The organism is Bacteroides sp. 1_1_14, assembly GCF_000162515.1.
GTDB lineage: Bacteria > Bacteroidota > Bacteroidia > Bacteroidales > Bacteroidaceae > Bacteroides > Bacteroides thetaiotaomicron.
Window position 1 is genome coordinate 1 of the sequence record NZ_GG774711.1, and the last position, 57,671, is coordinate 57,671.

The following is a 57,671-nucleotide window of genomic DNA, read 5'->3' on the forward strand; positions in this document are numbered from 1 at the left end:
AGGTGTAAAAGGTGGTAACATCAAAAGCCGAGCATTACTAATTGCCCGTTCACTTCTTTCGGACGGTGCGGATCGCGATATATACGTTTAGCTTTTTTAATTGACAATTGACAAATGACAATTGACAATTAGATTAACAGATACTTGAATTTTACTTTTTATCATGTCATAACTTATCATGACAGCTGCGATAATTGTCATTTGTCAATTGTCCATTGTCAATTGAAGAAATTCAGGTGGTTATAGCACGAGGGTTCCACCTCTTCCCATTCCGAACAGAGAAGTTAAGCCTCGTCACGCCGATGGTACTGCGTAACAGTGGGAGAGTAGGTAGCCGCCATTTTTAGAGAAGCCCCGCCAGTCTTTATTGATTGGCGGGGATTTCTTGTTTTGGCAGTTTAGGAAAAAATAGCTATATTTGCCGACGACAATTATTTTATTAAACGTTTAAAGCAAATTAAAAGGTATGAAAACAAAACTTTTTTTGGCTGCTGTAGCAGTAACATTTTCTTTCGCTGTGATCTCTTGTTCTGGTAACAAAGCTAATAACGCTGCCGCTTCTGAAGGTGAAGAAGCAACAGTTGAAACTGTAGAAGCTGTTGCTGTTGAAGCAACTGACTCTTGCTGCCAGGCGAAAGACTCTTGTGCTACTGCTTGCGATAAGAAAGCTGATTGCACAGAAAAGAAGGAATGCTGTGATAAAAAGTAATCTATTGATTTAGAACGATAAATTAAAAGGGGGTATAGTGTGTCCGTACTATGCCCCTTTTTCTGTTTGATGAAATACGGGGCTTTATTAGTAATACTTTTCTGCTAATAACCGACTTTAACTTATGAAATGAAATTATTTTCGATAAAAAAGTAACGTATTATTTGGTAGTACAGAAATAATCCATACCTTTGCACCGTCAAACTATAAAAGAGACAAAAAATGAATCAGATGTTTATACATATTCTACTATGCGGTATTATTATTCTACTATCAAAGGTTAGTGGAAGTGAGTGCTGCGCGTAAATGTGTATACTGAAAATATACGAAAGCCTTTCTCACTTCCAAGTGTGAAAGGTTTTTTTTTGAGCCAATAATAACATAAAATGATAGAAGATGGACAATAGGTTATTTATTTTTGATACCACCCTTCGGGATGGTGAACAAGTTCCGGGATGCCAGTTGAACACAGTGGAGAAGATTCAGGTAGCGAAGGCACTCGAAGCTTTGGGGGTCGATGTAATTGAAGCCGGCTTCCCCATCTCCAGCCCGGGAGATTTTAATTCTGTGATTGAAATTTCTAAAGCGGTGACTTGGCCCACTATTTGTGCTTTGACCCGTGCTGTTCAGAAGGATATTGATGTAGCGGTAGACGCTTTGAAATTCGCCAAGCATAAACGTATCCATACAGGTATCGGTACTTCTGATTCTCATATTAAATATAAATTCAACTCCAATCGGGAAGAGATTATCGAACGCGCGGTAGCAGCAGTGAAGTATGCACGTCGTTTTGTGGATGATGTGGAATTTTATGCAGAGGATGCAGGGCGTACGGACAATGAATATCTGGCACGTGTGGTAGAAGCGGTTATCAAAGCGGGAGCGACAGTGGTGAATATACCGGATACAACGGGTTACTGTCTGCCTTCCGAATATGGTGCAAAGATTAAATATTTGATTGATCATGTAGACGGCATTGATAACGCGATTCTTTCTACTCACTGTCATAACGATTTGGGAATGGCAACAGCAAATACGATTGCTGGTGTTCTGAATGGAGCCCGTCAGGTAGAGGTGACCATTAACGGTATCGGCGAACGTGCTGGAAATACCGCTCTCGAAGAAATCGCAATGATTATCAAGAGTCATCATGAGATCGATATTCAGACCAATATCAATACACAGAAGATTTATCCGACCAGCCGTATGGTATCCAGTTTGATGAATATGCCTGTCCAGCCGAATAAAGCAATCGTAGGTCGCAATGCTTTTGCCCATTCATCGGGTATCCATCAGGATGGTGTGTTGAAGAATGTAGAAACTTACGAGATTATCGATCCGCATGATGTAGGCATCGATGATAACTCTATCGTACTGACTGCCCGTAGCGGACGTGCGGCATTGAAGAATCGCCTGTCGTTGTTGGGAGTTAACCTGGATCAGGAAAAACTGGATAAGGTATATGAGGAGTTTCTGAAACTGGCCGATAAGAAAAAAGATATCAATGATGATGATGTATTGGTATTGGCAGGAGCAGACCGCAGCCAGAATCATCGTATTAAGTTGGAGTATTTGCAGGTGACAAGTGGTGTCGGTGTACGTTCGGTTGCTAGTCTGGGACTGAATATTTCCGGTGAGAAGTTTGAAGCTTGTGCGAGTGGTAATGGTCCGGTGGATGCTGCCATCAAGGCTCTGAAAAAGATCGTAGATCGTCACATGACATTGAAAGAATTCACTATTCAGGCTATTAGCAAGGGAAGTGATGATGTAGGTAAGGTTCATATGCAGGTGGAATATGATAATCAGATTTATTATGGCTTCGGAGCAAATACGGATATTATAGCCGCATCGGTAGAAGCTTATATTGACTGTATTAATAAATTCAAGGCATAAAGGAACAGCGAAAGTGGTATTGAAATACGTACCCTGCATTAATTATAAATCATACATAGTAAAAATAGATATAACAGATGAATACATTATTTGATAAAATATGGGATGCCCACGTGGTGACTACGGTGGAAGATGGGCCGACACAACTTTATATTGATCGTTTATATTGTCATGAAGTGACCAGTCCGCAGGCTTTTGCCGGATTGCGCGAGCGTGGCATCAAGGTATTGCGTCCGGAAAAGGTATTCTGTATGCCCGACCATAATACTCCGACACATGATCAGGATAAACCGATTGAAGACCCGATCTCCAAGACTCAGGTGGATACACTGACGAAAAATGCGAAAGATTTCGGTCTGACCCATTTCGGTATGATGCATCCTAAAAACGGAATTATCCATGTGGTAGGTCCGGAACGTGCACTGACACTGCCGGGCATGACGATTGTTTGCGGTGACTCGCATACTTCTACTCACGGTGCAATGGGAGCTATCGCTTTCGGCATCGGTACCAGTGAAGTGGAAATGGTACTGGCTTCACAATGTATCCTTCAGTCAAGACCGAAAACAATGCGAATTACCGTAGATGGCGAACTGGGTAAAGGAGTGACTGCGAAAGATGTCGCTCTGTACATGATGTCTAAGATGACTACCAGCGGAGCTACCGGTTACTTCGTGGAATATGCAGGTTCGGCCATCCGCAATCTGACTATGGAAGGACGTCTTACTCTTTGTAATCTGTCTATTGAAATGGGAGCACGTGGTGGTATGGTTGCTCCGGATGAAGTGACTTTCGAATATATCAAAGGACGTGAGAATGCTCCGCAGGGGGAAGCATGGGATCAGGCTATGGAATACTGGAAAACGCTGAAGAGCGATGATGACGCCGTATTCGATCAGGAGGTCCGTTTTGATGCAGCGGATATCGAGCCGATGATTACGTATGGAACCAATCCGGGAATGGGAATGGGAATTACGCAAAACATTCCTACTACGGAAGGAATGGGAGAGGCTGCACAGGTTTCTTTCAAAAAATCGATGGAATATATGGGATTCCAGCCGGGTGAATCGTTACTGGGTAAAAAGATTGATTACGTATTCCTGGGTGCTTGTACCAATGGCCGTATTGAGGACTTCCGCGCATTCGCTTCTCTGGTGAAGGGACGCAGGAAAGCGGATAATGTAATCGCATGGCTGGTTCCGGGATCATGGATGGTTGATGCCCAGATTCGTAAGGAAGGAATTGACAAGATATTGACTGAAGCGGGATTTGCAATCCGTCAGCCGGGATGTTCAGCATGCCTTGCGATGAATGATGACAAGATTCCTGCAGGAAAATATTCAGTATCGACCAGCAACCGTAACTTTGAAGGTCGTCAGGGACCGGGTGCCCGTACTTTACTGGCCAGCCCGTTGGTTGCTGCTGCCGCTGCGGTGACAGGAGTGATTACCGACCCGCGTGAACTGATGTAATTTCAATCGTAATTTGTAAATATTTAAATTGTAAACAGAAAGATGGCTAAGACAAAATTTAATATAATAACAAGTACTTGTGTACCCCTTCCTTTAGAGAATGTAGATACTGACCAGATTATTCCGGCACGTTTTCTGAAAGCAACGACTCGTGAAGAGAAGTTTTTCGGTGATAACCTGTTTCGTGACTGGCGTTATAATGCCGATGGTTCCTTGAACAAAGATTTTGTGCTGAACGATCCTACATATAGCGGACAGATATTGGTGGCAGGAAAGAACTTCGGTTCGGGTTCCAGCCGCGAACACGCAGCCTGGGCGATTGCCGGATATGGTTTCCGTGTGGTAGTATCGAGCTTCTTTGCCGATATTCACAAAAATAATGAGTTGAACAACTTCGTACTTCCGGTAGTTGTTACTGAAGGATTTTTGCAGGAACTCTTCGACTCGATCTTTGCTGATCCGAAGATGGAAGTGGAAGTGAACCTTCCCGAACAGACCATCACTAATAAAGCAACGGGTAAGAGTGAACATTTTGAAATCAACGCTTATAAGAAACTTTGTCTGATGAACGGACTGGATGACATAGACTTCTTGCTAAGCAATAAAAATAAAATAGAAGAATGGGAAAACAAGGCGTCAAAATAGAGATCATGGACACAACGCTCCGTGACGGTGAACAAACCAGCGGAGTATCTTTTGTGCCCCATGAGAAACTAATGATTGCCCGTTTACTATTGGAGGATTTGAAGGTAGACCGGGTAGAGGTTGCTTCAGCACGTGTATCGGAAGGTGAGTTTGAAGCCGTGAAGATGATTTGTGATTGGGCAGCCCGCCGCAATCTGCTTCAGAAAGTGGAAGTGTTGGGATTTGTGGACGGTCATACTTCGGTGGACTGGATACAACGTACCGGGTGCCGTGTCATCAATCTTCTTTGTAAGGGGTCATTGAAACATTGCACCCAACAATTGAAAAAGACTCCCGAAGAACATATCGCAGATATTATCAACGTAGTACATTACGCAGATGAACAGGATATCGGAGTGAATGTATATCTGGAAGACTGGAGTAACGGAATGAAAGATTCTCCCGAATATGTGTTTCAGTTGATGGATGGCTTGAAGCAGACAAGTATCAGACGTTATATGTTGCCCGATACATTGGGAATCCTGAACCCGCTGCAGGTGATAGAATATATGCGGAAGATGAAGAAGCGTTATCCGAATACCCATTTTGATTTTCACGCGCATAATGACTATGATCTGGCGGTAAGTAATGTGCTGGCTGCCGTGTTGAGCGGTGTCAGAGGACTGCACACTACGATCAACGGACTTGGCGAACGGGCCGGTAATGCACCCCTTTCCAGTGTGCAGGCTATTCTGAAAGATCATTTCAATGCAATGACCAATATTGACGAAAGCCGCTTGAATGATGTCAGTCGGGTAGTAGAGTCCTATTCCGGTATTGTGATTCCTGCCAATAAACCGATTGTGGGAGAGAATGTCTTTACACAAGTTGCAGGCGTTCACGCCGACGGCGATAATAAGAATAATTTGTATTGTAATGATTTACTTCCCGAACGTTTCGGACGTAAGCGTGAGTATGCTTTAGGAAAAACAAGTGGAAAGGCAAATATCCGTAAGAATCTCGAAGATCTGGGACTGGAACTCGATGAAGATGCCATGCGCAAGGTAACGGAGCGAATCATTGAACTGGGGGACAAGAAAGAATTGGTGACCCAGGAGGATTTGCCGTATATTGTATCGGATGTATTGAAACACGGGGCGATAGGCGAGAAGGTCAAGCTGAAGAGTTATTTTGTAAATCTGGCTCACGGTCTGAAACCGATGGCGACTTTAAAGATTGAAATAAACGGAAAGGAATACGAAGAAAGTTCAAGTGGCGATGGTCAGTATGACGCTTTCGTACGTGCGTTGCGCAAAATTTATAAAGTGACGTTAGGACGTAAATTCCCCATGTTGACGAATTATGCGGTATCTATCCCACCGGGTGGGCGTACGGATGCATTTGTGCAGACAGTAATTACCTGGAACTATGACGAACAGGTGTTCCGTACCCGTGGACTTGATGCCGACCAGACGGAGGCTGCCATCAAAGCAACAATGAAGATGTTGAATCTACTTGAAGAATAAGTTGATTTTATTTGTTGCGATTCATCATTATCTGAACTATTTTTTATAAATTGTGCCGTTTGTTGATTGAAGACCAGATTAAACTTTAAAATGAATAATAATGAACATTGAAAAGAGGTGGGTGAAAATGATTTCAATGGCAGCACTTTTATTGATAGTCGTAAGTGCTTGTGATAGTGATGAAGATGTGGAGAGTGGTGACGAAGGATTATATCCCGGACGAATTGTTGATGTAAATTTGCAACTGGATCCGTTGTGGATTTATGAATATACGAATAGAGTAAGGGAGAAAGTCAATATATGTACGGGGAATGACGATAATAATACACCGGGATGGCAACCGGGAGATGAAGTAATAGTAAACTGTACCTTAATGGGTGAATCCAGAGAGGATTTTATTGATTACCAGTTTGCAACTTATGCCGTATATACTGAAACTAAGGGTGGAGTATATAAATGGAAGCTGGATTCCAAACGACAATTATGTGTCAAACGGACGGTGGCTTCTCATGGAGTTGGCGGGGATATACCCGCTTATGATTTTGAACTAAAGATGGTAACGAATGACGGACGTCTGGTCATTCCCGACGGTGTGTCAAATTGCTGGATTAATGTTTATTATACTCCCGGTGAGAAAGTTTCCGATAAATGGGGATCTTATACTTGGCCTCTTGTACGTAAAGACACGTATGCAGTTGGAAATTATGGCAGATGGGGGGCTTCCCTGGCAGACTATGAAGTTAGAGAGGATATGAATACATTGGACTGGCATCCTCAGAGACTTGTCTTGTCGGGTTTTTGCTTACGAGTGATAACAGAACCGGGGGCAACAGTAACTCTTGCTTGTCCAAGGTTTGTTCCTATGGGATACCACCGTTATTCATCGGGACAGTATGAACCATTAGAAGATCAGACATTACCTGTTACTGCGGATATGAACGGAAATGCTTTCTTTTACGGTTGCTATGGTTACGACTATACTTTATTGGCTGAGGAATTTTCTTTTACTATTCGAACGAATACAGGAGAAAAAAAGGTTGTTCCTGGTGATGAAATGAATATACATATATTAGAAGAGCATCGGTATGCATTTGATGCTTCCGATATGACAGAGATTAATTAACTTTGAGTAGTATAAAAGATAAAAAGAAAAGTAACATGGATTTTAAAATTGCTGTATTAGCAGGCGACGGCATCGGACCGGAGATTTCGGTACAAGGTGTAGATGTAATGAGTGCCGTTTGCGAGAAGTTTGGTCACAAAGTAAGTTACGAATATGCAATCTGCGGTGCAGATGCGATTGATAAAGTAGGTGATCCGTTTCCGGAAGAAACATATGAGGTTTGCAAGAATGCAGATGCTGTTTTGTTTTCGGCCGTAGGTGATCCGAAGTTTGATAATGACCCTACTGCGAAAGTTCGTCCGGAGCAGGGATTGCTGGCAATGCGTAAGAAATTGGGATTGTTTGCTAATATTCGTCCGGTACAGACATTCAAATGCCTGATCCATAAATCTCCGTTGCGTGCGGAACTGGTTGAGAATGCGGATTTCATCTGCATCCGTGAGCTGACCGGCGGTATGTACTTTGGTGAGAAATATCAGGATAATGATAAAGCATACGATACAAACTACTACACTCGTCCGGAAATTGAACGTATCCTGAAAGTTGCTTTTGAATATGCAATGAAACGCAGAAAGCACCTGACTGTGGTAGACAAGGCAAATGTTCTGGCTTCTTCCCGTCTGTGGCGTCAGATTGCACAGGAAATGGCTCCCAATTATCCGGAGGTGACAACTGACTATATGTTTGTGGATAATGCTGCCATGAAGATGATCCAGGAACCAGCTTTCTTTGACGTGATGGTGACTGAAAATACATTCGGTGATATTCTGACTGACGAAGGTTCCGTTATCAGCGGCTCTATGGGATTGCTTCCTTCAGCTTCTACCGGTGAAAGTACTCCGGTATTTGAACCGATTCATGGTTCATGGCCACAGGCAAAGGGCTTGAATATTGCAAACCCGTTGGCACAGATTCTGTCTCTAGCTATGTTATTTGAATATTTCGACTGCAAAGAAGAAGGTGCACTGATTCGTAAGGCGGTTGATGCATCACTGGATGAAAACGTGCGTACACCGGAAATTCAAGTAGCCGATGGTGCCAAATACGGTACAAAGGAAGTCGGACAGTGGATTGTTGACTATATCAAGAAGGCTTAAACAGATCATTCTGAATAAAATATATGGAGGCTGGATTCTTAAAACGGAGTTCAGCCTCTTTTTTGTTCATTCCGTTTCTTTGTTTTTTTACTGAAGAAAATGAGTCCGTTGGGAGAAAAAACTAGTCGGACTGTTAAAAAGTAAAAGAGTAAGATATTTGCTAATGAAAAACAGTACATTTGCACAGATTAATACACAAGTGCTATGACAAAAAATTATCTATTCTTACTGTTGGGTTTACTGCTTGCAGCGTGTAGTTCTGATGACAAAGACGAACAACCGATTTTAGTGACCAATGTTGTAATGCCTGCTTCGGGAACAGTATTCAAGCCCGGTGAAAAGGTAACGATAATGGCGAAAGGATTTCAGGACAATGATGAAATCATGTTCGATATTCGCTGGCCGCTTCAAGACGAAGTGCTGCATGAAGGATATGCTAAAGGGGGACGGGGTGTTATAACGGAAAAGACAGCTACGAGCATTACTTTTCTGGCTCCCGGACACTGGCCTGCTTCTACAACGGAGATCTTGTTACGCCGCTCCGGTCAAATGATGTCTTTAGGAAAGATTTCGGTGGCGGATGGACAGGCACCCAAAGATTTTCAGCTTTATGGTATCATTAATTCCCGTTCCAATACCCACCGTCCTCATGCTATCGAATACATCAATCTTGAAAAGCCTCAGACAGCAGAGATAGTACGACTTGCAGACAATCAGGATTTCTCTTGTGTAGTCAACCTTCCCGGAAGCTGGAGCCTTAGTGGAGTATGGACGAAGGATGATCGCCGTACGACCGGACTTTATGATCTTTCTATGAACTATTGGGAAAAACCGGGAGCTGATCAGCTTGTAACAATGGGGATAGCGACCGCTAACTCTGTATTTGGGGTATATCAAGGCGGAGACCGTTTATTTGTTAAAACAGTTAATGTGATGCCCTATACCAGAATGTATGTGCCGGAGAAACCTGATTATGGTTTTCTGCTGCCCGAAGGGATGAAGGCTGAAGCATTGTCACGTTATCCCTGTATACAAATGAGTGATGGAAATATACTCTGTTCGGCTGATGACGGCGATGGAACTTTTTCACCAGTAGTCTTGAACGGGCAAAATATAGAAGAGAAAAGTATATATGTTGGCGAACCGATAGAGGCTGTGGCATTGATCCCTTTTTGGATAGTTAAGCCTGTAGAAGGTATGGGAACGGCTAAATATACACGTGTTGGCGGATATATCGTATCGAAGAGAAATGGTGCTACAATAACAGAGGGAGATGGAACAGAATTTAGGCTATGGAACCCGACTACAAAGATGCTGGATGAACCTTTCACCACATTCCCTAATGCTGCGTGTTCAGTAGCCACACTTGTTTCGGATGATTTTAAGAAACAGGAGCTTTATGTATTGTTTGATGGTAGTCGGAATGGAAGGCTGATTTATGTATATGATTTACTAAAAGGTAGCTGGGAGTCATTATATCCAGGGGGCGGATTTCCTTATTCAGAAATCGTATTAGCCCGATAAGGTTATTACTCAGCTCTTCTCCGGGCTACTATGCACAAAGGCCCTTTTTCATGCTTATATGAAGCAATGGAGACAAAGCCGGACTGCAAGAGTCTGGATTTCAATTCATCGCAAGAACGAATAATCATCCCGTCAATCAGATTTGTCCAAGTTTTGACTGACGGGTTATTCAGTTCGCAGCAAATCAGGAAATGTCCGTTCCGCTTTAATACCCGTGTTACTTCGGTGAATGCTTTCGGAAGATCGTTCCAAAAGTAAACCGTCTCGAAGGCAGTGACCACGTCGAACATTTCATCGGTATAAGGCAGTGTGTCTACCGTGCCTTGTTCTATAAAACAGCGGGTGGAAAGATATTTCTTGTTTTTCTTCTGTGCGAAAAGGACACTTTCCGGTGAAATGTCAATGCCGTATGCTTTTCCTTGCGGACAGCGACGCATCAGTTGTGTAAGATTGGCTCCGCCACCGCAACCAATGTCGAGCACATTCCATTCCTTATTCCATACTATATGTGACATTCCCCATTCGGAAAGCAAAGTGTGTCGTTTGTTCATTTCCCGGAGAATGACTCTTCCCCAAAAGCCTTCAGGCTTTTTGAGATTGTGGAATAACTTATGGATGATATTTCTTTTGCCCATGTTATAAACTAACTTTGCACGATGGAATAGATGATAATGCCTGCTAAAGTCAGCAATCCGGTATAGATCATAACTTCCGTTTGTTTCATTCCGGCGCCCTTTCCAGGAGCAGGAATGTCTGATTGAAGTCGTGCCGTTAACTTATGGGCGATAAAGTAGAACAGCCAACCTCCGAATCCACCGATAATGGCTCCTGCTACTAAATCACCGGGATAATGCAATCCCAGATACAGGCGTGTATAAGAGTTGGTAAATGCCCAAAGTACGATAAATATGCTTAACCAGCGTTTGCGGAACAAACAAATCAGAAATATGGCAAGTCCGAAAGAATTAGCTGCATGACAAGAAGGAAAACCGAATCCTCCTCCTCGTCTTCCATTCACGATGTAAACCAAATCCGCTATCGGATTTTCCGGATTGGAGGGACGCAGGCGACCTACCAGCGGACGAAGAAAACTATTGCACATCTGATCGGCAAACGTGATAGTGAGGGCGATCGCTACCACATAGCACAAAGCCACTTTCCAATGAAAATTCTTGAGCAGTATATATAAGATACTGGCATACATCGGGACCCATATAACCTTACCTGTGAATGCACTCATGAAGTAATCCCAGAAAGGCGAATGTATTCCGTTGAAGAACAAAAGCAGTTGGGTGTCTATATCCGAAAGAAATTCTATCATAAAATAAATCGTATTATTAAAATATGGATTTGTCTGATCTTATCGCTTAGCCAGGTCATCATATAGTTTCTGAAGGAAGGCTTTTCCTTTTTCCAGATTGGCCCCTTTCTCTGTCCCTTCATCTATCTGGACGGTGTTGGCATCCAGATTGTACACTAATTGATTTTCCGCAGTCACCATGCCAAACAGGGTCGGTTCCGTGAAATATCCGAAATGGGGAGAAGACGGGTTAAAGATATTCTTGCTGAAAGTAAAGTCATCGTGCGGCAATCCGAGCTGAGAAAGCAGCGTAGCGGCAATATCGATCTGCGAAGCGTATGTGTCTACCACTCGTGGTTCTTTTACGGCTCCTCCGATCAGTATTAGCGGAATTGTATGCCCTTCCAGCGGATTTTCTACCGGACGCGGGTAAGCTCCCAAATGATCCGGTACAAGTACGATCAGTGTATTCTTCCACATCGGTGTCTCCTTATACTGTCTCACAAAATCTCCTACGCAACTATCAGCATAGGCGAAAGCATTCAGCACTTTATCGTCCAACCGATAGAACGGAACTTCAAACGGCTCGTGACTGCTTGATGTCTGCACGATTTTAAAGAAAGGTTCCTGTTGCTTCTCTTCCTTGAGGTCTTTCAGGAAACGTTGGAAAAGCGCATGATCCGGCGCTCCCCATTTGCCCGGACGTTCGGACAAAGGAAAATCTGTCTCGGAGATAATCTTCTCAATACCCGATGAAACCAGATAAGAGCGCATATTGGTGAAGTCTGCATCCCCTCCGTAATAGTATTCCAAACTGTATCCGGCATTTTTCAGACTGCGAGGAATGGAAGGAAGTCCGTCCGTTTTCTCGGGATACTTCATAATGCTGGTACTCGGCTGACCGGGATAACCACTGATAATAGATGCCAGTCCTCGATCCGTCCGGAAACTGTTTGCGTAGAAATTAGTGAATAACACTCCTTCTTTTCCGAATTTATCCATATTCACTGCTACATTCGGCTGTCCCCCCATTGTTTCCATTAAGTGTGTAGAAAAACTTTCGAGGATAATAAAGATGATATTCGGGCGTTGAGTATTTAGAATTTGCGGGATACTGTCTGTTGCTGCCACAGGTTTATCCAGCATTTCGGCCAACAGGTCATCTGCAACTTTCGGGTCCATAAACCGATATTGCTTATCGAAATTGTTTTGATGGGTAGCAGAATACATAAAACTGAATGCCGGATTGATGGCTGCATGATTCATCCGTTGGTTTTGGCTATAGTATACTTTGCTCAGGTTCATTGTCGATACGGAAAAACCGCCACGGATAGGAATGAAGAGCGCAGCTGTCAGTAATAAAAGGACGAGAGATACATACTGCCGCTGATAAGGTATCTTCAACGGTGCTTTCTCCCGGATAAGTACGGCGTAGAAAATACCGTAGAGGATGGCTGCATAGATCAGCATAGCTAGGATTCCGAGTAATATGAACCAGAAGCTGACGCTTGCCATGGCATCTTTCGGAGATGAGAAGAAGTAGAAGATCGGGGTGGCATCCAGCCGGAATCCCCAGAAACCGTATAAGCCCAGATCGATGATGAAGATGCAGGACATCACAAAAGCGATGATTCCGAAGTAACCTTGCCGGATGCGGCGTAGTATGGAAGATTTTGTCCAGGCGGAAGCGATAAGCAGGAAGCCTGGGATGGCAGTCAGATATCCTGCCAGTGAGAAATCCAGCGGCAAGCCGTGCCACATCACGCTGAAATAATCGCCGATTGAGGCGTCTGTATAGAGTTCATGGTAGTAAGCCATGAAAATAGGTTTTTGAAGGACAAACAGAAGAACGAACAAAAAATAAGTCGTGAGAAATTGCAGGATTCTCTTTTTCATATCTATAAACTTAAAAATATTGAACGGAGACAAAGGTACAATTCTTTTCTGTATCTTTGCGCATCAACCTGATAAAACGAGGTGAATGATGGCAAAAATTGCGAATAAATTAACAGATTTAGTGGGTAATACACCTCTAATGGAACTTTCCGGATATAGTGGAAAGTATGGTCTTAATCAGAATATTATCGCTAAACTGGAGGCTTTTAATCCGGCGGGAAGCGTAAAAGACAGAGTCGCTCTTTCTATGATTGAAGATGCGGAGGCTCGCGGGGCACTGAAACCCGGTGCCACCATTATCGAACCGACCAGTGGAAATACGGGAGTCGGACTGGCGATGGTAGCTACCATTAAAGGGTATCACCTGATATTGACTATGCCCGAAACGATGAGCCTGGAACGGCGAAATCTGTTGAAAGCACTGGGGGCGCAGATTGTGCTGACAGATGGCTTGGGCGGGATGGCTGCTTCTATTGCCAAGGCGCAGGAGTTGCGTGATAGTATCCCCGGATCGGTGATCCTGCAACAGTTTGAAAATCCTTCGAACGCTGCTGTCCACGAGCGGACAACAGGAGAAGAAATCTGGCGGGATACGGATGGTGAAGTGGCAGTGTTCGTTGCCGGAGTAGGAACCGGAGGTACGATTTGCGGCGTGGCGCGCGCCTTAAAAAAACATAATCCGGATGTTCATATCGTTGCGGTTGAACCTGCGTCTTCCCCCATATTGGCAGGAGGTCAGGCAGCACCACACCGCATACAGGGAATCGGGGCGAATTTTATTCCGAAACTTTATGATGCTTCTGTAGTGGATGAAGTGATCGGTGTGCCCGATGACGAAGCCATTCGTGCGGGGCGAGAGCTGGCTGCGACAGAAGGTTTGCTGGCCGGAATCTCTTCGGGAGCGGCCGTATATGCAGCCCGACAGTTGGCACAGCGTCCGGAGTTCAGGAACAAAAAAATCGTTGCGTTGTTACCTGATACGGGAGAACGCTATCTGTCGACCGAGTTGTTCGCTTTTGATGCCTATCCTTTGGATTAATATTTGAATCATGATAAGAATTATTTTAATTTTATTTCTTAGCTTTCCGGTTGCCCTGTGTGCGCAGACCTATCAGCAATTATCAGAAAAGGCGATTGAATATATCGAAATGGATAGTCTTTCCAAAGCTGAAGAACTGCTGCTGCAAGCTTTGAAACTGGAGCCGAAGAATGCAAAGAATGCTATGCTTTTTTCCAATCTGGGATTGGTACAGCGTCGGTTGGGTGAATATGACAAGGCGCTCGAATCTTATTCTTTTGCGCTGAACTTTGCTCCATTGGCAGTACCTATTCTGCTGGACCGAGCTGCGATTAATCTGGAAATGGGGAATACAGACCGTGCTTATACCGATTATTGTCAGGTACTTGACGAAGATAAACAGAATAAAGAAGCGCTGTTGATGCGGGCATATATCTATGTGCTCCGGAGGGATTACCCCGCGGCACGAATCGATTATAATCGCTTGTTGGAGATTGACCCGCAAAGTTATAGCGGTCGGCTTGGGCTGGCTACCTTGGAACAGAAAGAAGGAAAATTCAAGGAAGCGCTCGAAATTCTTAATAAGATGATTACGGCAACTCCCGAAGACGCGACTCTTTACATTGCCCGTGCAGATGTGGAACGGGAGATGAAGCATGAAGATCTGGCTTTGGTCGATTTGGAGGAAGCTATTCGTCTGAATCCTTCTTCGGCGGATGCCTATTTGTTGCGTGGCAATATTTATCTGACACAGAAAAAGAAAGCATTGGCTAAAATGGACTTTGAAAAAGCTATTTCGTTGGGCATACCTCCTGCTGATTTGCACGAGCAGCTGAAACAATGTAAATAAAAGATAAAACTTAAAACATATTACTACTAACTAATACCCAAACAGAAAATGAAACGTATTGTTTTTTTAGATTACGTGCGCGTGTTCGCATGTTTCCTCGTTATGGTGGTACACGCCAGTGAAAACTTTTATGGTGCTGCCGGATCTACGGACATGGCGGGACCGCAATCTTTTTTAGCCAGTGAAGCAGACCGATTGTGGGTGGCCGTGTACGACGGTTTCTCACGCATGGCAGTACCATTGTTTATGATTGTCTCTGCTTATCTGCTGGTACCGATGAAGGAGGGACAGACTTCATGGCAGTTCTACCGCCGACGCTTCACTCATATCCTGCCACCGTTTTTTATATTTATGATACTTTATAGTATCCTGCCGATGTTGTGGGGACAGATAGACAGCGAGACATCAATAAAGGATATGTCTCGAATATTCCTGAACTTCCCGACGCTTGCAGGACACCTTTGGTTCATGTATCCTCTGATAAGTCTTTACCTGTTTATACCTATTATATCTCCTTGGTTGAGTAAAGCCACTGCAAAAGAAGAACGTTTCTTCATAGGACTGTTCCTGTTATCAACGTGTATGCCGTACTTCAATCGCTGGTTTGGTGAAGTGTGGGGACAGTGTTTTTGGAACGAATACCATATGTTGTGGTATTTCTCAGGTTATCTTGGATATCTTGTGTTGGCACACTACATACGTGTACACTTAAAATGGGATCGCTCCAAACGTTTCATTGTAGGACTCATTTCAATGGTTGCCGGGGCTGCGCTGACTATTTACTCATTCTATATACAGGCTATTCCCGGAATTACTCATTCTACCCCTGTCATAGAAATAGGATGGGCTTTCTGTACGATTAACTGTGTACTTCTTACAGCGGGTACATTCCTTCTCTTCACTTGTATAAATCGGCCGGAAGCTCCGCGTTTCGTAACAGATATGTCGAAACTTAGCTATGGTATGTACCTTATGCATATATTCTGGCTCGGGTTATGGGCGACAGTATTCAAAAATACGCTGGAACTGCCTACTGTTGCCGCCATCCCATGTATTGCAGTGACTACATTTGTCTGCTGTTATATAACGACAAAGATTATCTCATTCATACCGGGCAGTAAATGGATTATAGGCTAAATAGATCGGATGTTCTTGAATTAAACAAAAAAGGGAAGCGATTGCTTCCCTTTTTTGTTTACTCATCTTATTATATGGTCCTTCCTGGTTACGCTTGAATAAGTTACTCTTTATTAAAGGTAAATCGATGGGACGGCTCAATACATTATTATACAAACTGCTTAATCAGATTCACAAACTCTTTTCCATATTTCTTCTTCTTAAACTCTCCGATACCACTGATTTCTCCGAATGCTTCGATGGTAGTCGGCCGTGAAATACTGAGCAGATGCAACACCTTATCCGATAGAACGATATATGCCGGAAGGCCATCCTGATCGGCAATCTGTTTCCGCAATCCCCGTAGTGCTTCGAATAAATCTTCGTTTTCTCCACCGGGGATACCGAAAGGAAGTTCTTTTGCGATGACCACCTTCTTCTTTTTCCCTTTTCCTGTGACGATTTCTTCCCGATGAATCACGGCAAGCATTGCTTTCGCTTTTCCAAAAAGAATGTTACTTCCGCTTGGAGTGATTTTGAGATGGTTATTTTCATTGTAGGCTATTTCGAAATAGCCTAGTTGTAGCATTTGAAGTAAATAATCCTGCCAATCACGAGGTGGTATGTCTCTTCCTGCGCCAAACGTCTTTAATTCCTGATATCCTTTTGCCGTAACTTCTGCCGAATAACTTCCACGAAGAATATCAATTAATATCCCTGTACTTATTTGTTGTTCTGCACGAGCTATGGCGCTCAACGCTTTTTGTACGATGACTGTACCGTCAAAGCGTTGTGGAGGGTTTTTACAGACATCACAGTTGCCACAATCTTCTGTTGAGGTTTCTCCGAAATAGCTCAGCAGGATTCTTCTGCGGCAGATGTCCGCTTCTGCATATTGCTGCATACGTTGCAACTTTTCCAGATTGATTGTCTGTTGGTTGCTTTCTGTGGCGAATTTAGTTAACAGGATCAGATCGCCCAGTGAATAGAACAATACAGTATCGCTTGGTAAGCCATCCCGTCCGGCACGCCCGATTTCCTGATAAAAACTTTCAATACTTTTAGGAAGATTATAATGAATAACCCATCGGACATTCGATTTGTCAATTCCCATACCAAAAGCAATGGTGGCGCATACTACCTGAATACGGTCATTAATGAAGTCATTCTGAGTCTCGTCCCGATGCTGCGGAGACAATCCGGCATGGTAGACACCGCATCGGATTCCCTGCTTTTGCAGCATTTGTGCTACAGTTTCCGTTTTATTACGGCTCATACAATAAATGATTCCACTTTCTTCTCTGTGGCGATGGATAAACTCCAGAATCGCTTTATTCTTCTCTTTTGCCTGAAAACCGCGTTTTACGTCCAGGCTGATGTTGGGACGGTCGAAAGAAGAAATAAACGTCCGGGGCTGTATCAGATGCAACTGTCGGATTATATCCTCACGGGTTATTTTGTCGGCTGTTGCCGTTAATGCAATAATCGGTACCTGCGGAAATTGCTGATGGAGCATTCCCATTTGTGTATATTCAGGACGGAAGTCATGTCCCCATTGGGAAATACAGTGGGCTTCGTCAATTGCGAAGAGCGAAATACTCATATCCCGCAACAGATAGTCCTTTTCCGCTATCAGCTTCTCCGGTGAAATATAAAGCAGTTTCAGGCGTCCTTCGATACAGGCACGGCGGAGATTGGCATTTTCCGTTTCGTCATTGCTGCTATTGAGTGCTCCTGCTGCGATGCCGTTGGCTTGCAATGTTTCTACCTGGTCTTTCATCAGTGAGATAAGCGGGGAGACCACTACAGCCGTTCCTTCAGAAAGCAATGCAGGTAGTTGATAACAGATCGATTTACCTCCTCCGGTGGGCATCAGTACCAGTGAATCCTGCTTGTTCAACAGGTGGCGGATGATTTCTTCCTGTAAGGGTCGGAAGCTGTCATAACCGAAATATGATTTTAGAGTTTCTTTCATCAACATTTGTTTAAACTTTGTGGCAAAGGTACGCTTTTCTTTAGCAATCTTTATCATGTCTCGATTTCTGTTTTGATTTTAATGCCCCAAGAGTTAAAGTTTCTTATTATTCACCCTTAATTCCTCTTTTTCAAGGTTTTTGATTGTTTTATTAGAAAAAAATGCACAAAATAATTGTGTGTTTAAAAAAAAAGTAAGACATTTGTAACATGTAACGTTGCGAATGAGCAATTAATAACAAATAAACAAACCCTAACCAGTTAATTCAATGAGTGATTTAGAGAACAAAAAAGCGGAGGAAGCTCCAAAGAAACGTCCCTACAATTTGAGGGAAAAGAAAGAAAAGAAGGCTGCATATCGGTCATTAATCAGACCGGAACTGGCAGACGAGTTGTATGACAAGATTCTGAACATTGTAGTAGTTCAGAAGAAGTATAAAGATCCTGACTATTCAGCTAAAGATTTGGCTAAAGAGTTGAAGACCAATACTCGCTACCTTTCTGCAGTAGTGAATTCTCGTTTTGGTATGAACTACTCTTGTTTGTTGAATGAGTACAGAGTGAAAGACGCTCTGCATTTGTTGACAGACAAGCGTTATGCCGACAAGAATGTGGAAGAAATCAGTGCAATGGTTGGCTTTGCAAATCGTCAATCTTTTTACGCTGCATTTTACAAGAACGTAGGTGAAACTCCTAACGGATATCGCAAGAAACACGCTGAAAGTAAGAAGTAATTGCGTTTTCCGATACTGACCAAAAGGAATTACCTCTGAATGAAAAGTTCGGGGATAATTCCTTTTCTTATTTAATTAATCAATATCAGTAATTATGAAAAAACATTTTATTTCGATGGCAGTTACCGCTACGATCCTTGCATCCTGCGGTGGGGCCAAAACAACAACTGCTGAGGCAGATAAATTTGATTATACAGTGGAACAATTTGCAGACTTACAAATATTGCGGTACAAGGTTCCCGAATTCGAAACCTTGACGCTGAAACAGAAAGAACTGGTTTATTACCTGACTCAGGCTGCGCTGGAAGGACGCGACATCCTGTTTGATCAGAACGGAAAGTATAACCTGAGAATCCGTCGGATGCTCGAAGCCGTTTACACCAATTATAAAGGAGACAAGTCGGCTCCCGACTTCAAAAATATGGAAGTGTACCTCAAACGGGTATGGTTCTCCAATGGTATTCATCATCATTACGGCATGGAAAAGTTTGTGCCCGGTTTCTCGCAGGACTTCTTGAAACAGGCAGTGCTCGGAACGGACGCCCAATTACTTCCGTTATCAGAAGGACAGACTGCCGAACAACTCTGTGATGAGCTCTTCCCGGTTATGTTTGATCCGGCTATCCTGGCAAAGCGTGTAAATCAGGCGGACGGTGAAGACTTGGTGCTGACTTCTGCCTGCAATTATTACGACGGAGTCACTCAGCAGGAAGCGGAAAGCTTCTACGGAGCAATGAAAGACCCAAAAGATGAAACTCCGGTTTCTTACGGACTCAACAGCCGATTGGTGAAAGAAGATGGGAAAATACAGGAAAAAGTCTGGAAGGTAGGCGGACTTTATACTCAGGCGATTGAAAAGATTGTGTACTGGTTGAAGAAAGCGGAAACTGTTGCCGAAAATGATGCACAGAAAGCTGTGATCAGCAAACTGATTCAATTTTACGAAACAGGCAGCCTGAAAGACTTCGATGAATATGCTATCCTTTGGGTGAAAGACCTTGATTCAAGAATTGACTTCGTTAATGGCTTTACAGAAAGTTACGGCGATCCGCTGGGAGTGAAAGCCAGCTGGGAATCACTGGTCAACTTCAAAGACTTGGGTGCTACGCACCGCACAGAGATTATCAGCAGCAATGCGCAATGGTTCGAAGATCATTCGCCGGTTGATAAATCTTTCAAAAAGGAAAAGGTAAAAGGGGTATCTGCCAAGGTGATCACTGCCGCTATTCTTGCCGGCGACTTATATCCTGCAACTGCCATCGGCATCAATCTTCCGAACGCTAACTGGATTCGTGCCCATCACGGCTCTAAGTCAGTTACTATCGGCAATATCACAGATGCTTATAATAAAGCTGCCCACGGTAACGGGTTCAATGAAGAGTTTGTCTGCAATGACGAAGAGAGACAGCGGATCGACCAATATGGCGACCTGACAGGTGAACTTCATACAGACTTACATGAATGTCTGGGACATGGTTCGGGCAAATTGCTTCCGGGAGTAGACCCTGACGCTTTGAAAGCGTATGGTTCCACTATAGAAGAAGCACGTGCCGACCTGTTCGGATTGTATTATGTGGCCGACCCGAAACTGGTGGAACTGAAACTTGTTCCGGATGCGGAGGCTTATAAAGCTGAATATTATACTTTCCTGATGAACGGTCTGATGACTCAGCTTGTACGTATCGAACCGGGAAATAATATCGAAGAAGCTCATATGCGCAACCGCCAGCTGATTGCCCGCTGGGTATTTGAGAAAGGTGCTCCTGACAAAGTGGTCGAAATGGTGAAGAAGGACGGAAAGACCTATGTTGTAGTCAATGATTATGAGAAAGTCCGTCAGTTGTTTGGTGAACTGCTGGCTGAAATCCAGCGAATCAAATCGACCGGTGATTTTGAGGGTGCCCGTACATTGGTCGAAAATTATGCCGTGAAGGTTGATCCTGCTTTGCACGCCGAAGTATTGGCACGCTATAAGAAACTGAATCTGGCTCCTTACAAAGGTTTTATAAATCCGGTTTATGAACTGGTGACTGACAAGGATGGAAATATCACGGACGTTACCGTGTCTTATGATGAAGACTATGTAGAACAAATGTTGCGCTACAGCAAAGATTATTCTCCGTTGCCTTCCGTAAATAATTAATATTGAAAATGGATATAAAAGAACAACTGAAGGATATCAAAACACAGCTCCGTCTCTCTATGAACGGGGCTGTGTCCCAAAGTATGCGTGAGAAGGGATTGGTATACAAACTCAATTTCGGAGTCGAAATCCCCCGCATAAAGATGATTGCCGAAGGGTATGAAAAGAACCATGACCTGGCGCAGGCATTGTGGAAAGAAGACATTCGCGAATGCAAAATCATGGCAGCCATGTTGCAGCCTGTGGATACCTTTTATCCCGAAATAGCTGATATCTGGGTAGAAAGTATCCGTAACATAGAGATTGCGGAACTGACCTGTATGAATCTTTTCCAGCATTTGCCGTATGCCCCTGCTAAATCTTTTCATTGGATGGCTGATGAACAGGAATATGTGCAGACTTGCGGTTTCCTGACGGCTGCCCGTCTTTTGATGAAAAAGGGAGATATGACAGAAAGAGCCTCCGGCGAATTGCTCGACCAGGCACTTTGCGCTGTTCATTCAGAAAGCTATCATGTGCGGAATGCAGCTCTTCTGGCTATCCGTAAGTATATGCAGCATAACGAAGAACACGCTTTCCGTGTTTGCCGGATGGTTGAAGGAATGGCAGATTCCACAGTGGAAGCGGAGCAGATGCTCTATAATATGGTAAAAGAAGAAGTGGAGAATAAGTAATAGGTAATAAGTAATAGGTAATACCATGCGGGCATTCGCCGGATGGTATTTTAAGTAACTACGGTTATTACCTATTACCTATTACTTATTACTTATTTCTCAGAAATTCTTTTGCTTTCCACAAAAAAGGCTTAACTTTGTTCGCGCTAATTTTGTGCTGATGATGGAAACTCAAAATGTGAAAGATACAGTAAGGCAGATATTCACAGAATATCTCACGGCGAACGGGCATCGGAAGACTCCCGAACGTTACGCCATACTCGAAACTATCTATTCCATCGACGGACACTTCGATATCGATATGCTCTATTCACGGATGATGGATCAGGAGAATTTCCGGGTGAGCCGGGCGACTCTTTATAATACTATCATTCTGTTGATCAATGCACGGCTGATCATCAAGCATCAGTTCGGCACTTCCTCCCAATACGAAAAATCATACAATCGCGAGACGCATCATCATCAGATATGTACTCAATGTGGTAAAGTGACTGAGTTTCAGAACGAGGAATTGCAGCATGCCATCGAAAATACAAAATTAAGCCGCTTTCAACTTTCGCATTACTCCTTATATATATATGGATTGTGCAGCAAGTGCGACAGAGCTAATAAACGGAAAAAAGTCAGTAACAACAATAAAAAAGAAAAATGAAAGTAGATGTTCTATTAGGATTACAATGGGGCGACGAAGGTAAAGGCAAAGTAGTCGACGTATTAACACCTAAGTACGATGTGGTCGCTCGTTTTCAGGGCGGTCCGAATGCCGGTCATACACTTGAGTTCGAAGGACAGAAGTATGTACTTCGTTCTATTCCTTCCGGTATTTTTCAGGGAGATAAGGTAAATATTATCGGTAACGGTGTAGTGCTCGATCCGGCATTGTTCAAAGCGGAAGCTGAGGCACTCGAAGCATCGGGACACCCATTGAAAGAGCGTTTGCACATTTCTAAGAAAGCTCATCTCATCCTTCCGACACACCGCATACTGGACGCTGCTTACGAAGCAGCCAAGGGAGATGCGAAAGTAGGAACAACCGGTAAAGGCATTGGCCCTACTTATACGGATAAAGTTAGCCGTAACGGTGTTCGTGTAGGTGATATCCTTCATAATTTCGAACAGAAATATGGTGCGGCGAAAGCTCGTCACGAACAAATCCTGAAGAGTCTGAACTACGAATATGACCTCACAGAACTGGAAAAAGCATGGATGGAAGGTATCGAATATCTGAAACAGTTCCATTTTGTAGACAGTGAGCATGAGGTTAACAATTATCTGAAAGACGGCAAAAGCGTTCTTTGCGAAGGTGCTCAGGGAACGATGCTTGATATCGATTTCGGTTCGTATCCGTTTGTTACTTCTTCCAATACGGTTTGTGCAGGCGCCTGCACCGGTCTGGGAGTAGCTCCGAATCGTATCGGCGAAGTGTTCGGTATCTTCAAGGCATACTGTACTCGTGTAGGTGCCGGTCCGTTCCCGACAGAACTGTTCGACGAGACTGGTGACAAGATGTGTACATTGGGACATGAATTCGGTTCTGTAACAGGACGTAAACGCCGTTGCGGATGGATTGACCTGGTAGCTCTGAAATATTCCGTTATGATAAACGGTGTTACCAAACTGATCATGATGAAGAGCGACGTGCTCGATACATTCGATACCATCAAGGCTTGTGTTGCTTATAAGGTAGATGGCGAGGAAATTGATTATTTCCCATATGATATCACTGAAGGTGTGGAGCCTGTATATGCAGAACTGCCGGGTTGGAAGACAGATATGACAAAGATGCAGAGCGAAGATGAATTCCCGGAAGAATTCAATGCTTATCTGACTTTCCTGGAAGAACAACTTGGTGTGGAAATCAAGATTGTATCTGTCGGACCGGACAGAGCACAGACAATCGAACGTTATACTGAAGAATAAGAAATGTTATTCTATTCCTAGAATAACTTTGTTCTATAACTTAATGAGAGGCGGAGAAATGGAAATGACTCCGCCTTTTTGTTTTCTCTTTACCCCCAATATTAACTATAACGCATTATGAAAACACATTTCATCACTTTCCTATTATTAGTAGGTATGAGTCTGGGAATCTCCTCCCGGCTCCACGCACAGTCTTCTTACCAGCCTGGTGAAGAAAACCTCAAAGCCCGTGAAGAATTTCAGGATAATAAATTCGGTATTTTCCTTCATTGGGGACTGTATGCCATGCTTGCCACCGGTGAGTGGACTATGACAAATAATAATCTGAATTATAAAGAGTATGCCAAACTGGCAGGCGGTTTCTATCCCTCCAAGTTTGATGCGGATAAGTGGGTGGCTGCCATCAAAGCATCGGGAGCTAAATATATCTGTCTGACTTCCCGCCATCATGACGGCTTCTCCATGTTCGATACCCAATATTCGGACTTCAATATCGTGAAGGCAACTCCCTTTAAGCGGGATATCATTAAGGAGCTGGCAGCAGCCTGTAGCAAACAGGGAATCAAACTTCATTTCTATTATTCTCATCTTGACTGGACGCGGGAAGATTATCCTTGGGGACGTACAGGACGGGGTACAGGACGTTCGAATCCGCAAGGAGACTGGAAAAGCTATTATCAGTTCATGAACAATCAGCTGACGGAACTGCTGACTAATTATGGTCCGGTAGGAGCCATTTGGTTTGACGGATGGTGGGATCAGGATGGAAACCCCGGCTTTAACTGGGAATTGCCGGAACAATATGCCATGATCCATAAACTACAGCCGGGCTGCCTGATAGGAAATAACCATCATCAGACTCCTTTCGCCGGTGAAGACATTCAGATATTCGAACGTGACCTGCCCGGAGAAAATACCGCAGGACTTTCCGGACAAAGTGTAAGTCACCTGCCCTTGGAAACCTGCGAAACGATGAATGGTATGTGGGGATATAAGATTACGGATCAGAATTATAAATCAACGAAGACACTGATTCATTATCTGGTAAAGGCAGCCGGAAAGAATGCGAACCTGTTGATGAATATCGGCCCTCAGCCCGACGGAGAGCTTCCGGAAGTAGCCGTACAGCGGTTGAAAGAAATGGGAGAGTGGATGAATCAATATGGTGAAACGATTTATGGAACCCGTGGCGGTACGGTTGCTCCGCATGATTGGGGAGTGACGACGCAGAAAGGAAACAAGCTGTATGTGCATATTCTGAATTTGCAGGATAAAGCCCTGTTCCTGCCTTTGGCAGATAAGAAGGTGAAGAAGGCAGTACTGTTTAAGAACGGCACACCTGTCCGATTCACTAAAAATAAAGAAGGCGTGTTGCTGGAGTTTACAGAGATACCAAAAGATATTGATTACGTTGTAGAACTTACAATTGACTAATTTTTAGCTAATTCTTCATAAAAGCATAGGGAAACTATCGTTACATACGTAGTTTCCCTTTATTTTTGGCAAACAATTTGTTTATATAGATATAGAGTAATAATTAAAATGAAAAGTATATGATGTCTTATTGGGTATTATTTATTGGTATTGCCGTAGCAAGTTGGTTGGTACAGATGAATTTGCAGAACAAATTCAAGAAGTATTCCAAAATTCCGACAGGAAACGGTATGACAGGACGCGACGTAGCTCTGAAGATGCTGCACGACAATGGAATTTACGATGTACAAGTAACTCATACACCCGGTCAGCTGACCGACCACTACAATCCTGCTAACAAAACAGTGAATCTGAGTGAAGGTGTATACGAAAGTAATAGTATCATGGCGGCTGCCGTAGCGGCACACGAATGTGGACACGCTGTTCAGCATGCACGTATGTATGCTCCGTTGAAAATGCGCAGCGCCTTGGTGCCGGTAGTGAATTTTTCGTCCTCTATCATGACTTGGGTATTGCTGGGCGGTATTCTGCTGTTCAACTCCTTCCCGCAATTGTTGTGGATTGGTATCATTCTGTTTGCTACCACTACTTTGTTCAGCTTTATCACCTTGCCGGTGGAAATCAATGCAAGTAAGCGCGCGCTTGTGTGGCTGAGTTCATCCGGCATTACTAATTCATACAATCATACGCAAGCCGAAGACGCTCTTCGCTCTGCTGCATACACCTATGTAGTTGCTGCACTGGGTTCATTGGCTACGCTGATCTATTACATTATGATTGCTATGGGCAGAAGAGACTAAGAGATAAGATTAATCGTTTTGACGCCTCCATCGTTTTCAAAGACTATGGAGGCGTTCTTTTTTTATTGATGTTTTTTTTAGATATATGCAAGCGTTGCTCGGAAATTTGCAGTAAATTTGCGCAATTAAAATACTAAACAGTAATTATATCATGGCAGCAAAACCAAGTATTCCTAAAGGAACTCGTGACTTTTCGCCGGTAGAAATGGCGAAGCGTAATTATATATTCAATACGATTCGTGACGTATATCATCTGTATGGTTTCCAGCAGATAGAAACTCCGTCGATGGAGATGCTTTCTACACTGATGGGGAAATATGGCGATGAGGGTGACAAACTTCTATTTAAGATTCAGAACTCCGGAGATTATTTTTCCGGCATCACGGATGAAGAGTTATTGAGTCGTAATGCTGTTAAGCTGGCAAGCAAATTCTGTGAGAAAGGTTTGCGCTATGACTTGACAGTGCCTTTTGCCCGTTACGTGGTGATGCACCGCGATGAAATAACTTTCCCGTTCAAGCGTTATCAGATACAGCCGGTATGGCGTGCAGACCGTCCGCAGAAAGGACGTTACCGTGAGTTCTATCAATGCGACGCCGATGTTGTCGGCAGTGATTCACTGCTGAATGAAGTAGAACTGATGCAGATTGTCGATACAGTATTCAGCCGTTTCAACATCCGTGTGTGTATTAAGATCAATAACCGCAAGATTCTTTCCGGTATCGCTGAGATTATCGGTGAAGCGGATAAGATTGTAGATATCACAGTGGCTATTGACAAACTGGATAAGATTGGTCTGGAGAACGTCAATGCGGAACTGAAAGAGAAAGGAATCAGTGATGAGGCGATTGCCAAATTGCAGCCGATCATTCTGCTGAGCGGAACCAATACTGAAAAGCTGGCTACACTAAAGAGCGTGCTGGCAGCCAGTGAGACAGGCATGAAAGGAGTCGAAGAAAGCGAATTTATTCTGGGCACATTGGAAACAATGGGCTTGAAAAATGAAATCGAACTTGACTTGACGCTGGCTCGCGGATTGAATTATTATACCGGTGCTATCTTCGAAGTGAAAGCGCTGGATGTGCAGATCGGCAGTATCACCGGTGGCGGTCGCTATGACAACCTGACAGGAGTATTCGGTATGGCCGGTGTGTCGGGAGTCGGCATTTCTTTTGGTGCAGACCGTATCTTCGATGTATTGAATCAACTGGAACTTTATCCGAAGGAAGCAGTGAACGGTACGGAATTGATGTTCGTAAACTTTGGTGATAAAGAAGCTTCTTTCTCCATGAGTATGCTGGCAAAAGTTCGTGCGGCAGGTATCCGTGCGGAAATCTTCCCGGATGCGGCAAAGATGAAGAAGCAGATGAGCTATGCTAATGCCAAGAGTGTTCCGTTCGTAGCTATCGTAGGAGAGAACGAAATGAATGAAGGCAAAGCAATGCTGAAGAATATGGAAACCGGTGAACAGAATCTTGTTTCGGTGGAAGAACTGATAGCTGCTTTGCGCAACTAAAAGCAGGGTATAGAGTAAGAATATCCGCTTTTCCGGTGAAGTACTTGACAAATGACTTTTTATGTTGTATCTTTGAGAAAAGAAAAGGCATAAATAAGATGAATGTAATAAGAAAAATAGATACATAAATATCACCTTTATACTGTTACTTATAAGTATCAGAAGAACTTGGAATGGGGCAATGATCAGATGATTATTGCCCCATTTTGTCGTTAATTATGCCTGCTACATTTCGTCTCTTACTTAAAAAGGGACGAATATCGTTTTTAATAAACTTGGATACCGTTTATAATAAACGTGCGATAAGTTTATTATAAACAGAATCCGTGTTTATTAAAGGCCGTTTTTGTTTTTGTAAAGATATAAGGATGCGGTTTCGAATGAAAACTGACTATCGGAAACTATATAGAATGGAATGGTAATTATATGTAACAATTACTTTTGGGGATCATATTCTCGGAAGGCTTAATTCTACTTCTTAATTAAAAACTTTGGATATTAGTTTTTAGATTAGACTGAAAAGGTAAGGAGAACCGGACAGTAATTTCTATCTTTGTGCATACATTAAATCGTTAGCAAATATATGAAAAACGACAAACTCCAAAGTAGTATGAAAACAATAAAAAACACGTTTTTTCTAGGCATAGTCTGTGCCGCCAGTGTTGTTTCTTCAGTAGCTCATGAACTCGAATCAAATGAGAAATACCCCGGGAAGTCGGTGAAGGCACAGACAAGAAAAGAGATTGTTACGTTCTTTTCTGAATCTCTTTCCGGTAAGACAACCACTTTTGACGCAGGAAAACCGTTGAAACTGTCAGAAGTAGAACACTATCGTGATGTCGTATGGCAGTTGTGGAAAGAGGCAAATGATGGTTTTAAAGAAGAAAAATTAATAGCTTTGGATACACTCTCATCCGCTTCTACCGGCTACTGGAAACTTCCTGATAGTTTGGAACCAAATGCAGTGATGCCCTATTACTGGGGAATGAAAGGGACAGATGAAATAGGAAATGAACTTCCATTATTCCTCTATCTGCATGGTTCGGGACCCAAAGAGCGGGAATGGAGTACCGGATTGAATATTTGCCGGAATTTTGATGATGCTCCTTCCGTTTACTTTATACCACAGATTCCGAACGAAGGCGAGTACTATCGTTGGTGGCAGAAAGCTAAACAGTTTGCCTGGGAGAAATTGCTGCGACAATCCTTACTCTTGGGAAAGATTGATCCCAACAGAGTGTATGTTTTTGGAATCTCGGAAGGCGGATATGGCAGTCAGCGTCTGGCCTCATTTTATGCTGATTATTGGGCTGCTGCGGGACCGATGGCAGGAGGGGAACCTTTAAAGAATGCTCCTGCGGAGAATTGTAGTAATATTGCTTTTTCTTTGCGGACAGGAGATAAGGATACCAGATTCTACCGGAATACACTGACCGGATATGTACGGGAAGCATTCGATAGTTTGGCGCATCAGCATCCCGGCTATTTCACTCACAAGATAGAACTGATTCCCGGAATGGGGCATAGTATTGATTATCGTCCGACGACTCCCTGGCTGAAGCAATATGTCCGTAATCCTTATCCCAAATATGTAAGCTGGGAGAATTTTGAAATGGACGGACTCTACCGGAAAGGATTTTATAATCTGTATGTGAAGGAAAGATCCGATGAAGAGGGGAAGTCGCGTACTTATTATGAAATGAGTATTTCGGGAAATCATATTTCATTGAAAGTCGATGATGTTGTTTATGAAGCCACGGAGAAGGATCAACGATGGGGAATAGAGATGAAGTTTGCGAAGAAATATGCGCAGGCGCATAAAGGGAAAGTGGTCATTTTTCTCTGCGACGAGCTGGTCGATTTAACTGAAAAGGTGACTCTGACGGTGAATGGCAAAAAGGTTTTCGAGGGAAAAGTAAAGGCTGATTTGAAGAATATGGTTAATAGCTGTGCGGTGTTCTTCGATCCGCAACGACTTTATCCGGCAGCTATCGAGGTAGAATTAAAATAGATGAGATTGCTCAAAAAAAGTATCCCTGGTCGTATATCCAAGAATTACTCTTGTGTACGACCGGAGATACGTATTTATCATAAATTATAAATGGCGTTCCGGATACATTTCCTTCCACCATTCCGGCTGATCCTGTAGCCAACGGGCAAACCATGCCATGATGGAATTATGCCATTTGATTCGCTTGTCATAATCGGAGATGAAATGGTTTTCTCCGTCTACGGTCACGAATTCTACAGTCTTGCCAAGTATCTTCAAAGCGTTGAAAAGCTGGATACTTTCACCGATAGGTACATTGGTATCTACCGTACCGTGTAGCAGCAGTAACGGAGTGTTTATCTTGTCGGCGTTGAACAGGGAGCCTTGTTTGGTGAACAAGTCCGGGTCCTTCCACGGGTAACTGTCGGCTGCGGCGATGGCATTGTAGGAATACCCCCCAGTAACCTTCCCCCCAGTAGCTGGTCACGTCACTGATTCCGGCGTGCGACACGGCAGCGGCGAAAATATCCGTCTGCGTCTGTAAATACTGCGTCATGAATCCGCCATAAGAAGCACCGAGACATCCGATTTTCTTTTCATCCACAAACGGATGCTCTTTGCAGAATTGCTTCGTGCCTTCGATGATGTCATCTGCTGTACGTTTGCCCCACGCATTGACGTGGCGGGCGGAGAATTCCTGTCCGAAGCCAATCGTTCCGCTAGGCTGGATGACGTAGACCACATAGTCACGTGAAGCGAATAATTGTGCGCAATACGGATTACTGATTCCGCGGGTAGTCGGAGTCGTACCGCCATAGTAATATACGATCATCGGATATTTCTTGTTCGGATCGAAATTCGGAGGCAGGCACATCTTGCCAGTGATGACAGTTCCGTCGGAAGCGGTAAAGTTCCACGGCTCTGTTTTGCCTAATTCTATTTTCTCCAGAATCGGTTTCATCGGATCGGCAAGCAGGCTGGAAGTTTTTTTCTTCATGTCATAGAGATAGGCTACTCCGGCATTGTAGTCCGATTGACCGATGTAAGCTGCGATGCCCGGATTGTATTCGGACAGAGCGAAAGCGCTGGTAACATCCGTTTCAAGGTTCAGCTTCTCAAATTTTCCGTCCTTCGGAGAATAACGATAGATGTTTTTGCAATCGCCATCGTCCGTATTGAAATAGATGCACCCATCGCCATGATTCCATTGCAGAGGGCTGACTGTCGGATTAAAGTCTTTGGTAATCGGCTGTATCTTGCGGGTACTCAAATCCATAATAAAGGCTTGAGTATCGAAATCATTGGCAATAGGGTGGTTGCCACAATTCTTTCCGATGCCGCCGAACGCTTCGGGGCTGCCGGTCAGCAATAGCTGCTTGCCGTCAGGAGAGTAGCCCGCGCCTCCAACAAAGCGATCTTCATAGAAAAGGGTATCCACTTTCAACGTTTCCAAATTTACCTGATAAAGTGAGGACAGAGAGAATGGACGTTGAGTGATGTTTTCTTTGGATGTACTGTATAACATGTATTTTCCGTCCGGAGAAATATCTTGCAGATATGTGCTGTGGTTGCCATAAGTCAGGCGCTCGGAGATACCGTCGGCCAGGTTGTATTTCGCAAGGAAACTCCGTCCGCGAGAATTGGGAATACGGTCTGCAGGACTTACGATGCGGCGGAGAGGACCATTTTCTTTGACTCCTTCTTCGCGGGGATAGTAAATCAGAAAATCTTCGTTGGGCGACCATCTGAAACTCTGTTCGGGTATACTTTGCAAAATTGTTTCTTCGCGGAGTGTGGCAGGGTCGAGGGTGATTACGTCATTTCCTGTCAGGGCGGTTACTGTGTAGTATAGTTTATCACTTTTGGGCATCCAGCTCATGCCGTCTCTGAGATTGGTCAGAAGTACTTTTCCGCTCTTTAGTTCCGTCAGTTCGCAATAAGTGCGTGAGCGTTTGGCGGCGTGGTTATCCCAATAACGGGTCAACAGATACTTTCCGCTGGGAGAGATGGAAACAGCGATGGCACGGTTGCCATAAACTGTATTGTCTAGAGAAAAACGCTTCTTTGCTTCTGGATCTAGATTGCAGGCAATGTCTTTGAATTTCTCGTCTTTGATCAGTTCGCATTTCAGCGTTGGTGCCGCTTTGTCATCGGAAGCAGAAAGCAGTTTGATGATTATCTCGTAATCCCGCTCCGGTTCAAGGCTGAGAGCGATGTCACGTGATGAGCCGGAGGTGATGCTGTCTTCTACCGCATCCTTTACTTGCTTGGAGGCTCCGTCAATGAAGACTTCCCAGCGGACGGGGGAGGTGATTTTCAACTTCCCTTTCAGGAAACGTTCTGCACGAATCTGAGTCTTAACCAGATAAAGTTTATTGTCTTTATCCGCTTTCTCGAAGCTGAGATACCCCGCTGTGTCCGCAGTGAGCGACTGCATCGGTGCATCCGGCAAATGTAGTACGACCGGGGTTTGGAGTAACATCTTTTTGGTGTGTTTTTCTCCTTTAGGATTGATGCTGTCGTTCATAATGGGGGTACGAACGCTGATGGCATTCCGGACTTTGTACTGTGTCAGTCGGTCTTGTGCTTGCATAGTAACACCGGTTGCCAGAAAGATGGCCAAAGCCATAGTTCTCTTTTTCATTTGTTTATGTCTAAAGTTAATAAATATTTGATTGCGTGACTAATATAAGACAAATGCTTGAAGTCTGCAAGATTCTGTTCTTTTTATTTTAATATTCTATTTGATTAAGTATCCCATTGAGGAAAGCGATAGCTACTCCGTAATTTGTCATCGGTACATTTTGTAACCTTGCTCTTTCGATGCGGCTCAGCACATATTTGCGGTTGAACATACAAGCGCCGCAATGGATAACCAAAGAATAAGGAGTGAGATCCTGCGGGAAATCAGTTCCCGCCACGATATCTATCGATAACTTTTCTCCAATTCGCTTTCTTAACAGATGCGGAAGTTTTACTCTCCCGATGTCTTCGGATAGAGGGGCGTGTGTGCAGGCTTCGGCTATCAGTACACGGGAAGATTCTGTCAGGCTTCCGATGGCTGAGGCGCTTTTCACATAGTATCGGATATCTCCTTTATAGCCGGCAAAAAGGACGGAAAAAGAAGTCAGTCTGCTTTCTTCCGGTTTTTGCTCGTAAACTGTTTTAAAGACTTGTGAGTCCGTAATAATCAGTTTAGGAGGGCGGGAGAGGGCTTGCAACGTTTCCCGTAACTTATCTGTGGTGCAGCTCATGATCAGACATTTCTTGTCGAGCAATTCCCGTATTGTCTGTACTTGTGGCAAAATAAGTCTCCCTTTGGGGGCTTGAATATCTTGTGGCATGACCAGTAAGACAAGATCTCCTTCCGTTACCAGACTGCCTGTGATGCTTTGCTGATCGAAATCTTCCGGCAACTTTTCCAGAATGGCTTGTCGTATCAGTTCGACGCCTGTCTTCTCTTTGGCACTGACAGGAATCGGCTGGCTTCCAAAAGTCTCCTTTATCCGGATGGCAAGGGATGCGGTGTTCTTCCGTATATCTGCCTTGTTGATGAGCAGAATGGTCGGGATGTTTTTTGCCTTAAGTTGTTCCAGCCAATGAAGTTCTTCGGTGAAGTCCGGTTCTCCGGTTTCTTCAGCAGAGCCACCACCTGCACAAAGCAGAAGGGCGATATCGGTTTTCTCTACGGCTTTCCACGTGCATTCGATACGTCTGTTTCCTAACTCACCTTCATCGTCAAATCCCGGAGTATCAATGAACAGACAAGGACCGATACCGTGAATTTCCATTGCTTTCTGTACGGGATCGGTCGTTGTTCCGGGAGTATCGGAAACAAGAGCGGTATCCTGTCCGGTCAGCGCATTGATCAGGGAGGATTTTCCGCTGTTACGCTTTCCGAAGAGTGCGATGTGGAGCCGGTTGGCATTGGGGGTGTGGACTAAATTCATAAATCAAGCAATTGTTGTAACGTTAATTATCCGCATGGAAACTTGGCAGGGGCACCTTGCCCCTTAAAATCTGAAATCTCTTTTTCCTTCCGAAATATCTTTTAAGTTCCGGATGGCTATTTCTCTGATTTTGGGATTCGGAATCCGGTCGGTCTCTTTGGCTATCAGTTTCATTCCTTTGATTCGGGTGTCTTCCGACGCATAATCTTCGAGGTATTCTTTCAGAGTCATTAATGCATTGGGGCCGCAGCAGTTGGCTATCTGTCCCGATTTGACTAAGGACATAAATCGGTCCCCGGTGCGTCCTTCCCGATAGCAGGCGGTGCAGAAGCTGGGGATATATCCTGATTCGAGCAGCCAATTGACCACTTCGTCCAGAGTCCGGGTGTCGCTTACATCAAATTGTGCGGAGTTATCTTCCGGAAGTTCCGTTTCCGCATAGCCGCCTACGCTGGTGCGGGAGCCGCCGCTGATTTGTGAGATACCGAGTTCAAGTACTTTTTCGCGGGACTCCTGTGATTCACGTGTGGATATAATCATGCCAGTGTAAGGAACCGCTATCCGGATGACAGCAACAATCTTGCTGAATATATCATCGGAAATCGCATTGGGAAAATCCCCCGCATCGATGTCGTCCGCCGAACAGATGCGCGGTACGCTGATAGTGTGCGGACCCACACCGAAACGGGCTTCCAGATGTTCTGCGTGCATCAGTAATCCTACGAAGTCATAGCGATAGGTATTCAGTCCGAAGAGTACTCCCATTCCTACATCGTCTATGCCGCCTTCCATGGCGCGGTCCATTGCTTCGGTATGATAAGCATAGTTACTTTTCGGTCCGGTGGGGTGGAGAGCTTCGTAGTTCTTTTTGTGATAAGTTTCCTGAAATAGGATATACGTGCCGATGCCGGCATCTTTCAACCGGCGATAGTTCTCGACGGTAGTGGCGGCGATATTTACGTTTACACGGCGGATAGCCCCATTCTTGTGTCTGATACTATAAATGGTCCGGATGGATTCCAGTATATACTCCAGTGAGTTGAGAGTCGGATGTTCGCCGGCTTCAAGTGCCAGACGTTTATGCCCCATATCCTGCAAAGCGATTACTTCCTTGCGTATTTCTTCCTGCGTCAGTTTCTTGCGGGCGATTGTTTTGTTTTTGGCATGATAAGGGCAATATACGCATCCGTTTACGCAATAGTTCGACAGGTAAAGCGGTGCGAACATAACGATACGGTTGCCGTAAAACTTCTGTTTGATTTCTTTGGCGAGATGGAAGATTCGTTCTATCAGGTCAGGTTGGTCGCATTCCAGCAGGGTAGCTGCTTCACGGTGCGTCAGTCCCTTGCAAAGAGCGGCTTTTTCGATCAGCTGTTCTATGAATGCGCGGTTGTCTTTGTGACTCCGTGCATATTCAAGAGTTTCCAGAATCTCTTCATGATGAATGAATTCTTCTGCTTGGGGTGAATCTACTTTATACATTTCTTTATTGTTTGTAATCGCCTCTGGAGAAGGAGATTTGATAACCGATCTTTTCCAGCTGCTGTTGCAGTATGTTGAGTCCTTCCGCAGATTCCGCTCCGAGGGAGGCTTTGTTATTATACAGATTGTACTTTTTGCGTTCTTCCTGTGGCGACAAATTGGGCATGACAACATTGGCGCCTGCCAGTATTCCCTGTTCCCGGCCGTCGGGAGTGAGGGTAGCCAGTGCCGTAGTTGCCGGAATCAGCGCCGACGGATGCATCAGACGGAAGATGGATAATAAAAGGAGCGTCCGTTCCACGGTTCCGCTGGGGGACTGGGCAAAAGGTGTGTCGCGATGAGACAGGAAGGGGCCGATACCAATCATTTCGGGGCGAAGCTGTTCGATAAACAGAATATCCTGAATCAGGTGTTCTATCGTCTGTCCCGGACTGCCGACCATTATTCCGGTGCCTGTCTGATAGCCGATGTCCTTTAAATCCCGTAAGCATTGCAGACGATGCTCGCATGACATACCGGCAGGGTGCAGTTGTTGATAATGTTCTTTGTCATAAGTCTCGTGACGCAGCAGATAGCGGTTGGCGCCTGCCTGAAAGAAACGTTCGTATGCTTCCCGTGACTTTTCACCGAGTGACAGTGTTATGGCGCAATCGGGATAACTCCGGTGAATCGTTGAGACTATATCCTCTATCCGTTCCTCTGTCAGTGCGGGGTCTTCTCCTCCTTGCAGCACAAAGGTACGGAAGCCGAGTCCATACCCTTGCTTGCAGCAATTCAGTATATTTTCTGTGGATAACCGATAACGTTCCAGATTCGGATTCCCTTTCCGGATACCGCAGTAATAGCAGTTATTTCGACAACAGTTACTGACTTCAATCAGTCCGCGAATAAAAATCCGGTTTCCGAAATGACGGAGACTGACTTCTTGCGCCTGTTTATTGATATAGCGCAATGATTCTCCGTCACATTCGGTCAGCAGTTGCCGGAATTCTTCCGGTCGGAGTGTCCTTTCTTCTCGCAGTTTATCTATCCATTGTCTCATAGCTTTCTTTCCGCTTGAGCAGCTCTTGTGCTAATTGACGACGTCCTGAAACAATGTCGTTGTGCGTACTCGGTCCGGTGATACAGCCACCTTCGCAAGCCATCACTTCGATAAACTGTCCCGCTGCTTTTCCTGTTTTGGCACAGGCACGCAGCAAGGCTATATTTTTTTTGTTGATATCCGACACTTGGATAGCATTGATCTTGTCCGCTTCTTCTTTCAGATATGCTTTTACGGCTCCCATCACACCACCGGCTTGTGCAAAACCATGTGCTTCGCGGACGGAAGTATGCAGTATAGAGAAAGAATTCACCTGTTCCAGCTGAATGTCCATTCCATCCAAAATAGAACCTACTTCCTCGAATGTCAGGATATAGTCTACAGCATCGTCACGGCGTACCTCTTTTCGTTTGGCTACGCATGGACCGACAAATACAATCTTCGCATCCGGATGTTTCTCTTTGGCGATTCGTGCCGCATAATACATCGGTGATCCTGTGGTAGAAACGTACGGTTTCATTTCCGTCATGTGCTTTTCTACTAGTTCAATGTAAGAAGGACAGCAGGAAGTAGTCATGAATTTCTGGCCTTCTTCCAGTTTTTCCAGCAGTTCGTGTGCCTCATTGCTGGTGGTCATCATGGCTCCTTCGGCTACTTCGATAATGTCGGTGAATCCTATTTCTTTAAAGGCGCCGTATACCTGTTCGATAGAAGTCTTGAACTGTCCGAGGATAGACGGAGCGATGATAGCTACCAACTTTTCTCCTTTCTTGATGTGTTGCAGTACATCAAAGGTTTGTGAAATCTCAAAGATAGCACCGAACGGGCAGGCATTCATACATTTTCCACAGTAGATGCACTTGCTTTCGTCAATATGTTCCACGCCATGCTCATCTTTGCTGATAGCTTTCACCGGACAGGATTCTTCGCAAGGAACGGGGATATATACAATCGCGTGATAAGGACAACTCTTATGGCAGATACCGCAACTGACGCAAGTATCATGATCAATCATTGCCTGACCGTTTTTCTTGAAACGTATTGCATCCTTAGGGCAATTCATATAGCAGCTGCGTGCCACACATCCCCGGCAAAGATTGGTGATTTCATAATTAATCTGTACGCAGGAAGAACAGGCTTCGTCAATGACACACATGATATTTTCCTTACTTGGTTCCGGGCGGTTCAATGCCATCCGTGCATATTCGGAGAGAGGAGTTACTTCGTCGTGTTCATCCGTCATATCCAGTCCCATCAGCGGGAAGGTCTTGTATCTCCATACAGCACGTTCTTTGTGTACGCAGCAACGCCCCAGCGGTTTTGATTTGCGCGGACTCAGCTCAATAGGGAGACGGTCAATTTTTTCTACTAACTGGTCGTTTTTCCAGAGTCTGACAAGGTCAGCCAGCAATTTATGCCGGACAATCATAATATTATTAGTAAAAGCCATATAGTAATTAAAAGGGTTGTTAGTGGGTGCAAAGATAGTAACTAGTTTGCGGATAAACTAATAATCGTTAAATTGAATGTAGCAGATTGTTACATTAATATTTCCGGAAGGATAAAACAGCCTGTATGCAGGAGACTATTTCCCTCCGGTTGGTTAAATAAATTCAATATTTAAGGTTTTTGAAACATTCTTGTCAATTTTTTGTAGCATTTCGGTGTTATCTTTGTGAAACATAAAATAAGAGAGGAGAAGAGATATGAGTAGCAGTATGTTGGAACAAAGAAGTCGTTTTGCGATGATCGGTGCATTAATGATCATCATCAGCCTGATGTTTTGGTATTATATGGGGAGTTCGCTGGTTAGTGCTACAAAGAAGTACCTCGAACAGGTACAGACAATAGAGATCACTTGCGAGTAAAAAACAGATATTTGTTTGTATAGAGCGATAGTTATCCGGCTAAAATCATTACTTTTGCCGCAAGCAAACCAAATAATGATGGAAGAGAAAGAGAAGGCCTGGAAAACAGTAAGTAGCAAATATCTGTTTCGCCGCCCGTGGTTGACAGTACGCTGCGAAGATATGCTATTGCCTAATGGAAACCACATCCCTGAATATTATATTCTTGAATATCCCGATTGGGTAAACACGATAGCAATAACCAAAGACGGCAAATTTGTATTTGTCCGTCAGTATCGTCCTGGATTGGGACGTACCTCTTACGAACTCTGTGCCGGAGTTTGTGATAAAGAGGATGCTTCCCCATTAGTTTCCGCTCAGCGCGAACTGTGGGAAGAGACCGGATATGGAAAAGGAAACTGGCAGGAATACATGGTGATATCTGCCAATCCGAGTACGCATACCAACCTGACCCATTGCTTCCTTGCTACGGATGTCGAACCGATAGATCATCAACATCTGGAAGATACCGAAGATTTGTCTGTACATCTGCTGACTTTTGAAGAAGTGAAACAACTGCTGGAAAACAATGAGATCATGCAGTCACTCAACGCCGCCCCCTTATGGAAATATGTGGCTGAACATGCGGCAGACTTTGAACAGGAATCTGTCGAGAAGGTGGAACATGAAAAAACGGAAACCATCTCACACCGTATCAACGATTTGCTTTATTATCAGAACTCAATTTCACGGTCTTTGTCCCGTTTTCTGAAAGATGAAGAAGTCGAGACAGGAATTTATGAGATATTAAAAGATATTCTGGCTTTTTATCGGGCGGGACGTGCCTATATTTTCGAGACGGACGAAGAAAATCATTTTTATAACTGTACCTATGAAGTTGTAGCGGAAGGAGTAAAAGCGGAAATAAATAAATTGCAGGAAATTCCGGTAGACTTCATGCCGTGGTGGACATCACAGATATTGGGCAAGAAGCCTATTTTATTTGAAACATTAAAGCCGATGCCTGGAATGGGGCAGGGTGAATATGAGGTGTTGTCCCGTCAGGGAATTAAGGCTTTGATGGCGACTCCATTGGTAGTCAATGATCATGTCTACGGATTTATGGGAGTAGATTTGGTAGATGGTTCCGCTTCATGGTCGGACGAAGATTATCGCTGGCTGTCTTCTTTGGCCAATGTAATCAGTATTTGCCTTGAACTACGCAGAGCGAAAGAGAAAGTAATCTTCGAACAAGCAGCTTTGGCACGCAGTGAAAGACTCTTCAAAAACATCTTTGCCAATATTCCTGCTGGGGTGGAGATTTACGATAAAGAGGGGAATCTGGTGGATTTGAACGAGAGGGATATGGATATTCTGGGAATTTCAGATAAGTCAGAGGTGATCGGACTCAATTTCTTTGAAAACCCGAATGTGGATGCCCAAATACTTGAGAGTATACGCAAGAGCAGTATTACGGATTTTCGTGCCCGTTATTCGTTCGAATGTGCCCGCCACACGGGGTATTATCGTCCATTGAAAGCCGGTGTCATCGAACTTTATACAAAAGTCCGCAAATTATATGATAATCATGGTAACCTTACCGGATATATCCTTATTAATATGGATAATACGGAGCGTATTGATGCCTTGAAGCGTATTTCTGATTTTGAGAATCTGTTTCTTCTTATATCTGATTATGCCAAGGTGGGATATGCCAAACTCAATCTGCTGAATCGTCAGGGCTATGCTATCAAGCAATGGTTCAAGAATATGGGAGAGGATGAGAATACACCTCTTTCCGATGTAGTCGGTGTTTACTCCAAAATGCATCCGGATGACCGTTCCCGTATGCTTGCTTTTTTTGAAGAAGCAAAGAAAGGGAAAGCAAAAGCCTTCAAAGGTGAGATGCGTATTTTGCGTCCCGGTACGAAGAATGAATGGAACTGGGTGCGTACCAATGTAGTGTTGAATCTCTATGAGCCGGAAAAAGGCCAAGTGGAATTGATTGGAGTCAACTACGATATCACTGCCTTGAAAGAAACGGAAGCCAAACTGATAGAGGCAAAAGAGAAAGCCGAAGAATCCGACCGGTTGAAGTCTGCTTTCCTTGCCAATATGAGTCATGAGATACGCACTCCGCTGAATGCCATAGTTGGTTTTTCCAGTCTGATGGTGGATACGGAGGACATGGAGGAAAGACGGCAGTACATGGATATTGTGGAAGAAAACAATGACCTGTTACTACAATTGATTTCAGATATTCTTGACTTATCGAAGATTGAGGCGGGAACGTTCGATTTCACCGAACGTGAAGTGGACGTAAATCTGCTTTGTGAAGATATTGTTCTCGCTATGAGAATGAAGGCCAGACCGAACGTGGAAATCCTTTTTGACCGCCATCTGCCGGAATGTCGTATCATGAGTGACCGCAATCGTTTACATCAGGTTATTTCCAACTTTGTAAACAATGCGCTTAAATTCACGGAAGAAGGAAATATACGGGTAGGCTATGATCAGCTTGATGAGGCTCATCTGCGTTTCTACGTTGCCGATACAGGCATAGGTATTGAGCCGGAAATGCAGAACGAGATTTTTGAGCGTTTCGTCAAACTAAATTCCTTTGTACATGGCACAGGACTCGGGCTTTCCATTTGCCGCAGTATTGTGGAACAACTGGGTGGCGAGATTGGCGTAGATAGTGAACCGGAGAAAGGTTCTTGTTTCTGGTTTACCCTGCCGATAAAGTAAAGTTGTTCTTCCTTTGTGCGGTTAGTCCGTGCAGCTCTTTCTGATAAAGACTGTTTAGAGTGCCGGCATGGGGGCACTGACATTTTTTAAGATGTCGCTTTGAGCAAGATAGCTGCTATTATTGGCATAGATAAACATAACACTGCCATCTTTAATTGTATTAATGATGGGCTTGGCTAGTTTTGTCGGGAGGGCAGGACATCCCAGACTTCTCCCCAAACGTCCCGAGGCGGCTACTGTCGGATTGGCGTATGAAGCCCCGTGCACGACGATGGAACGTTCTTTAGCTTTGTCATTGATTCCTTTTTCGAGTCCGTTTAGGATGAGTGAATAGCCGTTTCCGCCTTGGTAAGTGTTTTCAGTGAGATAAAATCCCAATGAGCTTTTATAAGAGCCGTTTTGGTTGGAGAAAGAAGTGGCATAATTCTCTCCGCTGTTTCGTCCGTGTGAGACTACTGATGAATACAGCAGTTGTTTCTTCTCCATATCGAAGACAAAAAAACGTTTTTCGGTAGACGGCTTTGAGAAGTCAATCAGCGTCAGAATCGGTTTACTCTTCTCCTTGATGCGGTTGTAACCGGCGACAGCCTGACGGAATGCAATGAAATTGACAATTCCACCCAACTCCATTTCTTCAAAGAGCTGTTCGCCGGCAGCTAATTCGGACACAGGAGTCGGAAAGTCAGATGCAGGAACGGCCATTGTGTCGACTGAAACATGGCTGAATGGAATGAAAAGGAATGATAAAAATAATATAACTTTCTGAAGCATAGGGTTTAAGCTTGAAATAAAATCGCGGTAAAGATAGGGATTTTTATTCCAAAACAAAAATAATCGTCTCATTAACAGGTGCCCAGTCGAAAATAAATTTGGCATGGGAAGTTGCGTTCCGTACACACATATGTGATCGGGGAGTGGTTCCCAGTGACCAGCTATATTCTATCTGTGTCTTTCGGGGCTCATTGACAGGTACTCCGTGAATGTAGGCCCCGTCCGTGAAGCGGCTGGCGTAAGGCGCATAGCCTCCTGTCTCTTTCGAGCCGTCTTTCAGAAATATCATTTTCACCTTCTTTTCCTGCAGTACGAACATTCCTAAAGGAGTTTCCTGCGCATACGGCGGTCGGTGAAGTCCGGTAGTAGAAGGGTTCATACTGCGTACTACCCATTTCCCTTTTTCCGTGCGTTCCAGTGCGGTAATATTCTGATTATGGCGGTCCACAAAGATGGCTTTATTGAAAACCACCGTATCTCCGATCACTTTAACATACTTTTTAGGAATCATCCATTCGCCTTCTGTAAATATCGGTTCTGCTTTGACAAAGTTTTCTCCGTCTTCGATGAAACGCGTCAGTTCACCATCCTGCCCGTAGCGTTCGGGTGTTACCGTATCCGTCAGCAGATAAAGCGGGACAGACTGGTATCGTTCTACCCCAAGCGTGTCCGCTACCCGTCCGTAGGCATTTCTTTTGAAGTTTTTCACCAATGGAGCTTCACCGTTTCTGTTCTTGTAATTCTGGAGGATAGCCCATTGAGACGGCTGTATTTGTATATTTTCGAGCAAAGCAAGCTGTTCCTTTATTTTCTCCCATTGGAAACTGCGGGTCGTATCTTTATAAGGATATGTATCTTCCAGCGTGTACTTATCATACAGCAGCTCTTTGGTGATTTGAATTTCTTCTGGAGTAATCTTTTTGACGACAGGTTCTGCCACAGTTTCCGCAATTGTATCCTGTGCCAGCGAATCGACCTGCAAAGTTTCATCAGAAGATTTTTGTCCTGTACGTGAAGTGCAGGAACAGAGTACGCAAAAAGCGATGGATATGCCAAAACTTATTTTATTCATATAATCTATACAGTTCATCTTGGGGTTCGTTTACGAATATACGTTATTATAAGGAATAATCCGCTTCTATTGTTTAAAAAGTGTGGAACAAATATGCTTTTTTGCCATTAATAACCTGTTGTCAGTCATTTTGTCAGTCAATTTCTGCCAAACAATCATTATTTTGCTTTGGCATACTTTTCGCAACTGATTTAGCGTCTTCTTCAAGAAGAGGACAAATCATGAATATAATGTATAACAAATAAAATCAAAAAAAAGAACTATGAACATTAAACCATTAGCAGACAGAGTGCTTATCCTCCCTGCACCTGCAGAAGAAAAACAATTGGTGGTATCATTATTCCTGATACAGCAAAAGAAAAACCTTTGAAGGGTGAAGTTGTGGCAGTTGGTCACGGAACGAAAGACGAAGAAATGGTATTGAAAGTAGGCGATACAGTTCTTTATGGCAAGTATGCCGGAACAGAACTTGAAGTAGAAGGCACTAAATACCTTATCATGCGTCAGAGCGATGTTCTCGCTATCTTGGGTTAATTCAAAATTCTAAATTTATCATATTAAAATAAATAAGATATCATTATGGCAAAAGAAATATTATTCAATATCGATGCCCGCGACCAATTGAAAAAAGGTGTCGATGCATTGGCAAATGCAGTAAAAGTAACTCTTGGCCCGAAAGGACGTAACGTTATCATCGAAAAGAAATTCGGTGCTCCGCACATCACAAAAGACGGTGTGACAGTAGCAAAGGAGATCGAATTGGCAGACGCTTACCAAAATACCGGTGCACAACTGGTGAAAGAAGTCGCTTCTAAGACTGGTGACGATGCAGGTGACGGTACAACTACTGCAACTGTTTTGGCTCAGGCTATCGTAGCTGAAGGTTTGAAGAATGTGACTGCCGGTGCAAGCCCGATGGATATCAAACGTGGTATTGACAAGGCTGTTGCCAAAGTGGTAGAATCAATCAAGGCACAAGCTGAAACTGTAGGTGACAACTACGACAAGATCGAACAGGTTGCTACTGTATCTGCTAACAATGATCCGGTAATCGGTAAATTGATTGCTGACGCTATGCGTAAAGTTTCTAAGGACGGTGTAATCACTATCGAAGAAGCTAAAGGTACTGACACTACTATCGGTGTAGTAGAAGGTATGCAGTTCGACCGCGGTTATCTGTCTGCTTATTTCGTTACTAATACGGAAAAGATGGAATGTGAGATGGAGAAACCTTACATTCTGATCTACGACAAGAAGATTTCTAATCTGAAAGATTTCTTGCCTATCCTCGAACCGGCTGTTCAGACAGGTCGTCCTCTGTTGGTTATCGCAGAAGATGTGGATAGCGAAGCGTTGACTACATTGGTAGTAAACCGTCTGCGTTCTCAGCTGAAGATTTGTGCTGTGAAGGCTCCGGGCTTCGGCGACCGTCGTAAAGAAATGCTGGAAGATATCGCTATCCTGACAGGTGGTGTGGTAATCAGCGAGGAAAAAGGTCTGAAACTGGAACAGGCTACAATCGAAATGCTCGGTACTGCTGACAAGGTAACAGTATCTAAAGATTATACAACAATCGTAAACGGTGCCGGTGTGAAAGAAAACATCAAGGAACGTTGCGATCAGATCAAGGCTCAGATCGTTGCTACTAAATCAGATTACGACCGTGAGAAATTGCAGGAACGTCTGGCTAAATTGTCAGGTGGTGTAGCAGTTCTCTATGTAGGTGCTGCTTCTGAAGTAGAAATGAAAGAAAAGAAAGACCGTGTAGACGATGCATTGCGTGCAACTCGTGCTGCTATCGAAGAAGGTATCATTCCGGGTGGTGGCGTTGCTTACATCCGTGCTATCGATTCTCTTGAAGGCATGAAGGGGGACAATGCGGATGAAACAACAGGTATCGGTATCATCAAACGTGCTATCGAAGAACCGCTTCGCGAAATTGTTGCCAATGCAGGCAAGGAAGGTGCAGTAGTTGTTCAGAAAGTACGTGAAGGTAAAGGTGACTTCGGTTATAATGCTCGTACGGATGTTTACGAAAATCTGCATGCTGCCGGTGTAGTAGATCCTGCTAAAGTAGCTCGTGTGGCTCTTGAAAATGCAGCTTCTATCGCAGGTATGTTCCTGACTACAGAATGTGTGATCGTGGAAAAGAAAGAAGATAAACCAGAAATGCCGATGGGCGCTCCGGGAATGGGCGGCATGGGCGGAATGATGTAATTCTTCCTTTTCGGACATAAAAATAAGGTATGGAACCGCTTTCCCTGTGGGGGGAGGCGGTTCTTTTTTTGCGCAGCTTTGTGATAGAAACTTTTGTGTGTAACTTGGCGTTATTTGTTTGGAAAGAAGTATCTTTGTGTATTGCAAATCAAAAATCCCTGAGAATATGAGTAGTAAAATTTATCCTATCGGTATACAGAACTTTGAAAAGATTCGAAAAGATGGTTACTTTTACATTGATAAAACTGCGTTGATTTATAAATTGGTAAAGACTGGCAGTTATTATTTTCTAAGTCGTCCCCGTCGTTTTGGAAAAAGTTTGCTGTTATCTACTCTTGAAGCTTATTTTAAAGGAAGAAAAGAACTTTTCGAAGGATTGGCGATGGAGAGTCTGGAGAAGGACTGGATTGAATATCCGGTTATTCATTTGGATCTGAATGCTAAAAAGTTTGATACTGAAAATGACCTTATCCGTCTGATAGATCGACAACTTCTTGTTTACGAAGCTCAATACGGTTCATGTTCCAGTGATGAAACGATCGATGACCGTTTGGTTACTTTAATTAGACTGGCCGCAGAAAAAACAGGGCAGCGGGTGGTGATTCTTGTCGACGAGTATGACAAACCAATGTTGCAAGCCATTGGTAGAGATGAGTTGCAGGAAGAATACCGGAATACATTGAAAGCCTTCTACGGCGTGATGAAGTCGATGGATGGCTATATTAAATTTGCCATGCTGACAGGTGTAACGAAGTTTGGTAAGGTTAGTGTATTCAGCGATTTGAATAATCTCAACGATATCTCCATGTGGAATCAATATATAGATATATGTGGAGTCAGTGATCAAGAATTGCATGATAATCTGGAGGTTGAACTTTCTGAATTTGCAGATGCTCGTGGAATGACATATAATGAAATATGTGTTGCATTGCGTGAATACTATGATGGTTACCATTTTACTCATAATTCCATTGGCATGTATAATCCGTTTAGTCTTCTCAATGCATTCTTACGTAATGAATTTGGCAGCTATTGGTTCGAAACCGGTACACCTACCTATCTAGTAGAATTATTAAAAAAACATCATTATGATCTTCAGAGAATGGCGCACGAAGAAACGAGTGCTGAAGTCTTGAATAGTGTTGATTCTACTTCCGACAATCCGATACCTGTCATTTATCAGAGTGGTTATCTCACTATAAAAGGATATGATGAGCGTTTTGGTATTTATCGTCTTGGATTTCCTAACCGTGAAGTAGAAGAAGGGTTTGTTAAATTCTTGCTTCCTTTCTATGCTAATACTAATGCAGTGGAATCTTCTTTTGAAATTCAGAAATTTGTTCGTGAGATAGAAGCCGGAGATTATGATTCTTTCTTTCGACGTTTACAAAGTTTCTTTGCTGATACACCTTATGAGTTGATTCGTGATTTGGAATTACATTATCAAAATGTTCTTTTTATTGTTTTCAAGTTAATCGGATTCTATGTTAAAGCAGAATATCATACTAGTGAAGGACGTATTGATCTTGTTTTCCAGACAGATAAATTCGTTTATATCATGGAGTTTAAATTGGATGGTACAGCGGAGGAAGCATTGCTACAGATAAATGAGAAACATTACGCTCAGCCTTTCGAATCCAATGATTGGGAGTTGTTCAAAATTGGAGTGAATTTCAGTGCCAAGACACGAAATATAGAGAAATGGGTTGTAGAAAAAGGAGGAAACTAAGTATTTAAAATTAGTTGGTAAAGTCTTTCTGCCATTTAGCTTCGTTTATAATATTCTTCGCTTTCATAAAGCAATGCTTTGGATATCCAAAAGCTATGCTTTATGGTTGCTAAAGCATAGCTTTAAGTTGCCATACGGGAGATGTTATAAATATTATCTTCACCTTCACTTTACCTTCGAAATCCTTTATTTATCGGCGATATCGGGTGAAGGACTAGTTATTCACCCTTTGAACTGAGAATGACATTCGTTCATGAAAGTATCATTCCTTTTGCTATAAGCTAATTTATTTTTGCTATAATGATATTTGCATTAGCTATAACCTAATGGAAAGATGCTAATAGATTATTTTTTTCTTCTCAATGTTTGTTTTAAACATCTTATTGATTGTATCTGACTTGTTTGAAGAAAGAGGTGAAGGTACCTCCCTTCACCCACTATCACTGATGAATAAAGGTTTTCAAAGAAAAGGTGAAGGGTGAAACCTTTGTTTGAAAACTTGTGGTATAATGCGTAAAAGCAACAGAAATCAACAAAATACGTGTTTTTGATGCTGATCCAATTAAAATTCGTTTCTTTGCCTCCAAACTTTTATCAAGAGGTCTTTGTTTTTTTGACCGTTCGCTCCTATTATAATAATAGGAAGTGTATTTATATTATAGTGTATATCTAATAGTTTATGCAATGGGGAATTTAATTTCATTTTTTAAGAAAGTAGCCGATGGGCTACGGGCAGAGGGAAACTTTGGGACTGCCCATGTGTATCGAAGTACTTTGAACATTGTGACAACCTTTCATGGGAGCAGATATCTTGATTTTCATCAGGTAAATCCCGAATGGTTGAAAGATTTTGAAGTCTATCTTCGCAGTCGTGGTTCCAGTTGGAATACTGTTTCCACTTATCTTCGTGTGTTGCGTGCGGTTTATAATCGTGCAGTTGATCTTCGTAAAGCGGAATATATCCCGCATTTATTCCGTTCTGTTTACACAGGAACACGTGCAGACAGGAAGCGTGCGCTGGAAGATGAAGATATGCGAAAAGTTTTTAGTCGTTTGTCGAAATCATCCACAATTCCTTCAGATTTACGTCGTACGAAGGAACTGTTTATTCTGATGTTTCTGCTTCGTGGTTTACCTTTTGTTGATTTGGCTTATTTGCGTAAAAGCGATTTAAGAGGAAACGTGATAACGTATCGTCGGCGTAAGACCGGTCGTTCCTTATCAGTGACTTTGACGCCGGAATCTATGCTTTTATTGGAAAAGCACATAAGCCGGGATCTTAGTTCTCCTTATTTGTTTCCAATTCTTCATAGCATTGAAGGAAGTCAGGAAGCATATCGGGAATATCAGTTAGCCCTGCGGAGTTTCAATCAGCATTTGGAATTGTTAGGTCAGTGGCTGGGACTGGAAAGCAAACTTAGTTCGTATACAGCCCGCCATACCTGGGCTACGACAGCTTATTATTGTGAAATTCATCCGGGTATCATTTCTGAGGCGATGGGGCATTCTTCCATTACGGTGACAGAGACTTATCTGAAGCCATTCCGTAATAGGAAAATTGATGAAGCAAATAATAGGATCGTTGATTTTGTAAAACGCTCTGCTGGCGGAATAATAGTTTGATTACTAACCTGTTACTTGGTAGGTAACGGGACTGAATAGCACTGCAAATATGGACATATTTTGGAAAACATGCAAACAAAATTGAAAAAATCTCTGATAAACCACTAAAAAAAGAACACATAAACAACAAATACTGCGGATTCTTTGTATTAAGACTATATTAACCTTAAATTTTGGCAAAAGATTTTCCTCCCCTCTGCTACAGCTTCTAAGCAGGGGTAAAAGATTTAGATTCTTTTTGAATCAGTTTTCTACAAAAACTACTTTATAAAGGTTACCACAAAGGTTTCCCCGTTACCTACCAAGTAACGGGACAGGCATTATTGAAACTTAGTGTTTAATAATATATTATTAATGTAATTTTTAAGTAGTTATGAAAAGAAAATTTGTAAAAGTGATGTTCTTCGGGGCGTTAGCACTTTCTACCGTCACCTACGTAGGCTGTAAGGACTACGATGATGACATCAAAAACGTGCAGGAACAGATTGATGCCATCAACAAGAAAGGTGCTGATGTTACAACTGAAGCAATGACTGCTGCTATTAATAGCGCAGTAGCCGGATTGCAGACACAATTGGATGCTATCGCAAGTAAAGCAGACAAAACAGCACTTGATGAGCTCAAGAAAACAGTTACTGACCTGCAAGCTGCTTTAAATAACAAAGCAGATGCGACAAAACTTACAGAACTGCAGACCAAACTGGATGAGGCTATTGCTAAAGTAAACGCATCTATTGAGAGTAGTGTAGGAGCTGCAAAAACAGAATTGCAAGCTAAAATTGACAAACTGCAAGCCGATTTAGAAAAAGCTGATGCTGATGCTGCAGAAAAGATTGCAACGGAATTGGCTGCTGTTAAAACAGAATTGCAGGGACTGATCAATGCAAACGGTGAGAAAATTGCTGATCTGTATGAAAAGATCAAAGGTTTGGATGCTATCAAAACTAAAATTGAAGCTTTGGAAGAAGCTGACAAGAATTTCGTTACCATTTCTCAGTTGAATGATTATATGAATTCAGAGGCTGTGAAAGCGTATGTGGATGAAGCTCTTGTAGACTATCTGACATCTGCCGAAGTTACTGAACAGGTAAATGCTGTAAAGACATATGTTGACGGCACATTCAAGGCTGCTATTATGGCTGAGATTAAAGCTGAATACTTGAGTCGTGAAAAGTATAACGCAGATATGGAAGCTTTAATGGAAAAGATTGATACATATGTAGGCAAGGAAGATGCTGCATACAAGAAAATTTTTACTGATATTACAGCCCTTCAGACCTATCAACAACAAACAATTGAGGTACTCGTTGCATCTCTTGCTGAGAACAATACAATTGAAAATGCAAACAAAATTGTTGGTGCTTTGGAAGATATTACAACATTGCAAACTGAAATTGCAAAATGTGCGAAGACCACAGATTTGGATGCTTACGTAAAAGGTACAGAATTAGGTGGACTGATCGATACACATTTACAAGACAAATTTGCAGGTTATGATGGTGAAATTGCAGATATAAAGAAACGTCTGTTAGCACTTGAAATTGATGTTGACGGACTAAAATCAATGGTTCAAAGTGTAACATTCGTTCCATCAGATTCAGAAGGTAAAGTGTATTTCTCTTCTTATTATGTAGTGCCGGAAGGTGAAACGGAAAAGACTTTGATAGCTTCTAATAATACAGTGACTGTGAAATTCCGTGTTTCTCCGGTTTCTGCTGCTAAAAACTTCTTCGATAATTATACTGCATCATTCGATGCACAGGAGATTACTACACGTGCTGCTAATATTTTTGAAGGTGAAGGTAAGGTGGAAAATGCGGATGAAGGTATTATTTCGTTTGTTATATCTACTACTACCGAACAGAGTCATGCTGTTTGTTTAAATATCATAGCTAAAAATTCTGTTCCGGAGAATGCGGAAACTGCTATAAAAGGTACGGACTACTTTACGAATATCAACTCTAATTATTTCCCGGTAATCGTTACAACAAAAACAATTAGTGGTATTCAAGTAGAATCAACTAATAGCACAGTTAGTTCTATCTATTACAACAAAGAGGCATCTAAGATTGATTATAAAGCAGGCGTTGCTTTGAAAGCAAGTTTTGTAGATGGTGGAAATGCTACTTTAGATCCGGAAAATGTAGATCTGTCTAATCTTGTTACAAGTTATGAGTTTGATAAAGACATGACTAATCCTGATGCTCCGGTTATCTTGGATGGCGATGGAAGTTACAAACTGGAAGATGGTGTATTGTCTTTAAAAAATTATGCAGCTGAATCTGCAGGTAAGGAAGCTACAGTTGTGGCTTATGTTGCTGTAAAAGATGGTGACAATACTTTGAAGGAATTCAAATCTACAGCTTATGCAAAAGTGACGGCAGCTAATTATACTGATGGTACAGTGAATCTGACACCTGTAGCTCCTACTGACGTTTTGTATGATGGAACAAAAGTAACTTCAACTAGTGCTTATGCGCTGACTGAATTGTATACTTCAGCTGGTTCGAAAGATATCTATGAGGCTATTCCTGTTGACAAATTTACTCCGACTGCTGATAAGGGAGTTACATTTGTTATTGGTGAAAAGAATGCTTTGACTATCAATGTTCCTAAAGGAACTGCAGCCGGTACATATTCTCCAACATTGAAAATTCAGGTAGATGCAGTGAAGGTTATCAATGTTTCAGCTAGCGTGAAGGTAAGCTATCAGGATATTAAAGTTGTAATTGATGGAAATATCGTTAGTGCAGGTGCAATGACATTGAAACCGACTTATCAGGGATCATATGAAAAACCGACAAGTGTTGGCTTCACTTTAGATTTGGCCACTCTTTACACTAACTATGCTACGCAGTTGGCTGCTGTTAAGAAAGTAGGCGGAGATATTACTCTTACTCTGAAAGATGCTGTGAAGGGCGCTTCTATCAATGGTACTACATTGACAGTAGACAAGACTTACAATGCACATGCAGATGATATTAACCCGATTGTAATTGTTGCCAAGACTGTATATGGCGAAGCTACATTAGACAATAGTACAGTAGAAACTAAAATTAATCTGACTGAGATCAGTGGAACATGGGCATTCACAATTAAATCAGCAGCATTTGGTAAAGATAATCTAAACAGCACATTGAATATTGCAAAAACAGCTTCTTGGACAGACTATAGAGGTAAAGTGATGTGGGCAGATGGTGCTGAAAAAGCTCAGGGTACTACTGAATGGGGAGCTAAACCACTTAGTGTATATGGTTTCACCGCACCTGTATTTAGTATAGCTACAGCTGATGCAGATAAAGCTAAATATGTAAATATCACAACTGATGGTAAGATTTCCCTGACCGATGCAGGTAAGAATCTGGCATCTGCAATTACTCTGAAAGTGAATGTAGCTGCTGTCTCTAACTGGGGTACAATCACTGACTTTGCAAGTAATAATGAAGTTACAGTTAAGATCGATTTGTCTCAAGACGCTGCGGATATTTAATTGTAAACTAGCAGAATTAAAATGGATACTAATTATTTTATTTACGTTTAAATGATGGTTAGCTAACATTTTATTTCTCCAATAATAATCAAAGGGTATCTCTGATTCCATAACGCCAGGAGATACCTTTCCTTTTCTTTCTTCACTACATGGTGAAGATTGCATGAGAGATAGCAGATAATAAGATTATGCTTGCGAAAGTATTTTTTGGTATATGTATCTCTCTATGATAAGAAGATACCTCCCTTATTTCCCACAGGTATTTTCTTTATAGTCTTAGCGTATCTGTCTTATTTTCCCGAGATTACTACTTTTAATGTAATCCCCTTATTCCCCACTAATAAGAAGATGCTTAAGAATGCAAAAGCCCGGGCTTGCGAAAGTCTGGGCTTTCGTATATTACTGTTTGCCTCTGTACGGCTTAATCTGCCGGAAATCCTTGTCATACAGCCCTACCAGTAAACTCTGTCCTTTATTATCTACTCTCAATCCACCATAGGCGGCACGATTATAGACAGAATCCTGTCCTTCTTCAAAAAAGAAGGATTCGGCACCGAGGAATAACCTGCCATTTATTGTTTTATATTTCAGGACGATCTCATTTTCATTTACTGGTTCAAGGGATTCCTGAAGACGTATTATTTCTCCGACGTGATTCTTGTCAAGCTTGAGCACAGCATAACCGCGTTTAGCTTTCTGTCTGTTTATCAACTCGGAATTTGCTTCTTTATAGTTAAGCCTCATATAATCTCCTTGCATCAGCGAACGGGGATCGACAGGAGCCAGTTGCAATAATACGAGTTGTCCCTCTTTCAGCGTCTGTTCTTTCTGATAAACAGACCAGTTAAAATATCCCAGAAGAAGAATTAAATTAGCGATAATCAGTATTCGGCTATATTTTTTCATGTCTTGTCTTTTTTTGAGTGAAAATATACCAGGCTATGAGCAATGCGATTCCCGTAAAGAACAAGGTGATCGATTTCGTCAGCAAGGTGATATCCAGATCATAGTAATATTTGGATATGGAATAGATGAAGAGGAGGAGCGCAACTGCGGACTCAGCTTTATAACCGTACTGAAAACATATCAGTATCAGCAGGATACTGCCCGATAGATAAGGGGCATGCAGACTGGGAAAGCAGATCAGGATACAAAGAAGATAGATGCACACCTGATGTACCGGACTCTTAACCTGCATCACCTGCACGATTTTATAAACCATCAGAAGGATACCCACCAACATGAAAACAGATATGATCCAGTCATTTGTGCTTTTTGTCAAGTAATTGACAGACAACCCGGCCAATGAAAGGACACAAGATACGAACAGACCGGAATGAATAGGTTTATATTTAGACAAATCCCCGTTCGTATAGCTGAGTATTTTTGTCTCAGATAGATTGACGAATAAGAAAATTGCTATAATAGGCACGGCAGCCACATTCAGCGGATTCAGTGAAGAGAATAAATTCGTTATCTCTCCGAACAGCGCCATATAGAATGAGATTACCGAAAGGAAAGTCAGGATGAACCCTTTGGATAACAGCATCGTTACTACACTGATCCCTATCAGTACAATAAAGAGGACATCCATGTTTCTATTCATTCCATAACCGGCTAATATACATCCGGCTATGTAGCACGTAATATTCATCGCGTCCAAAAAAGGTTTGGTCAGGAGGCGATTGACAAATAAAGTAGTAATGATCAGGATACTTCCTGCAATCAGGCAGGATGTTTCGGACCGGAGAATGGAGGAAAGTACAAGAAATCCCAAAAAGAAGATAGCTGTCAGCACTCCTCCGATAATTGAAAGGACTTCGATTGTCAGGTTACTCTTCTGTGCCATACCATTGTTTTTTTAGGTGAAGGATTGCATAAATCAATAAAGTGGTACCGGTGATAACAATAATTCCTGAGAGGAGGAATATGTTGACGTCCCTAAGGTTACTGTGACAGATAAACAGGGATAGTAAAATCATCAGTATGGCAAAAGGAATGGCGGAAAGATAGAATAAATTCCTTTGTCTCCATCCGAACCATAACCCTGCCGAGAACAGCAGAACGGTACTTGCGAGCGGAATGGATACGATTGCATCCTTTTCGCAGATTACTGCCATCATAAGATAAGTCACATGCACAATGGTCGCCAGAGAAAGCAGGCTGACAAACCAACGGTTTTGTCGGCTGAGGGTGCCTTTGATACTCATCCATTCTGTGACGACCGTTGCCGAAGCGCAAATCCAGGTTACTGCACTGGTCAGTAAAGTGACTGCCCATAGGTTGTCCGGCACTATTTGCATAGCGTACAGCCAAATGGTAGTACAGAGCAGTCCGATAAACGTGAGGCAGAGCGGAGTGAAACGGATGGCGACTGCCCAGAGGATGGTGAACAGTGTCCAGCCTAGAAACAGGTCATACGCATCAGCGCCTGTCTGATAGATTTGGCCGAATACGGCAAAAAGTGTGCCTACCAGGAATGTGGCTCCGGTGAGGATTATCTGTTTGATAAGTATATTCCATCGGGTGAATACTGTCAGCAGGACAGATGCAACAAGCAATGTTTGTACGATTCCCAGCTTGGCAAATTTGGGAAGATCTTCCCAGTTATAGGCGAAGAAAAAGATAATTCCTGCCACCGTAAAACCAACGCCTGCAGCTAACAGAAAAATAGAAAGAAATTGTTTCCATTGTCTTTTATCGGCATACATCGGTTGTCTGAATAGGAGTGAAGAGTCCGGTTTTTCCATGTGCTTCTCTTTTTTGATGATTACAAACATAAGAAAATAAAATGATTATCCTTCAGTTGGATATATAAAAAAGGCAGAACCTGACTCATTGTTAGTCTACAATGAGATCAAGTTATACCTTTCTGAAGATAATCATCTTGTCTGTGTGCAAGGATAAATATCGTTGAAGAAGGAGCTGTTAGAAGACTTCCCGTATATGTTTATAATTCGAATTAATAGTATCGATCACTTCCTGTGAGCGTCCGTTAATCAACAGTTTATACATGGACTGGGCGAAGCCTACCATCTGCCCCAATTCTATCTTAGGAGGCATGGCAAGAGCGTTCGGATCGGTCATGATATTTACCAGTACCGGACCATCCAGTTCGAATGCATTTAATAAAGTAGTCAGTACTTCTTCCGGATTGCTGACATTGAAGCCTGTCATTCCCATTGCTTCGGCTACTTGCGCAAAGTCCGGATTCAGCATATTTGTCTGCCAGTCCGGCAGGCCGTCTACTTCCATTTCCAGTTTTACCATTCCCAAGGAGCGGTTATTGAAGACAATGATTTTAATCGGTAACTTGTATTGGACAACGGTTTCCAGATCTCCTAAAGTCATCGACAGACCTCCGTCACCACAGAGCGCCACTACCTGACGGTCGGGATAGGCAAGCGCTGCCCCGATGGCCTGTGGCAAAGCATTCGCCATGGAACCATGATTGAAAGACCCCAGCATATGCCGCTTTCCCGTAGCTTGCAGATAACGTGCACCCCATACACAAGTCATTCCGGTATCTACGGTGAATATTGCATCGTCCGACGCTAGTTTATCAATCTCGGACATCACGTATTCCGGATGGATTTTGTTTATATCTCCTTTATCTTCCGTATAGGCTGCCAGGTCTTTCTTTACTCCTTCATATCTTTTCAGTTGTTTCAGCAGGAAAGTATCATCAGTTTTGGGGTCCAGCATACGCAATAATGCCTGAATAGTCATTCTTACATCTCCGCAAAGTCCGATATCCACTTTGGCACGGCGTCCGAGCCGTTCGGGTTTGATATCTATCTGCGCTATCTTGATGTCATCGGGCAGGAAAGCGGAATAAGGAAAGTCTGTGCCGAGCATAAGAAGTACTTCGGCTTCGTGCATACTGTAATACCCGGAAGGCATTCCCAACAGTCCGGTCATTCCGACTTCATAAGGATTCTCATATTGTACTTCCATTTTTCCTTTGAAAGTATATACCACAGGAGCATTCAGCTTCTCCGAAAGCGCGATCACTTCCTCGTGTGCTCCCCGACAGCCGATGCCGCAGAAAAGGGTAATGCGTTTATGATGGTTCAGCAACTCTGCCAATTGTACCAAGTCTTCTTCCGCCGGACAGACTTCAGGCGGAGCGGGATAATTCTTTACCGAAGATTCGACAGAAACGGAAGATGCCTTGGCCAGGTCTCCCGGTAAGCCTACAACGGCTACCCCTTTTCGGGTAATGGCTGTCTGAATGGCTGATTGAAGCATACGCGGGAATTGTCCCGGAGTAGTTGCCACTTCATTATAGTAGCTGCAATCGTTAAAGAGTTTTATAGTATTGGTCTCCTGAAAATATTCAGTCCCGAATTCTCCGCTGGGGATGGTGGAAGCGATGGCAATGACCGGTGCTCCTGAGCGTTGTGCATCATATAGCCCATTGATGAGGTGAACATGACCCGGTCCGCTGCTGCCTGCGCAGCATCCTATCCGTCCGGTCAGTTGAGCTTCGGCTGCTGCGGCATAGGCTCCGGTTTCTTCATGCCGTACATGTATCCATTGTATCTTATTGTTCTTTCTGACAGCTTCGTTTACCTCATTTAAACTATCGCCCGTCACGGCATAGATACGTTCTACGCCCGATTCAACTAATGTATCGATCAGTTGTTCTGCTATTTTTTTTTCCATATTTGTAATAGGTTTAGGATTGATTCTTAATGTAATAACAGATGTATGCCAAGAAAAGTTCTGTTTTAACATATGCTAATAAGCCCGTTGTGTCGGTACACATCGCAGGTTTTATGTTAAAAATATTTTTGTAACAACTTTTTAGTGTCAGGGAGGGAACATTTGTGATATCCATTTGTTATCTTTATAGGCGAAATCTTAACCTAATGTTTTTAACCTCTTAATAGCTGTAGAAAATGGATAGAAAGCAAATCGGCGTGTATGCTGGTAAAGTCTGGCAACTGCTGAGCAACAATGAGAAATGGGGCTATGGTACCTTAAAGAGAAAGTCCGGGTTGAAGGATAAAGAATTGGGTGCCGCTCTGGGCTGGTTATCGAGAGAAAATAAGATAGAGTTCGATCAGTGTGATGAGGAGCTTTATGTATATCTCTGCGTAAATGTTTATATTGGATGAAAGAATGTCTGATGTTTTAATGAGAACAGATTAAATCCCCGAAGTTACATCTTTGTAGATGAGGTTTCGGGGATTTTGGTATTTTATTCCTTCTCTTTCTTCTGTATTTTCATTTCGATGAGGAAAGCTGCCAGCAGCCCTGCGCCACCGAAAAGAAGTACGCATGCGCCATACACGACACTTGCCTGACGTTCCACGTCCCAGTTTCTGGAAGCGGTGTATCCCGGAAATGAGTTGATGCAGATAAAGAAGGCGACCAGTAGACCTAATCCTATTCCAAGCATCAGCAGACCGCTTTTTAAAGAACCGAAGGTAAATCGGGAGCGGGAGTAATTAAGGTTGAGGGATAAGTTACTGTTGATTTCTCCTGTGTTGACTCTGTCAGCCAGCTTTTCAATCATGGTTATCCGCTCTTTCTTACATACAAAAAGTTCAAATAATTTGTAGATTCCTAATGTAATAGTACCTACGACCAAGGGAATGGTGATAAAATCCATCATAATTATACTGTTTTTAAGTGAATATTTTCGTTCTTTGTATCGTTTGACGCAGTGGACGGAAAAAGGTTACACTGAAAAGCGGATAATTTATAATCCTGTATTTTTCCTTTCCCGGACTGTAACCTTTTGTAACGGGCAGCGTCTAAAGAGTCAAGATGGAACAGAAAGACGAATCATACTATATCAAACGCATACTGGATGGAGAGACGGAATACTTTTCCGTATTTCTTGACCGCTACAGTCGTCCGTTGTATACGTTGGTGGTGCAGATCGTCGGTTGTCCCGAAGATGCGGAGGAGCTGCTTCAGGATATTTTTCTGAAAACTTTCCGCAACTTGAATCGTTATAAAGGCGAGTGCCGTTTTTCTACATGGATTTATCGCATCGCTTACAATACCGCTATCTCGGCTACCCGGAAAAAGAAACAGGAGTTTCTTTATATAGAAGAGAATACGATTAACAATGTACCCGATGAGATGGCGGACAATGTGCTTGCTCCGGCAGAAACCGAAGAACAATTGGTTCGTTTGGGGATGGCGATAGATCAGTTGAGCGGGGAAGAGAAAGCATTGATTACTTTGTTTTATTATGAAGAAAAGTCAATGGAAGAGATCGGTGAGGTGCTGAAACTTTCGATCAGTAATGTGAAAGTACGGCTTCATCGTACCCGGAAAAAGATTTGTGTATTGATGAATAATAAATAGAAGAGAGGATATGGAAGAGGAAAGAAAGATAAACGAGAAT

At 43.1% G+C, this 57,671-nt stretch carries 44 protein-coding genes, 1 rRNA gene and 2 pseudogenes (1 of these 47 running past the window's edge); 31 read left to right on the plus strand and 16 right to left on the minus strand.

Annotation, left to right across the window (positions count from 1 at the left end):
• Window positions 1-232: 232 nt before the first annotated feature.
• From rrf to HMPREF9007_RS04125, 9 genes are all read left to right on the plus strand, one after another.
• Window positions 233-343, plus strand: a 5S ribosomal RNA gene (gene rrf / locus HMPREF9007_RS04165).
• 123 nt (window positions 344-466) lie between these two features.
• Entirely contained in the window at window positions 467-709 is a 243-nt protein-coding gene (locus HMPREF9007_RS04160; protein ID WP_008763195.1) for a hypothetical protein, read from the plus strand.
• A gap of 396 nt (window positions 710-1,105) precedes the next feature.
• Window positions 1,106-2,602, plus strand: a complete 1,497-nt coding sequence (locus tag HMPREF9007_RS04155) for a 2-isopropylmalate synthase (RefSeq protein WP_008763196.1) — start codon at window positions 1,106-1,108, stop codon at window positions 2,600-2,602.
• 77 nt (window positions 2,603-2,679) lie between these two features.
• Window positions 2,680-4,074 carry a 3-isopropylmalate dehydratase large subunit gene (gene leuC, locus HMPREF9007_RS04150; RefSeq protein ID WP_008763197.1) on the plus strand — a complete coding sequence of 465 codons (1,395 nt, stop codon included), beginning with the start codon at window positions 2,680-2,682 and terminating at the stop codon, window positions 4,072-4,074.
• A gap of 42 nt (window positions 4,075-4,116) precedes the next feature.
• Window positions 4,117-4,719 carry a 3-isopropylmalate dehydratase small subunit gene (leuD, locus tag HMPREF9007_RS04145; protein WP_008763198.1) on the plus strand — a complete coding sequence of 201 codons (603 nt, stop codon included), beginning with the start codon at window positions 4,117-4,119 and terminating at the stop codon, window positions 4,717-4,719.
• Window positions 4,695-6,224, plus strand: a complete 1,530-nt coding sequence (locus tag HMPREF9007_RS04140; RefSeq protein WP_008763199.1) for an alpha-isopropylmalate synthase regulatory domain-containing protein — start codon at window positions 4,695-4,697, stop codon at window positions 6,222-6,224. Before leuD ends, HMPREF9007_RS04140 begins: the two co-directional genes overlap by 25 nt.
• A 136-nt stretch (window positions 6,225-6,360) precedes the next feature.
• Window positions 6,361-7,347: a hypothetical protein gene (locus tag HMPREF9007_RS04135; protein ID WP_032850701.1), complete on the plus strand. Its 987-nt coding sequence runs from the start codon at window positions 6,361-6,363 to the stop codon at window positions 7,345-7,347.
• A gap of 35 nt (window positions 7,348-7,382) precedes the next feature.
• Window positions 7,383-8,444, plus strand: a complete 1,062-nt coding sequence (gene leuB / locus HMPREF9007_RS04130; protein WP_008763201.1) for a 3-isopropylmalate dehydrogenase — start codon at window positions 7,383-7,385, stop codon at window positions 8,442-8,444.
• A 204-nt stretch (window positions 8,445-8,648) separates the two neighbouring features.
• Window positions 8,649-9,968 carry a DUF4784 domain-containing protein gene (locus HMPREF9007_RS04125; RefSeq protein WP_022470324.1) on the plus strand — a complete coding sequence of 440 codons (1,320 nt, stop codon included), beginning with the start codon at window positions 8,649-8,651 and terminating at the stop codon, window positions 9,966-9,968.
• Between the two features lie 5 nt (window positions 9,969-9,973).
• Here the strand turns inward: HMPREF9007_RS04125 and HMPREF9007_RS04120 are convergent, their stop codons facing one another.
• The 3 genes from HMPREF9007_RS04120 to HMPREF9007_RS04110 are packed head-to-tail and all read right to left on the minus strand — an operon-like array spanning window position 9,974 to window position 13,164.
• Window positions 9,974-10,603 carry a class I SAM-dependent methyltransferase gene (locus HMPREF9007_RS04120; protein WP_008763203.1) on the minus strand — a complete coding sequence of 210 codons (630 nt, stop codon included), beginning with the start codon at window positions 10,601-10,603 and terminating at the stop codon, window positions 9,974-9,976.
• Window positions 10,604-10,611: 8 nt separating this feature from the next.
• Complete coding sequence (lpxF, locus tag HMPREF9007_RS04115) at window positions 10,612-11,289, minus strand: lipid A 4'-phosphatase (protein ID WP_008763204.1); 678 nt, start codon at window positions 11,287-11,289, stop codon at window positions 10,612-10,614.
• 39 nt (window positions 11,290-11,328) lie between these two features.
• Complete coding sequence (locus HMPREF9007_RS04110; RefSeq protein ID WP_008763205.1) at window positions 11,329-13,164, minus strand: alkaline phosphatase family protein; 1,836 nt, start codon at window positions 13,162-13,164, stop codon at window positions 11,329-11,331.
• Between the two features lie 88 nt (window positions 13,165-13,252).
• Between HMPREF9007_RS04110 and cysK the strand changes: the two genes are divergently transcribed.
• The 3 genes from cysK to HMPREF9007_RS04095 are packed head-to-tail and all read left to right on the plus strand — an operon-like array spanning window position 13,253 to window position 16,169.
• The gene (gene cysK, locus HMPREF9007_RS04105; RefSeq protein ID WP_008763206.1) at window positions 13,253-14,203 is read left to right on the plus strand and encodes a cysteine synthase A; all 951 of its coding nucleotides are present in this window, start codon (window positions 13,253-13,255) and stop codon (window positions 14,201-14,203) included.
• Window positions 14,204-14,213: 10 nt separating this feature from the next.
• Complete coding sequence (locus tag HMPREF9007_RS04100) at window positions 14,214-15,032, plus strand: tetratricopeptide repeat protein (RefSeq protein WP_008763207.1); 819 nt, start codon at window positions 14,214-14,216, stop codon at window positions 15,030-15,032.
• Between the two features lie 48 nt (window positions 15,033-15,080).
• Window positions 15,081-16,169 (plus strand): acyltransferase, encoded by a 1,089-nt coding sequence (locus HMPREF9007_RS04095; protein WP_008763208.1) that lies wholly within the window; start codon window positions 15,081-15,083, stop codon window positions 16,167-16,169.
• A 148-nt stretch (window positions 16,170-16,317) separates the two neighbouring features.
• Here the strand turns inward: HMPREF9007_RS04095 and recQ are convergent, their stop codons facing one another.
• On the minus strand, window positions 16,318-18,123 hold the full coding sequence (gene recQ, locus HMPREF9007_RS04085) for a DNA helicase RecQ (RefSeq protein WP_008763210.1): 1,806 nt from the start codon (window positions 18,121-18,123) through the stop codon (window positions 16,318-16,320).
• 268 nt (window positions 18,124-18,391) lie between these two features.
• On the opposite strand from recQ, the gene HMPREF9007_RS04080 reads away from it, so the two are divergent.
• From HMPREF9007_RS04080 to HMPREF9007_RS04040, 9 genes are all read left to right on the plus strand, one after another.
• Complete coding sequence (locus HMPREF9007_RS04080; protein ID WP_008763211.1) at window positions 18,392-18,856, plus strand: helix-turn-helix domain-containing protein; 465 nt, start codon at window positions 18,392-18,394, stop codon at window positions 18,854-18,856.
• A 94-nt stretch (window positions 18,857-18,950) separates the two neighbouring features.
• Window positions 18,951-20,999 (plus strand): dihydrofolate reductase, encoded by a 2,049-nt coding sequence (locus tag HMPREF9007_RS04075; protein ID WP_008763212.1) that lies wholly within the window; start codon window positions 18,951-18,953, stop codon window positions 20,997-20,999.
• Between the two features lie 8 nt (window positions 21,000-21,007).
• Window positions 21,008-21,673, plus strand: coding sequence for a DNA alkylation repair protein (locus HMPREF9007_RS04070; protein WP_008763213.1), 666 nt, complete (start codon window positions 21,008-21,010; stop codon window positions 21,671-21,673).
• 163 nt (window positions 21,674-21,836) lie between these two features.
• Window positions 21,837-22,325, plus strand: coding sequence for a transcriptional repressor (locus HMPREF9007_RS04065; RefSeq protein ID WP_008767710.1), 489 nt, complete (start codon window positions 21,837-21,839; stop codon window positions 22,323-22,325).
• Window positions 22,322-23,593 (plus strand): adenylosuccinate synthase, encoded by a 1,272-nt coding sequence (locus HMPREF9007_RS04060; RefSeq protein WP_008763215.1) that lies wholly within the window; start codon window positions 22,322-22,324, stop codon window positions 23,591-23,593. Before HMPREF9007_RS04065 ends, HMPREF9007_RS04060 begins: the two co-directional genes overlap by 4 nt.
• A gap of 117 nt (window positions 23,594-23,710) precedes the next feature.
• Window positions 23,711-25,027 (plus strand): alpha-L-fucosidase, encoded by a 1,317-nt coding sequence (locus HMPREF9007_RS04055; protein WP_008763216.1) that lies wholly within the window; start codon window positions 23,711-23,713, stop codon window positions 25,025-25,027.
• A gap of 119 nt (window positions 25,028-25,146) precedes the next feature.
• A complete protein-coding gene (locus HMPREF9007_RS04050; protein ID WP_008763217.1) occupies window positions 25,147-25,827 on the plus strand; it encodes a zinc metallopeptidase in 681 nt (226 codons plus the stop codon).
• 151 nt (window positions 25,828-25,978) lie between these two features.
• Window positions 25,979-27,343: a histidine--tRNA ligase gene (gene hisS, locus HMPREF9007_RS04045; RefSeq protein ID WP_008763218.1), complete on the plus strand. Its 1,365-nt coding sequence runs from the start codon at window positions 25,979-25,981 to the stop codon at window positions 27,341-27,343.
• A gap of 610 nt (window positions 27,344-27,953) precedes the next feature.
• The gene (locus HMPREF9007_RS04040; protein ID WP_008763219.1) at window positions 27,954-29,354 is read left to right on the plus strand and encodes a hypothetical protein; all 1,401 of its coding nucleotides are present in this window, start codon (window positions 27,954-27,956) and stop codon (window positions 29,352-29,354) included.
• A gap of 84 nt (window positions 29,355-29,438) precedes the next feature.
• On the opposite strand, the pseudogene HMPREF9007_RS04035 reads toward HMPREF9007_RS04040, so the two are convergent.
• The 5 genes and pseudogenes from HMPREF9007_RS04035 to HMPREF9007_RS04015 all read right to left on the minus strand — a co-directional run bounded on the left by HMPREF9007_RS04035 (window position 29,439) and on the right by HMPREF9007_RS04015 (window position 37,257).
• Window positions 29,439-31,977 (minus strand): annotated as a pseudogene (locus HMPREF9007_RS04035) (S9 family peptidase).
• 88 nt (window positions 31,978-32,065) lie between these two features.
• Window positions 32,066-33,283, minus strand: a complete 1,218-nt coding sequence (gene hydF / locus HMPREF9007_RS04030; RefSeq protein ID WP_008763220.1) for a [FeFe] hydrogenase H-cluster maturation GTPase HydF — start codon at window positions 33,281-33,283, stop codon at window positions 32,066-32,068.
• 63 nt (window positions 33,284-33,346) lie between these two features.
• Window positions 33,347-34,765, minus strand: coding sequence for a [FeFe] hydrogenase H-cluster radical SAM maturase HydG (gene hydG / locus HMPREF9007_RS04025; protein ID WP_008763221.1), 1,419 nt, complete (start codon window positions 34,763-34,765; stop codon window positions 33,347-33,349).
• Between the two features lie 4 nt (window positions 34,766-34,769).
• Window positions 34,770-35,807 carry a [FeFe] hydrogenase H-cluster radical SAM maturase HydE gene (hydE, locus tag HMPREF9007_RS04020; RefSeq protein ID WP_008763222.1) on the minus strand — a complete coding sequence of 346 codons (1,038 nt, stop codon included), beginning with the start codon at window positions 35,805-35,807 and terminating at the stop codon, window positions 34,770-34,772.
• Window positions 35,788-37,257 carry a 4Fe-4S dicluster domain-containing protein gene (locus HMPREF9007_RS04015; RefSeq protein ID WP_008763223.1) on the minus strand — a complete coding sequence of 490 codons (1,470 nt, stop codon included), beginning with the start codon at window positions 37,255-37,257 and terminating at the stop codon, window positions 35,788-35,790. Before HMPREF9007_RS04015 ends, hydE begins: the two co-directional genes overlap by 20 nt.
• Before the next feature lie 268 nt (window positions 37,258-37,525).
• On the opposite strand from HMPREF9007_RS04015, the gene HMPREF9007_RS27290 reads away from it, so the two are divergent.
• A complete protein-coding gene (locus tag HMPREF9007_RS27290; protein ID WP_162303121.1) occupies window positions 37,526-37,675 on the plus strand; it encodes a hypothetical protein in 150 nt (49 codons plus the stop codon).
• 75 nt (window positions 37,676-37,750) lie between these two features.
• Complete coding sequence (locus HMPREF9007_RS04010) at window positions 37,751-40,402, plus strand: ATP-binding protein (RefSeq protein WP_008763225.1); 2,652 nt, start codon at window positions 37,751-37,753, stop codon at window positions 40,400-40,402.
• Between the two features lie 54 nt (window positions 40,403-40,456).
• Here the strand turns inward: HMPREF9007_RS04010 and HMPREF9007_RS04005 are convergent, their stop codons facing one another.
• Both HMPREF9007_RS04005 and HMPREF9007_RS04000 read right to left on the minus strand, forming a co-directional pair.
• The gene (locus HMPREF9007_RS04005; protein WP_008763226.1) at window positions 40,457-41,104 is read right to left on the minus strand and encodes a murein L,D-transpeptidase catalytic domain family protein; all 648 of its coding nucleotides are present in this window, start codon (window positions 41,102-41,104) and stop codon (window positions 40,457-40,459) included.
• 112 nt (window positions 41,105-41,216) lie between these two features.
• The gene (locus tag HMPREF9007_RS04000; protein ID WP_011108011.1) at window positions 41,217-42,263 is read right to left on the minus strand and encodes a L,D-transpeptidase; all 1,047 of its coding nucleotides are present in this window, start codon (window positions 42,261-42,263) and stop codon (window positions 41,217-41,219) included.
• Between the two features lie 244 nt (window positions 42,264-42,507).
• Between HMPREF9007_RS04000 and HMPREF9007_RS03995 the strand changes: the two are divergent.
• The 5 genes and pseudogenes from HMPREF9007_RS03995 (at window position 42,508) to HMPREF9007_RS03975 (ending at window position 51,304) form a co-directional block, all read left to right on the plus strand.
• Window positions 42,508-42,779, plus strand: a pseudogene (locus HMPREF9007_RS03995) (co-chaperone GroES).
• A 45-nt stretch (window positions 42,780-42,824) separates the two neighbouring features.
• Window positions 42,825-44,462: a chaperonin GroEL gene (gene groL / locus HMPREF9007_RS03990; RefSeq protein ID WP_008763228.1), complete on the plus strand. Its 1,638-nt coding sequence runs from the start codon at window positions 42,825-42,827 to the stop codon at window positions 44,460-44,462.
• A 166-nt stretch (window positions 44,463-44,628) separates the two neighbouring features.
• Window positions 44,629-46,191: an ATP-binding protein gene (locus tag HMPREF9007_RS03985; protein ID WP_008763229.1), complete on the plus strand. Its 1,563-nt coding sequence runs from the start codon at window positions 44,629-44,631 to the stop codon at window positions 46,189-46,191.
• A 684-nt stretch (window positions 46,192-46,875) separates the two neighbouring features.
• Window positions 46,876-47,814, plus strand: coding sequence for a site-specific integrase (locus tag HMPREF9007_RS03980; RefSeq protein ID WP_008763230.1), 939 nt, complete (start codon window positions 46,876-46,878; stop codon window positions 47,812-47,814).
• Between the two features lie 373 nt (window positions 47,815-48,187).
• On the plus strand, window positions 48,188-51,304 hold the full coding sequence (locus HMPREF9007_RS03975) for a hypothetical protein (RefSeq protein WP_008763231.1): 3,117 nt from the start codon (window positions 48,188-48,190) through the stop codon (window positions 51,302-51,304).
• 399 nt (window positions 51,305-51,703) lie between these two features.
• On the opposite strand, the gene HMPREF9007_RS03970 is transcribed toward HMPREF9007_RS03975, so the two are convergent.
• The 4 genes from HMPREF9007_RS03970 to HMPREF9007_RS03955 all read right to left on the minus strand — a co-directional run bounded on the left by HMPREF9007_RS03970 (window position 51,704) and on the right by HMPREF9007_RS03955 (window position 55,972).
• Window positions 51,704-52,210 (minus strand): GDYXXLXY domain-containing protein, encoded by a 507-nt coding sequence (locus tag HMPREF9007_RS03970; RefSeq protein ID WP_008763232.1) that lies wholly within the window; start codon window positions 52,208-52,210, stop codon window positions 51,704-51,706.
• Entirely contained in the window at window positions 52,197-53,153 is a 957-nt protein-coding gene (locus tag HMPREF9007_RS03965) for a DUF4401 domain-containing protein (protein ID WP_008763233.1), read from the minus strand. The genes HMPREF9007_RS03970 and HMPREF9007_RS03965 overlap by 14 nt, the downstream gene beginning before the upstream one ends.
• On the minus strand, window positions 53,137-54,054 hold the full coding sequence (locus HMPREF9007_RS03960; RefSeq protein ID WP_008763234.1) for a DUF2157 domain-containing protein: 918 nt from the start codon (window positions 54,052-54,054) through the stop codon (window positions 53,137-53,139). Before HMPREF9007_RS03960 ends, HMPREF9007_RS03965 begins: the two co-directional genes overlap by 17 nt.
• Window positions 54,055-54,232: 178 nt before the next feature.
• Window positions 54,233-55,972 carry a thiamine pyrophosphate-dependent enzyme gene (locus HMPREF9007_RS03955; RefSeq protein ID WP_032850706.1) on the minus strand — a complete coding sequence of 580 codons (1,740 nt, stop codon included), beginning with the start codon at window positions 55,970-55,972 and terminating at the stop codon, window positions 54,233-54,235.
• A 236-nt stretch (window positions 55,973-56,208) separates the two neighbouring features.
• Between HMPREF9007_RS03955 and HMPREF9007_RS03950 the strand changes: the two genes are divergently transcribed.
• Complete coding sequence (locus tag HMPREF9007_RS03950; RefSeq protein ID WP_008763236.1) at window positions 56,209-56,427, plus strand: winged helix-turn-helix domain-containing protein; 219 nt, start codon at window positions 56,209-56,211, stop codon at window positions 56,425-56,427.
• An 83-nt stretch (window positions 56,428-56,510) separates the two neighbouring features.
• On the opposite strand, the gene HMPREF9007_RS03945 is transcribed toward HMPREF9007_RS03950, so the two are convergent.
• The gene (locus tag HMPREF9007_RS03945; RefSeq protein WP_008763237.1) at window positions 56,511-56,927 is read right to left on the minus strand and encodes a DUF6249 domain-containing protein; all 417 of its coding nucleotides are present in this window, start codon (window positions 56,925-56,927) and stop codon (window positions 56,511-56,513) included.
• Between the two features lie 155 nt (window positions 56,928-57,082).
• On the opposite strand from HMPREF9007_RS03945, the gene HMPREF9007_RS03940 reads away from it, so the two are divergent.
• Together HMPREF9007_RS03940 and HMPREF9007_RS03935 are read left to right on the plus strand one after the other, a co-directional pair.
• The gene (locus HMPREF9007_RS03940; protein ID WP_008763238.1) at window positions 57,083-57,631 is read left to right on the plus strand and encodes a sigma-70 family RNA polymerase sigma factor; all 549 of its coding nucleotides are present in this window, start codon (window positions 57,083-57,085) and stop codon (window positions 57,629-57,631) included.
• A gap of 10 nt (window positions 57,632-57,641) precedes the next feature.
• Window positions 57,642-57,671: the 5' portion of a hypothetical protein gene (locus tag HMPREF9007_RS03935; RefSeq protein ID WP_008763239.1), read on the plus strand. Its footprint extends 345 nt past the window's final position; only the first 30 of its 375 coding nucleotides appear in the window; its start codon is at window positions 57,642-57,644; the stop codon falls past the right edge of the window.

Excerpts from the sequence above, each read along its gene's own strand:
- HMPREF9007_RS03955 (WP_032850706.1), bottom strand. The coding sequence starts at position 55,972 with ATGGAAAAAAAAATAGCAGAACAACTGATCGATACATTAGTTGAATCG.
- HMPREF9007_RS03975 (WP_008763231.1), top strand. The coding sequence starts at position 48,188 with ATGAAAAGAAAATTTGTAAAAGTGATGTTCTTCGGGGCGTTAGCACTT.
- HMPREF9007_RS03970 (WP_008763232.1), bottom strand. The coding sequence starts at position 52,210 with ATGAAAAAATATAGCCGAATACTGATTATCGCTAATTTAATTCTTCTT.
- HMPREF9007_RS04140 (WP_008763199.1), top strand. The coding sequence starts at position 4,695 with ATGGGAAAACAAGGCGTCAAAATAGAGATCATGGACACAACGCTCCGT.
- recQ (WP_008763210.1), bottom strand. The coding sequence starts at position 18,123 with ATGAAAGAAACTCTAAAATCATATTTCGGTTATGACAGCTTCCGACCC.
- HMPREF9007_RS04095 (WP_008763208.1), top strand. The coding sequence starts at position 15,081 with ATGAAACGTATTGTTTTTTTAGATTACGTGCGCGTGTTCGCATGTTTC.
- HMPREF9007_RS04120 (WP_008763203.1), bottom strand. The coding sequence starts at position 10,603 with ATGGGCAAAAGAAATATCATCCATAAGTTATTCCACAATCTCAAAAAG.
- leuD (WP_008763198.1), top strand. The coding sequence starts at position 4,117 with ATGGCTAAGACAAAATTTAATATAATAACAAGTACTTGTGTACCCCTT.
- HMPREF9007_RS04005 (WP_008763226.1), bottom strand. The coding sequence starts at position 41,104 with ATGGCCGTTCCTGCATCTGACTTTCCGACTCCTGTGTCCGAATTAGCT.
- hydE (WP_008763222.1), bottom strand. The coding sequence starts at position 35,807 with ATGAGACAATGGATAGATAAACTGCGAGAAGAAAGGACACTCCGACCG.
- hydG (WP_008763221.1), bottom strand. The coding sequence starts at position 34,765 with ATGTATAAAGTAGATTCACCCCAAGCAGAAGAATTCATTCATCATGAA.
- leuB (WP_008763201.1), top strand. The coding sequence starts at position 7,383 with ATGGATTTTAAAATTGCTGTATTAGCAGGCGACGGCATCGGACCGGAG.
- lpxF (WP_008763204.1), bottom strand. The coding sequence starts at position 11,289 with ATGATAGAATTTCTTTCGGATATAGACACCCAACTGCTTTTGTTCTTC.
- HMPREF9007_RS04110 (WP_008763205.1), bottom strand. The coding sequence starts at position 13,164 with ATGAAAAAGAGAATCCTGCAATTTCTCACGACTTATTTTTTGTTCGTT.
- HMPREF9007_RS04065 (WP_008767710.1), top strand. The coding sequence starts at position 21,837 with ATGGAAACTCAAAATGTGAAAGATACAGTAAGGCAGATATTCACAGAA.
- HMPREF9007_RS03950 (WP_008763236.1), top strand. The coding sequence starts at position 56,209 with ATGGATAGAAAGCAAATCGGCGTGTATGCTGGTAAAGTCTGGCAACTG.
- hisS (WP_008763218.1), top strand. The coding sequence starts at position 25,979 with ATGGCAGCAAAACCAAGTATTCCTAAAGGAACTCGTGACTTTTCGCCG.
- HMPREF9007_RS04050 (WP_008763217.1), top strand. The coding sequence starts at position 25,147 with ATGATGTCTTATTGGGTATTATTTATTGGTATTGCCGTAGCAAGTTGG.
- HMPREF9007_RS04000 (WP_011108011.1), bottom strand. The coding sequence starts at position 42,263 with ATGAACTGTATAGATTATATGAATAAAATAAGTTTTGGCATATCCATC.
- hydF (WP_008763220.1), bottom strand. The coding sequence starts at position 33,283 with ATGAATTTAGTCCACACCCCCAATGCCAACCGGCTCCACATCGCACTC.
- HMPREF9007_RS04100 (WP_008763207.1), top strand. The coding sequence starts at position 14,214 with ATGATAAGAATTATTTTAATTTTATTTCTTAGCTTTCCGGTTGCCCTG.
- HMPREF9007_RS04160 (WP_008763195.1), top strand. The coding sequence starts at position 467 with ATGAAAACAAAACTTTTTTTGGCTGCTGTAGCAGTAACATTTTCTTTC.
- cysK (WP_008763206.1), top strand. The coding sequence starts at position 13,253 with ATGGCAAAAATTGCGAATAAATTAACAGATTTAGTGGGTAATACACCT.
- HMPREF9007_RS03945 (WP_008763237.1), bottom strand. The coding sequence starts at position 56,927 with ATGATGGATTTTATCACCATTCCCTTGGTCGTAGGTACTATTACATTA.
- HMPREF9007_RS03940 (WP_008763238.1), top strand. The coding sequence starts at position 57,083 with ATGGAACAGAAAGACGAATCATACTATATCAAACGCATACTGGATGGA.
- HMPREF9007_RS03965 (WP_008763233.1), bottom strand. The coding sequence starts at position 53,153 with ATGGCACAGAAGAGTAACCTGACAATCGAAGTCCTTTCAATTATCGGA.
- HMPREF9007_RS04135 (WP_032850701.1), top strand. The coding sequence starts at position 6,361 with ATGGCAGCACTTTTATTGATAGTCGTAAGTGCTTGTGATAGTGATGAA.
- HMPREF9007_RS03985 (WP_008763229.1), top strand. The coding sequence starts at position 44,629 with ATGAGTAGTAAAATTTATCCTATCGGTATACAGAACTTTGAAAAGATT.
- HMPREF9007_RS27290 (WP_162303121.1), top strand. The coding sequence starts at position 37,526 with ATGTTGGAACAAAGAAGTCGTTTTGCGATGATCGGTGCATTAATGATC.
- HMPREF9007_RS04060 (WP_008763215.1), top strand. The coding sequence starts at position 22,322 with ATGAAAGTAGATGTTCTATTAGGATTACAATGGGGCGACGAAGGTAAA.
- HMPREF9007_RS04075 (WP_008763212.1), top strand. The coding sequence starts at position 18,951 with ATGAAAAAACATTTTATTTCGATGGCAGTTACCGCTACGATCCTTGCA.
- HMPREF9007_RS04015 (WP_008763223.1), bottom strand. The coding sequence starts at position 37,257 with ATGGCTTTTACTAATAATATTATGATTGTCCGGCATAAATTGCTGGCT.
- HMPREF9007_RS04125 (WP_022470324.1), top strand. The coding sequence starts at position 8,649 with ATGACAAAAAATTATCTATTCTTACTGTTGGGTTTACTGCTTGCAGCG.
- leuC (WP_008763197.1), top strand. The coding sequence starts at position 2,680 with ATGAATACATTATTTGATAAAATATGGGATGCCCACGTGGTGACTACG.
- HMPREF9007_RS03960 (WP_008763234.1), bottom strand. The coding sequence starts at position 54,054 with ATGGAAAAACCGGACTCTTCACTCCTATTCAGACAACCGATGTATGCC.
- HMPREF9007_RS03980 (WP_008763230.1), top strand. The coding sequence starts at position 46,876 with ATGGGGAATTTAATTTCATTTTTTAAGAAAGTAGCCGATGGGCTACGG.
- HMPREF9007_RS04055 (WP_008763216.1), top strand. The coding sequence starts at position 23,711 with ATGAAAACACATTTCATCACTTTCCTATTATTAGTAGGTATGAGTCTG.
- HMPREF9007_RS04155 (WP_008763196.1), top strand. The coding sequence starts at position 1,106 with ATGGACAATAGGTTATTTATTTTTGATACCACCCTTCGGGATGGTGAA.
- HMPREF9007_RS04010 (WP_008763225.1), top strand. The coding sequence starts at position 37,751 with ATGATGGAAGAGAAAGAGAAGGCCTGGAAAACAGTAAGTAGCAAATAT.
- groL (WP_008763228.1), top strand. The coding sequence starts at position 42,825 with ATGGCAAAAGAAATATTATTCAATATCGATGCCCGCGACCAATTGAAA.
- HMPREF9007_RS04080 (WP_008763211.1), top strand. The coding sequence starts at position 18,392 with ATGAGTGATTTAGAGAACAAAAAAGCGGAGGAAGCTCCAAAGAAACGT.
- HMPREF9007_RS04070 (WP_008763213.1), top strand. The coding sequence starts at position 21,008 with ATGGATATAAAAGAACAACTGAAGGATATCAAAACACAGCTCCGTCTC.
- HMPREF9007_RS04040 (WP_008763219.1), top strand. The coding sequence starts at position 27,954 with ATGAAAACAATAAAAAACACGTTTTTTCTAGGCATAGTCTGTGCCGCC.